Origin of the sequence: Arthrobacter sp. NPDC090010 (genome assembly GCF_044748305.1) — a bacterium.
GTDB lineage: Bacteria > Actinomycetota > Actinomycetes > Actinomycetales > Micrococcaceae > Arthrobacter_E.
Genome location: NZ_JBIVFT010000007.1, coordinates 92,477 through 149,687, shown reverse-complemented (window position 1 = coordinate 149,687; position 57,211 = coordinate 92,477). Strand labels below are relative to the sequence as shown.

The following is a 57,211-nucleotide window of genomic DNA, read 5'->3' as shown; positions in this document are numbered from 1 at the left end:
CTCCGCCGACTGATGCGCGGGGCAACGGGCCACCAGATGTGCAGAGGGCAGCGATTGGCCGCCGAGTCCTCGCGAAGCCCGCGCCATGGCGTTCAGGGACAGCGGTGAGCAGATCGTCAGGGAATCACACCAACGCCCGACGACAGGGAGGCTGCCGCTGCCGATGTCCAGCACCACGAGGTCAAAGGCCTTCCGTGCCGCGTCCAGAACACGCAGTTCAGGCAGCCCTTCCGGCTGCCGGCCACCTTCCGCCGACCAGCTGAGCACGGAGAACCCGGCTACGCGAGGAAGAGCTTCTGCCAGCCGTTCCGAGCTGATGGCGCCGGAAGCGGGATGCAGGTCATCCCACCCCAGGCCGTCGAGTGACCGGTCCGAGAGCATATGGACCAGCCCCGAATCCCAGGGGGACGTGTTCACCAGGAGCGTGCCCCGGCCGGATTCCGCCGCGTGCAAGGCGAGCCAGGAGGCCAGCGTCGATGTTCCCGCCCCTCCCACAGGACCCCATACCCCGGCGATCTGGCCGCCGTCGTGTGCAGAGCCCATGCCGCCGAAGAACTCGGCGAGCCACGCGAGCGCAGCAGGGAGGACCGCCACCCGCTCGACGCCCCATTGCGCGGCACGGGCCCACAAGACCTCGTCCTCGTCAGTGCCGAGCAGTGCGTCCACCCCTCGGCGCCGGGCCGGCAGATGCCGGACGTCCGCGCCCACGATCACCGCTTGGGCACGGTCCCACCGGGGCAAGGCCTCCTCCGGGGTCGGTACCACCACGAGCTCCACGCCGGCGGCCGCGGCCGCCGTCAGTGCCGCGTCCTTCAGCGGTTCCCGCGCCGTGACCAGCAGAAATGGTTCGCGTGCCGCCGAGACCCAGTGCCGGGGTGGCTCGTGCTGGTCCGGGTGTGCCGCCGTGTGACCGTTCATGAGAACAGCCTGCGGCGGGCAGAGGGGTCATGGATCGCCTGGAGGTGGCTATGTGGACAACTGAACTGCGGGCATTCCACGGCGGCTCAATGTCTTTTCTGTCGGCCGGACACAGGAGAATGGACGAATGCACATCCTGTTGGCGTCCGGGGACGACGGTACCGTCCATCTGGCGCGTCTCGACGCCTCAGGAGTCCCGCTCGGAGAACCTTGGCAGCTGTCACGGGCCGCGCTGCCGAAGGAGGTCTCGGATCTGGAGGCCACGGAACAGCCCCGGTGGGTATGGGACAGCAGCTCTGAGATGTACCCGCCGCTCCTCGCGGCCGGGGTCCGGCTGGGACGATGCCATGACGTGACCCTGGCCCGGACGATCCTCCGGTTCTCCCAACTGGTGCAGGACAGCAGCTATGCGGCACTCGCCACGGAACTGACCGGTTCCCCCGCGTACCCGGTCACCGAGGACACTCCGCTCGAAGATCTGCAGGAGAGCCTCTTCGAAGCGCCCCGGCATCGACGAACGGCCGGCGAGATCCGGGCGGAATTCGCCGCGCAGCTGGACGCGGTCCAGTCCTCCCGCGCTCCCGTGCGGCTGCGGCTTCTGCTCGCCGCCGAGTCCGCCGCGTCGCTCGTGGCGGCGGAGATGCAGTCGCTCGGCGTCCCCTGGGATCCACAGGTGCACCGGGAACTCCTCAGCGATGCGCTCGGCCCGGAACCGGCCCCGGGCCGCCCTCCCGCCAGGATGGAGGAGCTCGCACAGCAGCTGCGCGCCGAACTCCGCGCCCCGCAGCTCAATCCGGACTCGCCGCAGGATCTGCTGAAGGCCCTGCACCGCAACGGTATCGAGGTACGCACCACCCGTCAGTGGGAACTCCAGTCGTTCAACCACCCGGCCATCGCCCCACTGCTGGAATACAAGAAACTCGCCCGGCTCTACACAGCCAACGGCTGGGCCTGGCTGGAGGCCTGGATCCGCAACGGGCGTTTCCGGCCCGACTACGTCGTCGGAGGAGTCGTCACCGGGCGCTGGGCCTCACGGGGTGGCGGAGCGCTGCAGATCCCCCGGACCGTCCGGCGGGCTGCCAGGGCGTTGCCGGGGTACAAGCTTCTTGTGGCCGATGCATCCCAGGTGGAGCCCAGGATTCTGGCGGCGATGTCCGGCGACGCCGGTATGGCCGCGGCCGCTCGTGAACAGGACCTCTATGCGGAGATCGCCGACGCCGGCTTCGGCGGCAGCCGCTCGTCCGCGAAGGTGGCACTGCTGGGTGCCATGTACGGCGCTACGACAGGCGAATCGGCCCGGCTCATGCCCCAGCTGCGCAAGCTCTACCCCCGGGCCATCGCGCTGGTGGAGGACGCCGCACGCCAGGGCGAACGCGGCGAAAGCGTCTCCACGTGGCTCGGCCGTTCCACCCCGCCACCCGGCCCCGAATGGGACGCCGCCCAACGGACTCAAAGCCAGGAGGAGCAGCGCCGCGCGGACGCCTGGGCCCGCTCCCGCGGCCGATTCACCCGGAACTTCATCGTTCAGGGCACTGCGGCGGAATGGGCGGAGTGCTGGCTGGCCGGCATCAGATCGCGGATCGCGGCCTTCGAGGCGCCCGAGGGCCACGAAGAGACCGTGTTTCCTCCCACCGGCCCGGCGGAGCTGGTGTTCTTCCTTCACGACGAGATCATGATCCATGCACCTGCCGAGTTGATTCCCCGGTGCGTCGCAGCGGTCGAGGAAGCGGCTCGTGAGGCCGGACGGCTGCTCTTCGGGAAGGCCCCGGTCGATTTCCCCCTGACGGTCGCCGTCGTCGATTCGTACGACCAGGCCAAGTGAGCCCCCGGCTATGTCAGCGGAACCGGGCCAGCATGACCCTGCCCCTCACAGCGTGAAGTGATGTTTCCGTTCCGGGTCCCATTCGGGGGCCCAGCCCAGGTAGTGGAAGGTCTCGTCGAGCAGTTTTCCCGTGAACCCCCAGATGAACACGCCCCGGACCAGGAAGGCCGGAGACTCGAACACCAGCCCGGCACGGCGCAGACTGGCGGTGACGCGGTGCCGGGGATCCAGCAGCTCGCGCACCGGAATCCGGAACACCTCGGCCGACTCACGCCAATCCACCACGTACACCGGACTCGTGGTCTTCCACCACGCGAGCACTGGCGTGACCATGAAATTGCTGTACGGGAGAGGGTGCACCGGCAGCGCTCCCACGATCTCGACGCCGGACGGGTCCAGCCCTGTCTCCTCCACCGCCTCACGCAGCGCGGCCGCAGCCTCATCGGCGTCTCCGGGCTCCAGCTTGCCGCCCGGGAAGGCGACCTCGCCCGCATGGCTGCCGAGCGTCGTCGCGCGCTGCAGCAATAGGAGATCCAGCTGCTCCGGACGAAGCTGCTCCGGGTCCGCCCCTCCATGCCCTGGCGCGGCGGCGAACAACATGAGGACCGCGGCGTCCTTCGCCGTCTCCGGCGCGGTCAACGTCTGGTTCCACCGGCCGGCCAGCTCATCGGCGAGTGCGGCCCCGGCCCGGTCCGGATAGCCCCGGAGATCCCGGAGCGCGCTCACGGACGTCCGCCGCTCGCGAGCGCGCGTTGGGAGGCCATCCGGATGTCCGCTGCATTCTCAGTCTGCGCAAGATAGGCCTCACGCAGCGCCTCCTGCCCAGGGGCCAGCTCGTACTTGAGCAGCTTCGCGGCTTTGACCGGGTCCGTCTCGCCCATCCCGTAGGAAGGGCACCACTGCGCCACGACACACGCGCCGCACGCCGGTTTGCGCGAATGACACACCCTGCGGCCGTGGAACACCACCCGGTGCGAGAGCATCGTCCATTCCTTACGCTCGACCAGCTCGCCGACTTCGCGCTCGACCACCACCGGATCATCCGAACCGGTCCATTCGAAGCGCCGGGCCAGCCGTCCGAAGTGGGTGTCGACGGTGATGCCGGGAATCCCGAAGGCATTTCCCAGGACGACATTCGCGGTCTTGCGTCCCACTCCGGCCAGCGTCACGAGTTCGTCGACCGAGGCCGGGACCGTGCCGTCGTAATGATCGACCAGACGGGTCGCCAGGGCCACGAGGTTCTTCGCCTTGGCGCGGAAGAACCCCGTGGGCTGGATGAACGTCTCGAGGTCGGGAAGCTCGGCCTGTGCCATCTCGAGAGGCCCGGGGTAGCGGGCGAAGAGCGCCGGGGTGATCTGGTTGACCCGCACGTCGGTGGTCTGAGCGGAGAGCACCGTCGCCACGAGCAGCTCGAAGGGGTCGCGGAAGTCGAGTTCAGGGTGAGCGTAGGGGTAGAACTCCCCCAGCACCTTGTTGATCTTCCGTGCCCGGCGCTTCTTCGCGAGCAGGCTCTCCGCGGCATCCCCGGAAGGCTTCTGGGTCATGGTGTTCAGGAGCCCCGTTCGATGTTCCGGATGTCCTGCAGCAGACCGATCCTGCCGTCCTCGTTCTGGACCACGAGGCCGTGCGGGCCTTCCTGCAGAGCAAGGATCCACTTGCCCGGCAAGGCGTCGAACACCGGCGCACCCGTGCGTTCGTCCACCACGGGGCGGCGGTCCGGCACAGCGAACCAGAAGGCCTGCTGGGTCTGCGGCTGAGTGCTGTCGCTCTGGCTCTGGCTCTGGCTCTGGGCAGCAGCGTCGTCGGGAGCGCTGTGGCGTCCGGGCTGCTGGGCAGGCCCGGCGTCCTTCTGCGCGACGTCGTCCTGGTTCAGCTCCGCAAGCAAGGCGCTGCGCAAGACCGTGACGTCGTCCGGGTCCTCCTCCAGTTCGGTCGCGGTGGGCTCATCCAAAGAGTCCTCGCTGAGCGTGGGCTCACCGAGAACCGGCTCCGGGAGCTCAGGGGCCTGGGCGATGTGGGACTCGGCTTCCTCAAGCAGCCCGTCCACCTCGTCCGTCCCGGCGTCCGGCGCCGCAGCGTTCAGGTCGTCGGTACCGGCCTCATCGACAGGTGTGTCCCCGACGGTCGTGTGCTCGGAGACCGCCGCGTCCGGGCTCTCCGGCTTCTCGCCGTCCGTCCGCTCAGGGGTCTCGGGCCTCTCGTCCGCTGTCTCTTCCCGGGCGTCCGACCCGGAATGGACCGGGGTCTCCGCACCGGGAACCGCCGACACCAGTCCCTCCTCCGCCGCAGTTCCGGGAACCGCCGTCTCCTGGGCGGCGGGGGTGACGGACGAGGGCTGCGGCGCGGCACTCTCAGTGGCCGGAACCGGCCCGCTGTCGCCCGGCTGACCTGCATCAAAAGAACCGGACGGGAGCGGAGCAGCAACGGGAACGGTCCAGGACTGTCCGGGGGCGCCTGTGGCGGCAGCCTGCGCGGGCCCGCCGTGAAGCGGAGCGGCGCCCTGGCCGGGCGCGAACTGCTGAGATGCACCCTGGGGCGCGTACGACGTCGGCGCGCCGTGAGCAGAGCCGTATCCGGGCGTGCTGGGGTACTGCTGCACGGGCATCGGAGCCTGCCCGGGCGCGGCGGAGCGGGCCGCCGGAACGCCGTCGCGTGCGACGACGTGAGCGACCGTCTCCTCACGTCCCGTGAAATCGGCGGCGAAGACGGGGATGAAGCGGGCCAGCACGGTGGTGAGGAACAACAGGACCGTTCCAAGGATGGAGAAGACCAGGTCGCCCACGTTGAAATACAGGCGCGCCAGGTTCGAGGTCAGGTACCCGAGTTGCCCCACAAGGCTGAGCAGCGCGAATGAGGCCAGCACGGACGCCATCTGATCGAGGGAGAACGAACCGAGCCGGATCTTCGTCGTCGGGCTGACTCTGCGCACCACGAAGCCGGCGGCCACGGCCAGGGGGAAGATGAAGTTCATCACCAGCAATTGCAGATTCAGGAAGTACAGCCCGCTCCCAGCGGCCGAGAAGCCGCCCGCGATCACGAGCAGGACGATGGCGAGCAGGACCAGCACATCGCGAAGGGTGAACGGACCCAGGAAAGCCTTTCCGCCGCTGGGCGGAGTACTCTGACCGAGGCCCGGATGGCCGGCGGGTCCGCCATGCTGAGGCCAGCCACCGTAGACCCCCGGCTGCTGCGCGGCCCCGGGCTGCGGAGCAGCCTGCCACGAGGGCGTCTGGTTCCCCTGCGCTTGCTGCGCCCAAGGATTCTGACCGGGGTTCTGACCGGGATCCTGAGGCCCAGGACCGGTGGGCTGGCCCTGCGGATTGAACTCTGGCGTGGACATCTGCGGTTTCTCCTGTCGGTGGAGTGATGCTGCGGACTTGCCCCCAGCCTAGCCCGCACGGGTCCCATCGGCGCGGGCTTTCCGGCCGGTTTCGACCGTTCGGCGCACGATCCTGTCCGTTCGCGTCCGCACTGTGACCGGGGACACTCTTTTGTCAGTGGAGGCGACTATGGTTGTCGGTGGAATACACCTCACCGATGAAGTAGAAGGGTCCAGGATGTCTGAAGAGACCACTCCAGCCGCAGGTGACGCCTTGGAGAACCTGCTCCATGAGAACCGCCGTTTCGCCCCCTCCGCAGAGTTCGTGGCACAGTCCGTGAACAGCCCGGAACTCTATGCCGAAGCGGCGCAAGACCGTCCGGCATTCTGGGCCAAGCAGGCCCGTGAACTGCTGAGCTGGGGCAAGGACTTCGAGACCGCCCTGGACTGGAGCGATGCCCCGTTCGCCAAGTGGTTCGTGGGAGGCGAGATCAATGCCGCCTACAACGCCCTCGACCGGCACGTGGAGAACGGCCTCGGCGAGCGGGTGGCCATTCACTTCGAAGGTGAACCGGGAGACACGCGCAGCTACACCTACGCGCAGCTGACGAACGAGGTGAAGAAGGCCGCCAACGCCTTCGAGTCCCTCGGCGTCGGCAAGGGGGACCGCGTGGCCGTCTATCTCCCGATGATCCCGGAGGCGGTCATCACGCTGCTGGCCTGCGCCCGCATCGGGGCCATCCATTCCGTGGTGTTCGGCGGATTCTCGGCTGATGCCTTGCGGTCCAGGATCGACGACGCCGAAGCGAAGCTGGTCGTCACGTCGGATGGCACCTTCCGCCGTGGAAAGCCCAGCCCGTTGAAGCCCGCCGTGGATGAGGCGCTGTCCGCGGACGGTCACACGGTGCAGAACGTCGTCGTCGTCAAGCGAAATGGCGAACCGGTCTCCTGGACCGAGGGCCGCGATCAGTGGTGGGATGACACCGTGGGCGCCGCCTCGGCAGATCACACCGCCGTGCCTCACGACTCCGAGCACCCCCTGTTCATCCTGTACACCTCGGGCACCACAGGTAAGCCGAAGGGCATCCTGCACACCACCGGCGGCTACCTCACCCAGGCGGCCTTCACACACCGCAACGTCTTCGATCTGCACCCTGAGACGGATGTCTACTGGTGCACCGCCGACGTCGGATGGGTGACCGGCCACTCCTACGTCACCTATGCGCCGCTCATCAACGGTGCCACCCAGGTGATGTACGAGGGGACCCCGGACTCCCCGCATCAGGGCCGGTGGTGGGAGATCGTGGAGAAGTACAAGGTCTCCATCCTGTACACCGCCCCCACGGCCATCCGGACGTTCATGAAATGGGGCCGTGAGATCCCTGAGAAGTACGATCTCTCCTCCATCCGCGTCCTGGGCTCGGTGGGCGAACCCATCAACCCCGAGGCCTGGATGTGGTACCGGGAGGTCATCGGAGCCGGCAAGGCCCCCATCGTGGACACCTGGTGGCAGACCGAGACGGGCGGCATCATGATCTCGCCGCTGCCCGGCGTCACTGAGACCAAGCCGGGTTCCGCCCAGGTCCCGCTGCCGGGCATCGCAGTGGACGTGGTGGATGAGATGGGCACCTCCGTCCCTGACGGGCACGGTGGTTTCCTGGTGATCCGCGAGCCGTGGCCGGCCATGCTCCGCGGCATCTGGGGCGACCCGGAACGGTTCAAGGACACCTACTGGTCACGTTTCGACGGCATGTACTTCGCCGGAGACGGCGCCAAGAAGGACGAGGACGGCGACGTCTGGCTGCTCGGCCGCGTGGACGACGTCATGAACGTCTCCGGCCACCGGCTCTCCACCACGGAGATCGAATCCGCTCTGGTCAGCCACCCCGCGGTCGCAGAAGCCGCCGTGGTCGGCGCCAATGACGAAACCACCGGCCAGGCCGTGGTGGCGTTCGTGATCCTGCGCGAAGGTGTGGAGAACAACGGTGACGCCACCGTTCAGGAGCTCCGCAGCCACGTGGGCAAGGAGATCGGCCCCATCGCCAAGCCGAAGAACATCCTGGTGGTGCCGGAGCTGCCGAAGACCCGTTCCGGCAAGATCATGCGACGCCTCCTGAAAGACGTCGCAGAGGGCCGCGACCCGGGAGATGCCACCACGCTGGCCGACCCGAGCGTCATGCAGCAGATCGCGGCGGACCTGCGGAAGTAGGCCCGCGACGCCGAATGCCGGAGGACCGCGCCCGGAGCATGGGTTCATGCTCCGGGCGCGGTCCTTCGACCAAACGGCTCCTACCGAGGTATGACCCACCCCTGCCGGATTCATCTCCGTCTCCGATGTCCTGGGCTCGTCAGGCCACAAGACTGGAGTCATGAGTGAAATCCTGTACGCACGTGAGCTGTCCGTCCGCTACCCGGGGGAAGCACGGCCCGCCCTCAACGGAGTCTCCCTGACGATCACGCAAGGCGAGTCTGTTGCGATCATGGGTGCGTCAGGTTCCGGTAAGACCACCCTGCTGCACTGCCTTGCCGGCATCATCAGGCCCAGCAACGGCTCGGTCGGCTATGCCGGCCCGAGCGGTACGGTTCAGCTGGAGTCCCTGCCTGATGCCGCCCGGGCGGCATTGCGACGGCAGGATTTCGGTTTCGTGTTCCAGCAGGGCCTGCTGCTCAACGAGCTCACCGCACTGGAGAACGTCGCGGTCGCCTCGATGCTCAATGGAATGCCCCGGGCACAGGCGGAAGCCGAAGCCTCACGGTGGCTGGACTTCCTCGGCCTCAACGGGCTCGGCGACCGTCGGCTGGGTGAGCTGTCCGGCGGCCAGGCTCAGCGCGTGGCCATCGCGCGCGCCCACATCACCGGAGCCCGCCTGATCTTCGCGGATGAGCCGACCGGGGCTCTCGACACCACCACCTCCGCCGAAGTCCTCCAGATCCTGCTCGGCACGGTGCATGAGGGCCGCACCTTGATCATGGTCACTCATGACCCCAAGGTCGCCGAGCGATGCGGGCGGATCGTCACTCTGAGCGACGGGCGCATCGTGGCGGACACCGCCGCCGCACCGCTGTCCGCCATGGGAAACGGATCCGGTCGATGACCAGTCTGCGCACGGCCCTGCGCCTGCTTCCGCTCTTCTCCAGACGTCGCGAGGGCGAACGTTTCGCGACGTTGCTGCCGTTGGCCTCCTTCGCCCTCGTCACCATGCTTCTGCTCCTCGTGACAGGTGGCGCGCAGGCCTTCTTCCTCTGGAACGACGATCTCGCCATCACCTACCAGGTACTGGCCGTCATCGCTCTGGTCCTGCTTCTCGTCCCGCTCGCCACCCTCGGCGCCTCGGTGGCCAAACTCGCGGCCCGACGCCAGGATGACCGGCTCTCCTCCCTCCGCCTGCTCGGGGCGACGACCAGCACCGTCACCTTCCTCACCGTCATCGAAGCGACACTCACGGCACTGGCCGGCGCCTTCCTGGGCATGCTGCTCTACTTCGCGACAGTGCCCTTCGTCGGTCTGATCCCCTTCCGCGGCGCAGCGCTCGGAGCCAAAGCGTGGCTGCCGTGGCAGTGGCTGCCTGTCGCCCTTCTCGCCGTCGCCCTGCTGGCGGCCGCGAGCGCCGTCGTCGGCCTCCGTTCCGTCGTGGTGACTCCGCTCGGGGTCCGGACCCGGCAACAAGCCGGAAAGGCGCACTGGCTCCGGGCCCTGGTGGCCGTCGGGGTGGTGTTGCTCGGCTCCGTTCTGATGCAGAGCCTCGGAGTGCTGGGCCAGTTCGGCGGCATCGTCGCCATGGTCACCGCGATGGCGGTGGTCTTCGGGGGCGCGATCCTGGCTCTGAACGTCATCGGACCCTGGTTCGTGCGCTTCTGTGCCCGCCGTCAGCTCAAGAAAGCCTCCACCGTGGCGCGTCTCCTGGCCGCCCGGATGATCCTGGAGGACCCGAAAGCAGCGTGGCGTCAGGTGAGCGGCGTTGCGATGACGAGCTTCGTGGGCGTCTTCGCCGCCGTGGGCCTGGCCCTGGCCGCCGTGACCGAAGGACACGAAATGGACGAAGGGTCCCGATGGCTCATGCGCGACATCTCCACAGGCGTCATCGTCACGGTGGTGGCATCCTTCATCATGGTGGCCTGTTCGGTGGGCATCAACCAGGCTGCCACCACCCTGGACCGCGCAGCCGTGCACGTCTCCCTCGACCGGCTGGGAGTTCCCCGCTCGGTCATGGTCGAGGCGAGCCGCCGGGCCGTGATGTCGGCCCTGTGGATGGTGGCGGGAGGTTCGGCGATCTGCGCCGTGGCCATGATCTTCCCCCTGCTCGGCTTCTCGCTCTTCATCCAGCCACAGGCCGTCATCATGACCGCAGGTGTCTTCGTGCTCGGCTTCCTCGTGGTGAGGCTCTCCGCAGCCGTGGCCGCCCGGCTCGTGCCCGGCATCCTGGCCCGCCCCGAGCGGGTCCTCTGAGCGGGCCCTCTGAGCGGGCCCGGCACGCCTGGTCCGGGTGGGAAACCACCCGGACCAGGCGATCACCAGGCTGCGGCCACCGTGCGATGCGTCTCGAAAAGCGGCACGGTGGTCCCCTCCGGTGCCCGCCCGAAACCGCATTCGGTGGCGACCCCGAAGCTGTCGAGGAAGCGCTGCGCGGTGGCGATCCGCCGCGTGGCCCCTTCGACACCGTCCTCCCGGTGGATCAGTCCGAGGTAGAACTCGGTCTCATCGGGCAGGCGCAGTCCTGCCAGGGGCGCGAAGTACGCCTCGTCATCACGCTCGATCGGCACCGGGATGTGGATCCAGTCGAGTGCCCTCGAGGTGGGGAGGGCCAGGGTGGCGGCGGACAGCTCATTGGCGAAGCGGACCAGGTTTCCGGTGTCCGACGGCTCCACGAAATGCTTCTCCCCGGCGTCTCCGTAACAGAGGTGGATGCCCACCTCCACCTCGCCGGGCACACACTCGATCAGCTCTGCGAGACGGCCCACCTGATAGGCCCAGACATCCTCGAACCAGGCCCGGGACTGCTGGCGGTACCCTGCCGCCTCGATGATGGCGAACTCCAGCGCAGCGTCCCATTGGATCGCCAGCGACTCGTGCGGAATCCCGTCCAGAATCCTGTCCAGCTCGGCGAGCAGCGCCGCCTGGTACACCGGTTCGAAGGACGCCCGGTCCTCGGCGGCGACGAAGCTCCCCACCACTCCCACCGGCGTCGGCAATGACACCTGAAAACGGAGTCGCTCCGGTATCACCCCGGCGGCTTGCAGACGGGAGAACACCTCCCACGAGGCAAGAGCGGCATCGGCATAGCCGAGCGCCGGCAGTACCAGATCCTCCGCGCTGACCCCCGGCGAGAGCTTCACCGGCCGGACGTCGAGCTCGCGGAGACGGATGGGTTCATCGCCCACCCGTTCCAGGCCGGCCGCGGCGGCCAGCCGGTCCGGCTGGAAGGCGATCCAGTGGAAGCGCTCCCCCACCTCGCCGTCGGGGATCCGTTTGAGATGCGTCCCCAGGTACTCGGCCGACGTGCGGAAAGTCGTCTCGACGTCGTCGAAGTTGATGCTGCCCACCAGGTGGGCGCCTTGCGGCTGTGTCATGCGGTCGCTCCTGCGGGTCAGTGCGTGAGATGAAAGGTGGGGACGAAGTCCGGGTCCGTGATGGCGGGACGCCGGAGCGAGAACGCCTCGATGGGATGAGCTGTGCGCCCGGCGGTGAGAAGGTCTGCGAGGATCCTCCCCATGAGGGAGGCGAACTTCCCAGCGTGTCCGGCGCCGTTGAACACCGCCACATGGGGCGCTCCCGGAACGGTGTCCAGGACGAAGTCGCGGTCCGGAGGCATGTCATAGACGCAGGTCCTATTGGCGTGGACGGGCCCGACGGCGGCAGGCAGCCACTGCTGGAGGAACTCTTCCAGCAACGCCGCCTCCTCGTCATCCCCTTCGAAGACCCGGTCACTGCTCTCGATGAAACGCGCCCGCATGTCGCGGGCGATCTTCACCGCCGGCTCGCCATAGACGGGGAAACCGTAGTAGTCCTGCTGCCCGTGGAAGATCCAGACGGGGAACTTCTCCGGGGTGAAGTCTCTCAGCAGGGGTGTGCTGAAGTAGCTGACCTGTTCCTGGGACAGGGTGAGCCGGTAATTCAGTCCGAGGTCCGGCATCAACTCGCCCAGCCAGGATCCTGCGGCCACCACGAGGTGTTCGCCGTGGAACTCACCAGCGGTAGTTTGCACCGTGACGCTGCCGGAATGCACCTGGATGCCGGTCACCCGGGTGTGCGGGCGCAGCTCCGCTCCCCGGGCCCTGGCGAGGGACAGATGAGCCGAGACGCTCGCGCGGATGTCGATGAGACCACCGTCCTCCTGGAACATCCCGGTGACGTCGTCCTCGATGACCCATTGCGGCCAGCGATGTCTGATCTCCTCGGCATCGAGGTCTTCGAAGGGGATGCCCTGAGCGGCGAGCGCCGCACGATAAGCATCCAAGGAGGCGAGACTGCCGGCGTCCGCAGTCGCCAGATCGAGCCCTCCGGTCTTCAGATACAGCCGCATCCCGGCGTCCTGCTCCACCTCGTCCCAGCTCTGGAACATGGCGCGGGTCAGAGCGGTGTAGGCGGTGCTGTGATAGGCATGCCGGATGATCCGGGAGACGTCGCCCGAGGAGTTTCGGGTGCCCGCCAGCTCGTCCTGTTCCAGGACCAGGACGTTCGTCCCGGGAGCATCCGAGAGCCAGTACGCCGCGGCGGCGCCGATCGCTCCCGCACCGATGACGATATGGCTGTACCCGCGGTTCATCCGTCCTCCGTCCTGTGGGCCCTCTTCCGAGATTCGCACAGCCCGGCACGCCGCCGGTAGTTCGTTACGGCAACGGACTGCAGCCGCAGGAGCGGCGCAACACCAGGGTTCCGGGCAGGAGAAGGGTCCGGACGGCACCGCTTTGTTCAGGCTCGACGAGGGCGGCGACGGCGGCCTCCGCCATGGCCGGCACCGGCTGGGCCACGGTGCTCAGTGGCGGCCAGGTGAAACCGGATTCCTCTGAATCGTCGAAGGAGAAAAGCGCCACGTCCTCCGGGACACGGACTCCCGCTTCGTGCATCGCACGCAGGAAGCCGACCGCCTGGAGATCGTTGCTGAGGAAGAGCGCCGTGGGCCGGTGCGCGGCCGCGAGGAAACGCAGCCCGGCCTCATAGCCTCCCTGCCGGTCGAAGGGGCAGCGGAACACCGGACCGTCCGGAAGCCCTGCAGCCTCCAGGCCTGACCGCCAGCCGGCCTCCCGCGCGTCGAGCTCGCCTCCCACATTCAAGCCCATGACCAGGCCGATCTCCCGGTGTCCGTGGCCGGCCAGGTGCAGAACGGCCTGGCGGGTCGATTCTCCGAACTCCACACCGATCGAGTCGAGATCTGTGGGACCCGAGCTGTGGTTGAGCAGCACCACGGGGGTTTCGTAGCGCCGGGCCTCGGACAGATCCGGTTCCATGAGCACACTGCTGAGGAAGACGCCGTCCACTCGCCGGGCGGCGAAGGTGCCGAGCAGCTGCCGCTCCCGGGTGAGCGATCCTCCGGAGTTGGCGATCAGGAGGGCATAACCGCGTCGCGCGGCTTCCGCTTCAACGGCCTTGGCAAGGGATGCGAAGAACGGGTTGGTCACCTCGGGGATGATCATTCCGAGTGTCTCGGTCGACCCGAGTTTGAGCGCCCGGGCCGCGGCGTTGGGCCGGTAGCCCAGCGCCGCGATGGCCTGCCGGACCTTCTCTTCCGTGGCCGGCGCCACGTTCTTCGGCCCACCGTTGACCACGTAACTCACGACGGCGGTGCTGACGCCCGCCAAACGGGCGACGTCCTTGCGTGTGACAACAGGTCGGGGTGAAGCGGAGAGGTCCGGCATAGCCACCATGCTAGCTGTGGGCGGCACCGGTTCCGGGTGTCCCCAGGGCCTCCGGAGCATCGCCGAAATCGTCGATGGGAAGCCGTTCCCCACCGTGCAGTGCCGAGCGGTGCGCCACGATCCCCGGCAGTGTGAACCGAGCGGCGACCCAGGCGTTGACGGGTGGCAGGGTTCCGGTGGCGACCGCTGTGGCGAAGTCGTCCACCAGGAAGGAATGGCTGCCTTCGTGCCCGCTCGGCAATGCCCTGAGCGGCTCAGGCAGACGGCTCGCATCGTGGACCGGGGCCAGTCCGGAGACGAAGGCATCGCGGAGTGCGGGGTCGACGTCCGCAAGGGACGGATCGTCCAGCGGGATGCTGGGCAGGGTCTTGATCTGATCGCTGACGTCGGTGAAGCCTTCCTTGTCCTGCCAGACGGCCGTCTCGACGAGCTGCTCAAAGCTGCCCTCGGTGCCGAAATAGCGGAAGCGGCTCTCCCGCAGATGGGAGGGATAACCCACCCGGCGGAACTCGTTGATACGCACGCTGCCGCCGCCGTCGAGCTCGAAGAGTGCCGTGGCGTTCGAGACGTCGTTGTCGAACATGCTGATCTCGCGATCGAAAACTCCGTCACCGCGGTCATCACGGACACCGATGCAGCTCACGCTGATCGCATGCCCGCCGATGCCGCCGAGTACCCCGCCCAGGGAGTGGGTCGGGTACAGCATCGGCGGATAGCTGGCGGTCTTCTGCCACTCCTCGCCGCCGCTGTACTGGTAGGCGGCGTAGAAACCGAGATCCATGTCGTGCACGTAGTCGCCTTCGGCGTAGAAGATGCGGCCGAAAGCGCCCTCGGCTTTGCGTTCGCGGGCGTAGATCGTGGCGGGGTTGTAGTAGCTGGTCTCGCCCATCATGTACGTCAGACCGGTGTCCCGCACGGCGTCGATGATGGCGGCGATCTCGTCCTCGGAGATCGCCATCGGAACCGCCGAGTAGACGTGTTTGCCGGCACGGAGAGCCTGGACCACCAGCGGTCCGTGCGTCCAGCGCTGCGTGAAGATCGCGACGGCATCGACGTCGCTCGCGAGCATCTCCTCGAAGCTGCCGAAGGTGCCGCTGAGCCCTTGGCGGTCCGCCTGCGCCTCGGCGCGGTCCGGGAGGAGATCCGTGACGTACACGTCCGAGACGTAGGGGTGGGCTTTGAACAATTTGGAGAACTGACCGGAGAACTGGCCTGCGCCGACGATTCCCAGGGAGAACGGGCTGATCTGAGTCATGTCCACGAGTGTCGCAGCTACTTCTACTCGAGTCAACGAATCTCGAAAATTCATTCTTCGATCCAGATTTTCATTGCCACGCCAGAAGCTACACGTGTAGATTCAGCGAAGCCACCAGCCCTCCAGAACGATTCCGGCAATCCCGCCCGGCGCGCGTTTCTGAATCTTTATGTTTGTCAAGGTTATTTCTTGTTCACTTTTGTTCTATTCGGTGCTAGTGTGGCGCACATCACAAGGGCAATGGGTTATTGAAGGAGCAAAAAAATGCCACAGCCTCATGTGCCGGTCGACAGCGTCATCGCCCCACGTCGTACCGTCCTCAAATCCTTCGCAATCGGTGCCGCGGGCATCGCGGGCGTTCCACTGCTGGCCGCCTGCACCGGCGGCTCGGGACCGTCAGGCGGCGGCTCGTCCGCCACCACCTTCTCTCTCGGATCCAGCCTCTCCGACGAAGTGCCGAAGAAGGCGCTCGCGGACACCATCGCCGCATTCCAGAAGAAGTCCAGCAAGACCGTCACCATCAACACGGTCCCCCACAACGACTTCCAGAACAAGATCAACTCCTACCTTCAGGGCTCCCCCGACGATGCCTTCACGTGGTTCGCCGGCTACCGCATGCAGTACTACGCGGGCAAAGGCCTGCTGGCACCCATCGACGACGTCTGGGGGAAGATCGGAGGCAACTACTCGGATGCCCTCAAGAAGGCGTCCACCGGGCCCGACGGCAAGATGTACTTCGTTCCCAACTACAACTACCCATGGGGATTCTTCTACCGGAAGAGCGTCTGGGAGGCCAAGGGTTACGCGGTTCCCCAAACCTTCGACCAGCTCAAGACGCTCTGCGCCAAGATGAAGGCCGACGGCATCATCCCCATCGGCTTCGCCGACAAGGACGGCTGGCCCGCCATGGGCACCTTCGACTATCTGAACCTGCGTCTGAACGGGTACCAGTTCCATGTGGACCTCTGCGCCCACAAGGAGTCCTGGGACCAGAAGAAGGTCAGCGACGTCTTCGACACCTGGAAGGCCCTCCTGCCCTTCCAGGACCCGGCCGCCCTGGGCCAGACCTGGCAGGATGCCGCCAAGGCCCTGTCCGCGAAGAAGACCGGCATGTATCTGCTCGGGTCGTTCGTGACCCAGCAGTTCACCGACCCCGAAGTGCTGAAGGACATCGACTTCTTCCCCTTCCCGGAAGTCGCCATGGAAGGCCAGGAGGCCGTGGAGGCACCCATCGACGGCTTCCTGCTCTCCAAGAAGGGCGGAGACAACCAGGCGGCCAAGGACTTCATGGAGTACATGGGCACACCCGAGGGACAGGACACCTATTACAAGGGAGACCCGTCCAACATCCAGACGGCGAAGGGCTCCGATCTGAGCGGCTTCACCCCGCTCAACAAGAAGTGCGCCGACGTCATCGCCAACGCCAAATCCATCACGCAGTTCTTCGACCGTGACGCTCTTCCCGCCATGGCCAACAACGTGATGATCCCGGCTCTCCAGGCCTTCCTCAAGGACGGCAGCGTGGACGTCAAGAACCTCGAGGCTCAGGCCAAGGCCCTCTACTCGGCCCAATAGCCCACGCACCCCCGGGTGGCCGGGACGGACCGCCACTGTCCGGCCCGGCCACCCTCGCAAGGAGACCCCCATGACCACCTCTCCCACAGAATCCCGGAAGAGTGTCAGGACCACCAAGAAGGCATCGGGCCGGGTCCGCCGCTTGAGCCGCCGCGACATCGCCGTCCTCAGCGCGATGGTGGCCGTCCCAACACTCATCCAGCTCGTTTTCGTCTGGCTTCCCACGCTGTTCTCGATCGGCCTGAGCTTCGTCAAATGGAACGGGCTCGACTTCGCCGACATGAAGCCGGCGGGGCTGGACAACTACCGCTTCATCGTCGAGGACTATCCGCCGTTCTGGCCCGCCATCCAGCACAACGTGCTCTGGCTGTTCTTCCTCGCGGTCATCGCGACCCCCATCGGCCTGCTCCTGGCGGTTCTCCTCGACCAGAACATCCGCGGGACCAAGATCTACCAGAGCATCTTCTTCGCCCCGGTCATGCTTTCGCTCGCCCTCGTGGGAGTCATCTGGCAGCTGTTCTACCAGCGGGACAACGGCCTGCTGAACTTCCTGCTCGGGACGGCCGGAAAACCGGAGGCCGTCGACTGGTTCGGCGACTCCTCGGTGAACATCTGGGCCGCACTCGTCGCCGCCACCTGGCGCCATGCCGGTTACGTCATGCTGCTCTATTTGGCGGGCCTGAAGGGAGTCGACCCGAGTCTTCGCGAAGCCGCCGCCATTGACGGAGCCAACGCATTCCAGACCTTCTTCCGCGTGGTCTTCCCGGCCATGAAACCCGTGAACATCGTGATCGTGGTCATCACCATCATCGAATCCCTCCGCGCCTTCGACGTCGTCTACGTCATCAACCGCGGCACCAACGGCTTGGAACTCATCTCCGCGCTCGTCATCCAGAACCTCGTGGGCGAAGGACAGGTGCTGGGCGTCGGCTCAGCGCTGGCCACCGTCCTCCTCGTGGTCTCCCTGGTCCCGATCGTCTTCTACCTCAGCCGCACCTTCGGAAAGGAGAACAGGCCGTGAGCAGCACTGCAGCACCGCAGTCCCGCACCTCCGAACGCCGCGCGTCCGCCGCCGTCGTCGTCAACGACGCCGGACGCGCCAAGAACAAGGGGAAGCGCCACTACGGGACACATCTCTTCCTCGTGGTGATGGCCGTCATGTGGCTCGTGCCGCTCGGCTGGGCGCTGTACACCGCCCTCCGGCCCAGCTGGGCCACCAACCAGTACGGCTACTTCAGCATCCAGGGACCTTTCAATCTGGATAACTTCGTCCAGGCCTGGACCCAGGGCGGCTTCTCGAAGTACTTCTGGAACTCGGTGATCATCACGGTGCCCGCCGTGTTCCTGACCTTGTTCCTCGCCTCGCTCATGGCATTCGCGGTCAGCAGGGTGAACTGGAAGTTCAACATCACGCTGCTGATCATGTTCACAGCGGGAAACCTCTTGCCCCCTCAGGTGCTCGCGGCGCCCCTGTTCCTCATGATGAAACACTTCGAGGTCCCCTACGCCATCAGCGACTCCGGCAATATGCTCAACACCTACATCTCGGTGATCGCGGTGAATACGGCATTCCAGATCGGATTCTGCACCTTCGTGCTGTCCAACTACATGAAAGCCCTCTCACCCGATCTGACCGAGGCGGCCCTGGTGGACGGTGCAGGCCTCTGGCGGCAGTACTGGGAGATCATCATGCCGCTCTGCCGGCCGGCCTTCGCCGCACTCGGCACCCTTGAAGTCATCTTCATCTACAACGACTTCTTCTGGCCTCTGCTCTTCATCCAGAACGGTGACCGGCTGCCGGTCACGACGGCGATCAACAACCTCCAGGGGCAGTTCTTCAACGACTACAACCTGCTCGCCGCCGGTGCGGTCATCACCGTCATCCCCACGCTGGTCATCTATCTGCTCCTGCAGCGTCAGCTCGTGGCCGGACTGACCCTGGGAGCCAGCAAAGGATGAGCGATGCCCTCCGCAGGGGGCCGTCCCCACCGCACTAGACTTCATGCAGATACAGGGAGACGATCATGAGGAGCGAGTCGCACATGCTGCAAGCCGCCCGGCACCAGGCCATCCTGGAAATGGTCCAGAAGGAACGCATCGTCAAAGTCTCCGATCTGGCGGACGCGCTCAAGGTCTCGGCCATGACGGTCCGGCGCGACATCGAATCCCTCAGTGACTCCGGTCTGCTCGAAAGGATTCACGGTGGCGCCAAGATCCTCGGCGACGCCGGAACCCATGAGCCGGGCTTCGAACTGAAGTCCACACAGTTCACGACGGAGAAACAGGCCATCGCCGGTATCGCGGCCCAACGTATCACCGAGGGCATGGCCGTCGGCCTGAGCGCCGGAACGACCACCTGGGCTCTGGCCCAGGAACTGGTCAAGGGCCCGGCGATCACCGTGGTCACCAACTCGATCCGCACCGCGGAGATCTTCTACCGATCCACCACGGTGAACTCGCGGACCGATGTGATCCTGATCGGCGGGCAGCGAACCGCTTCCGACGCACTCGTGGGGCCACTCGCCACCGGTGCCCTGAAGACCATCAATCTGGACGTGACCTTCCTCGGGGTTCATGGCATGGACGCTCAGGCGGGCTTCAGCACCCCCAATGTGCTGGAGGCTGAAACGGACCGGGCGTTCATCTCCTCCAGCCGCAAGCTCGTGGTGGTGGCGGACCACTCCAAGTGGGGTGTGCAGGGCATCAGCAGTATCGCGGCCCTTGAGCAAGCCGACGAACTCATCACCGATCCAGGCCTCGGTCAGAACGCGCGGAGCACCCTGCAGGAAAGCATCAGGAAACTGACCATCGCTCCGCTGCCGGGCTGAATCCATCCCGCTTCGGCGCCCGGCCCGCGAATCAGAATTTCGCGGAAAAACCGCCGTCCGCGTGCAGCAGCTGGCCACTGATCCAGCGTCCTTCGTCCGAAAGCAGGAACGAGGTGACGGCCGCGATGTCCCTGGGCGTTCCGGCCCTTCCCGACGGCTGATAGGCCAGTAACGACTCACGCGTCTCATCGCTCATCCAGCCGGTGTCGATCGGACCAGGGTTCACGACATTGGCGGAGATCAGCTTCGGTCCCAGTTCCCGGGCGGCCGAGATGACGATCCTGTCGAGAGCACCCTTCGACGCACCGTATGGGAGGTTGCCGGTGGTGTGGTCGCTCGTGAATGCGACGATCGCCCCGCCGCCCGCGTCGACCTGTCGCGCGAACGCCGCGATGAGGAGCAGGGTGGCCCGGGCATTCACGGCGACGTGTTTATCGAAACTCTCAGCCGTGGTGTCGAGGATGCCCGATTCGACGTCGTGCGCGTGGCTCAGGACGAGGCCGGACAGCAGGCCCCTCTCACGCTGCACACGCTCGATCAGGGCACCCGGAGCAGAGGGTTCTGAGAGATCGCAGGGATAGTCGCCGGACTCGAGTTCGCTGGTCACCACGTCCCAGCCGTCGCTCCGCAGCCGCGGGACGATGCCGGCCGCGATGCTGTTGGCCCGTGCGGCCCCTGTGACGAGTACAAGTGACATGACCCGAGGCTACCAGTGGCGTCATCTCGCGGAGAGGCCCCGCTGAGGGCTACTGTGAAAAGATGACCGACACCACCGTGCGCAAGACCATCCTGGTGCTCAACGGCCCCAATCTGAATCTTCTGGGAGTCCGCGAACCCGAGAAGTACGGATCTGCGACGCTGGCCGATGTCGAACACCTCTGCGAGGCCGCAGCCGCACGCCACGGCCTGAGCATCAGGTCGGTGCAGTCCAATCATGAGGGCTCACTCGTGGACGCCATCCACGACGCCCGGCAGGACGCTCTCGGGATCGTCATCAACGCCGGCGCCTACACGCACACCTCCGTCGCGTTGCGTGACGCCGTCGCCGCCGTCGCGCTGCCCGCCGTCGAGGTTCACATCACCAATGTGCACCAGCGCGAAGAGTTCCGTCACCTCTCCTACCTTTCAGGCGTCTGCGAGGCGGTCATCGCCGGCGCGGGAGTCCTGGGTTATCGCTTCGCCGTCGACTACCTCGCCGAGCGGGATGCCTGACTCCGTGACGCTCCTGGACTCCGCCTCGGACGCCATCAATTCCTGGGAACCGCTCACAGACCGCGAGGCCTCCGCCCAGAACGAGTTCCGGACCTGGCTGGCGCACGGTCAGGATGTGCTCACTCGCCACCCCTTGCGCACCCATCTCACGGCGAGCACCTTCGTCTTCGACGACGAGTTGCGACGCCTGCTCCTGCTCTTCCACGGGAAAGGAGGATTCTGGGTGCAGCCCGGCGGGCATCTCGAAGACGGGGACGATTCGCTCAAAGCGGCGGCACTGCGGGAAGTCGAGGAGGAGACCGGCCTGTCCCCTGCCCAGCTGCAGGGGATCCGGGTGGCCGATCTCGACCACCACGAGCTTTCAGGTTCCTTCGGGCATTGCAGCTCGCACCTGGATATCGGCGTCGTCGCCCTGACGGCGGGAACCCCTCCTGTCCGGAGCAGCGAGGAATCCAAGCACATCGGATGGTTCGACGTCGATGACTTGCCGTCTCCGCTGCCTCCGGGCTTCACGGAACGACTGGCAGGGATCCGGCGGCGTCTGCACTGAGGCTCAGCCGCCGAGCGTGGTCACTTCTTGGTGCATTGACCGGGTGAGACCGGAGTGTCCAACGTCGGGGCGCGCGTGGCGACAGGCTTGAGGTTGTCCATGGTGATGGCGAAGCCCACGTTGCTGGTGCTGCTGGCCTTCGCGAACACCACCCCCGCCACCTTGCCGTCCGTGCTCAGCAGCGGACCGCCGGAGTTGCCCGGCTGGACGTCACCGGCGATCTGGTAGACGTCGCTCATGACCTGGTTGCTTCCGTAGATGTCCGAGATGTCCACCTGGGAGATGCCTTGGACACGGGCGGGCTTGGCCTGGAACGGGCCACCGTGCGGGTAGCCCTCGAATGCCGCCTCGCTGCCACTCGGCAGATTCGTACGCAAGGGCAGCGGGTTCGCCGACAGACCATTGACCGCGAGAACCGCAAGGTCCTTCTGGGGGTCGAAGTACACCACCCGGGCCGCCAGGGCGGCACCGCTGGTGGATTCGACCACCGGTTCGCTCACGCCGGCCACCACGTGAGCATTGGTCACAACACGCTCCGGGGAGACCACGAAGCCGGTGCCGGTCTGGTTCTGCCCGCACTGGTAGGCGGTTCCCGTGATCTTCAGAACCGATTGCGAAGCAGCCTGCAGGGCCGGAGTGTCCGCCGAACCGACGGGTGCCGGGCCGGTCAGCAAAGGCTGGGCGCCTTCGATCAGCTTGGGGATTCCCTCCCCCATGAGGCTGGAGCGCAATTGGGCCATGGCTCCCTGGACCGGGGCCGGAGTGGCGCCGTCGATGAACCGGATGACCCGCGAACTGGCCACCTGCTGGGAGATGAGGGGCACGCCCATGGAGTTGATCCCGAAAGCCAGCAAGGACATGACCAGCGCGGTCATCACGACGCTGGCCGCAGCCCCGGCAAGCCGGTCCAGGCCGCTGAGCGCCCGAGCGGCGCGCGCCGAACGCATACGGTGTCCGACGGACGCGCCAAGACTGTTGCCCAGCACGACGAGTACGACGGCAGTGGCGACCACCGCCGTGAGCCGCCACCGGGAATCCGGGACGAGCGAGCTGACCAGGGGCATGGCGAAGAAGGCCGCGAGCGCGCCGAGAGCGAAGCCCACGATGCCGCCGACCGTGACGAGGAACCCGTTGCGGAAGCCGTACACGGCGTAGGAGAGCAGCGTTGCCAGCAGGACGAGGTCCAGGACGGTCAGGCCGAACATGCGCATCTCCTTCCACAGGTCTCGGACACGCCATTCATGGCTGTCTCAGGAGTTCACCGGCCGTGAACTCCACCTGTGCCATCGTACTGAGCGCGCCTGACATTTTCCCGGGAAAGCCCTACGGTGGCCCCTTCAGCCGGGGGCGCGCGGGCCCCTCCTGAGCATCGGACGGCATTTTCTGAAAGAATGTGTTCAGCGTCAACTTTCAGAGGAGATTACATGGACATCGAGGTACTGCGCCGGGCACCGCTTTTCGCGACATTGGATGACGACGCCTTCCGCCTGCTCACTGATGAGCTGAGCGAGGTGGATCTCTCCCGTGGCGCGTCTGTCTTCCGCGAGGGTGATCAGGGCGATCAGCTCTACTTCATCGTCTCCGGCAAGGTGAAGCTCGGCCGCACCTCCGCGGATGGCCGTGAATCCCTGCTGGCGATCCTGGGCCCGGGCGAGCTCTTCGGCGAGATGGCGCTCTTCGATCCGAGCCCACGGACCGCCACCGCCACCGCGGTCTCCGAGACCCGTCTGGCCGGCTTGAAGAACGAGAGCCTGAACTCCCTTCTGCGCACCCGTCCTGAGGTCTCCGCCCAGTTGCTCCAGGCTCTGGCCCGCCGACTGCGCCGCACCAACGACTCGCTCTCGGACCTGGTGTTCTCCGACGTGCCCGGCCGCGTCGCCAAGGCCCTTCTGGACCTCGCCGACCGCTTCGGCCGACCGGCCACGGACGGCATCCTCGTGGCACACGAACTCACGCAGGAGGAACTCGCCCAGCTGGTCGGCGCTTCCCGCGAGACCGTCAACAAGGCACTGGCCGAGTTCGTCCAGCGCGGCTGGCTGCGTCTGGAAGCACGCGCCGTCGTCATCCTGGACATGCAGCGTCTGCGCCAGCGTTCCCGCTGACCCCTGTGGGCGAGAGCGGCCTGTACGCGAAAACGCCCTGTACGCGAAAGCGGCCCGTCACCTCGAGGTGACGGGCCGCTTTCGCGTACAGGGGTTTCAGTCGTGCGGGATCACCGGCAGGACCGTGGTGGCCGGCGGGCTCGGCGGCTCCACCTCGAGCCGGAGCCGCCCATCCGCCTCCACCAGCCGCGGCTGGTAGGCGTGAGTGCTCCGCTTGTGGCTGAGATAGGCCACGCAGCCCTTGGCATTGCCCAGCTTCTCCAGGATGATCTCCACCCCGGGAACGAGCAGCTGACCCAGCGTCCGGCCGCGTGTGGTGTCCTGATCGATCTCATCGCCCAGCGCGGATCCACTCCGTTCGGCCAGAAGCCGGGGAGCACAGACCCAACGGCCCCACTGCCCCTTGCTGGCCAGCAGCTTCGGTTCCTGTCCCAGGGGAAGGGTGGCGGCGAAGTACCGGGTATCGAAGCGGCGGTGAGCGAAATCGGGGCTGAGCCAGTGGACCAATGGCCTCAGGAGATCCGTGCGCAGCGCCAGACCGCGGCGGTCCAGCACATCCGCCAGGGTCTTCTCGTGCGCGGCGATGGCCTCGCGGGCCGCCATCCACTCCTGCGGATTGGTCACGGTGGCCGTGCTGCTCGCGTCGGGGCCCGCGAGCAGGACTCCGGTCTCCTCGAAGAGCTCCCGGATCGCGGCGACCACGTGGCGCCGCGCGAGGGCGACGTCGGTGGTCCCGAGCGACTCGGCCCACTGAGCCGGCGACGGGCCCAGCCACGGCATGGGGTCGTCGTCGTGCTCGTCCACGGAGCCGCCCGGGAAGGAGACCACGCCCAGCGGCGAGGAGTCCCCCCGGTAGCCGAGCCAGACGGACATCCCGTCCGGGGTGTCCTTGATCAGCACGACGCTGGAGGCCAGCCGGGGAGCCGCAGGGGTGCGTTCTCCGTGCTCAAGCCAGCTGCGCGCGGCGTTCTCGAAATGGACCGGCAACTCGAAGAGTCGCTTCATTGCGTGGGGCACTGCGTACTCGCCTTTTCTGACGACTCAGGCGAACTCGGCGATGAGTTCGACCTCGACGGGGGCATCCAGCGGGAGGACGGCGACGCCGACGGCGGAACGGGCATGCTGCCCGGCCTCACCGAAGACTTCGCCGAGAAGCTCGGATGCACCGTTGATGACTGCGGGCTGACCGGTGAACTCGGGGGTTGAGGAGACGAAACCCACCACCTTGACGATGCGGGTCACGCGATCCAGGTTGCCGATGACGCTCTTCACCGCAGCCAGGGCGTTGATGATGCTCGTGGCGGCGAGTTCCTTGGCGCGTTCAGGGGAGACAGTATCGTCGGTCCCCTCGGCGGAGACCTTTCCTGTGACTGGGAGTTTGCCGTCAATGAACGGCAGCTGCCCCGCGGTGTAGACGTGGCTGCCACTGACCATGGCGGGCACATACGACGCGACCGGCGCCGCGACCTCCGGCAGGCTCAATCCGAGCTCGGCCAGGCGCGCCTCAACCGCACTGTTTTCGGCGTTGACGTGGGAAGACATAGCTCAGGCCTTCTCCCTCTTGAGGTAGGCCACCAGACCGTTGCCGTCCGGCCCGGGAACCACCTGGACCAGCTCCCAGCCGTCCTCGCCCCAGGTGTCCAGAATCTGCTTCGTTGCGTGGATGATCAGCGGTACGGTCGCGTACTCCCATTTGCTCATGAGGTCAAGAGTAATGGCTCCCGGTAGACTGGAAAACATGGCTCAAGCGAAGAATCCGCTATTTGACACGGCCACGGTCTTGGGGAAGATCGTGGCGTTTCTGGGCATCAGTGCCATCTGTGGGGTCCTGGTGGCCGGACTTCTGGTCCCGGCCGCGGCTGTCACGGGTAGCGCTGCCAGCGGTTCCATGCAGTTCTTTGAGGACATGCCCGGCGAACTGACCGTGAATCCCCCCGGACAGGCGACGCGTGTCCTCGCAGCCGACGGCTCCGAGATCGCGACCCTCTTTTCGGAGAACCGCACCCGCGTCGCGCTGAAGGACATCTCGCCCTTCGTCAAGGACGGCGTGGTCTCCATCGAGGACTCCCGCTACTACGAACACGGCGGCGTCGACCCGACCGGTATCGCCCGCGCCCTCGTGGCGACGGCCCGCGGCTCCCGTCAGGGCGCCTCCACCATCACCCAGCAGTACGTGAACAACGTGCTGAACGAGTCCCTGGTCTCCGAGGGGCGCGGGGATGAGGTGACGCTCAACGGCAGTGCCAGCAAGACGGTGGGTGTGAAGCTCCGGGAGATGAAGCTCGCCATCGCGCTTGAGAAGAAGATGAGCAAGGACCAGATCCTTGAGGGCTATCTGAACATCGTCTTCTTCAACGCCAATGCTTATGGCATCGAGGCGGCTTCCCGCTACTTCTTCTCGACGTCGGCGAAGGACCTCACGCTGCCGCAAGCCGCCGTTCTGGCGGGTCTGGTGAACAACCCCTCGGCCTACAACCCGATCACCAACCCGGAAGCATCCAAGATGCGCCGCGATCTGGTGCTGGACGCCATGCTGAAAAACGGCAAGATCACCAAGCAGCAGCACGACGAAGCGGTGAAAACCCCGGTGACCACCAAGGTCACGATCCCGCATCAGGGCTGCCAGTACTCGAAGACGGCCCCGTATTTCTGTGACTACGTCCAGCACTTGATCCTGAACGATCCCGCCTACGGCGAGACAGAGCAGGACCGGCTGAACCTCCTGACCCGCGGCGGCCTGACCATCAAGACCACCCTGGACCCACGCCTGCAGAAGCCGGCCCAGGAGCAGGCGGATGCGACCGTCGGCGCCAGCAACCCGGACAAGTGGGGTGCTTCGCTCATCACTGTCCAGCCCGGCACCGGCAAGATCCTCTCCATGGCGCAGAACTCGCGCAAGGTGGACAACCAGGGTTCTCAGAGCGTCACCGACTACAACTACAACGTGGACCGGATCGATGCCAACGGGAACCAGCTCGGCGGCCTGGGCGGATTCCAGCCCGGCTCGACCATGAAGCCGATCACCCTCGCCGCCTGGCTGAACGAAGGCAAGCGGACCGACGAGTACGTGGATGCTTCCCGGCGCGTCTATCCTGCCGATTTCCCCTGGAAGACCACCTGCACGCCGGTGACAGGCTTCTATGATCCGGCGGTGGAGGGCTCCGAAGCCTTGCAGAACTCCGAGGGCAATGAATACCGCCCCATGACGGTGCGCGAGGGCATCACGCTCTCCATCAACACCGCGACCTTCGCCTCGGCCGCCGGCCTGAACGACTTCTGCGACATCCAGCGGATGACCGACGCTCTCCAGGTCCATACGACGGGCGGCGATGTCAAGAAGCCGGAGAAGCTCAAGATGAACGTGCTCGGCAACATTCTCGGTGGCACCGAAGTGGCACCGCTGACCATGGCGAGCGCTTACGCGACCTTCGCCAACAACGGCACCTTCTGCGAGGCCATCGCCATCGACTCCGTGACCGACGCCCAGGGCAAGAAGTACCCGGGGCAGAGCTCGAGCTGCCATGAGGCGATCAAGCCGGACGTCGCCAAGACGGTGACGAACGTGCTCCAGGATGTCATGAGCAAGGGTTCAGGTGTGCTGATCCCGGAGAAGCTCGGCGTACCGAACGCCGGCAAGACCGGTACCAACAACACCAACAGCCAGACCTGGGTCATCGCCTACACCAAGGGCCTCGTGACGGCGTCCTACTTCGGTCAGGTCTTCGGGAACCCGAACCTGTTCGAGGGAACGAACGTCACGGTCAATGGCGTCACCTATCCCCGGATCGACGGCGCCTACGTGGCCGGTCCGCAGATGGGCAAGTACATGCAGCAGGTGGTCGGACTCTACGACCACGGCGAATTCGATCCCGCGCCGGACAATCTGCTGGGCACGTCCTATGTGGCACCACCGCCGGTGCAGACCCAGCAGCCGAGCAACGGCGGCAACAACGACAAGAAATCGGATGCCCCGACACCGTCGAACAGCCCGAGCAGCGGCAGCAACAACGGGGGAAGCACGGGCGGGAACACCGGTGGCAACAACGGCGGGGGAAACAACGGCAACAACAAGAAGAAGCCTTGATCATGACTGATCTGAGTTCGCTGGCAGGCCGCGTCCGGGACACCGGGCGCGGCCTCGCCGCTGGCGCGGCCAAGACCGCGGTCCTGGCCGGCGTCGCCGGGGCCGCGGGCCTGGTGTACGGCAGCTGGGAGAAGAACCAATTCGGAGTCCGGCATGAGAAGCTGGCGATCCTCCCCGAGGGCGCGGCCCCGTTCCGCATCCTCCACCTGAGCGACATCCATTTCATCCCGGGCCAGACGAAGAAGGCCGAGTGGCTGCGTTCCCTGACGGAACACGAGCCCGATCTCGTCGTGAACACCGGTGACAACCTCAGCCACCGGGACGCCATCGATCCCCTGCTCGATGCTCTCCGGCCGCTGCTCGAGTACCCGGGAGTGTTCGTTCCCGGCTCCAATGACTACTTCGCACCCCGCCTGAAGAGCCCTCTCGGCTACTTCGCCGGGCCCTCCCGGCAGCGGAAAGCGCCCCCCAAGCTCGACTGGCCGAAGCTCCGCTCGGGCTTCGGCATGGCCGGCTGGGTGGATCTGAGCAACCGCAATCAATCGCTGGTCTTCAACCGGATGCGTTTCGATTTCTCCGGCATGGATGATCCGCACCTGGACTTGGAGCGGTTCACCGGCTGGCCGCAGGGCAGCGCCAGTTCCACGGCGCCCTCGCTGCGCATCGGCGTCGTGCACGCGCCCTACCAGCGCGCGCTGGACGTTCTGACCGAGGCCGGTTCGGAACTGATCCTGGCCGGACACACGCACGGCGGCCAGGTCTGCATCCCCGGGTACGGGGCGCTTGTCTCCAATTGCGATCTGCCCACCTGGCGGGCCCGCGGCCTGCACGATTGGGAGAGCAAGGGGCACACGGCGCCGGTGAACGTCTCGGCGGGGATCGGCACCTCCCGTTTCGCGCCGTACCGCATCGCCTGCCGTCCCGAGGCCGTGGTGCTGGATCTGCTGCCGAAAGGCTGACGCCCACTCGCGTTCACTTCCGTCCCGGGCATAAAACCCCGGCGTAGGCTGGTTGCCAGGGGTAACGAAACGTACGGCACGGCTCTCGGGAAGCGAAGCAGACACCCAGCATGGCGCAGACACAGACGACGTTCTTCCACGCACTCAGACGGCTTTATCCGCACCTGCGGCCGATCATGCCCCGCCTCATCCTGGGCTTTTTCTCAGCTCTCGGGGCGAGCATCGTCGCCTTGGCGGTCCCGCAGGTCCTCAAGGTCCTGATCAACGATTCGTTGCACCCGGGCGGACCGTCAAGCCAGGTGTGGATCGCCGTCGCTGCCGTCCTCGGCCTGGGCGTCCTGGAAGCCGGCCTGATCGCCCTGCGCCGGCAGTTCGTCATCACCCCCGCCACCACGGTGGAGAACACCATGCGGGTCTCCCTCTACCGGCACCTCCAGGACCTCGCCGTCGACTTCCATGATCGTTGGGGCTCCGGCCAGCTGCTCTCCCGCGCCATGGCGGATCTGAACTTTCTGCGCCGCTGGATGGCCTTCGGCGCCATCATGCTCCTGGTCACCAGTCTCACCGTGATCATCGGCGTCGTCGCGATGTTCAGCATGAGCTGGCAACTGGCCCTCGTCTTCCTCGCCGCAGCCGTCCCGATCATCATCAGCGGCACCCGCTTCCGCCGGAATTTCCTCAGGGTGGCCCGCCGGAGCCAGGATCAGGCCGGCGACCTCGCCACCGCCGTCGAGGAATCGGTGCACGGCATCCGCGTCCTCAAAGCCTTCGGGCGATCCCGTGAGGCCCTGGAGAGCTTCAACGCCCAGGCCATGGAACTGCGCAAGACGGAGATCCTGAAGGCCCGTCAGCTCGCGTTCTTCTCGCTGGTGTCCACGCTTCTGCCGGAACTGGCGCTCGGCGTCGGGCTGGTGATCGGCGTGATGCTCACCGCCGACGGCCAGTTGAGCATCGGAGCACTGGTCGCGTTCTTCGCAACAGCCGCGGTGGTTGCGGGGCCGGTGGAAGCCGTCGGGATGCTGCTCTCCATGGCGTTGACGGCCAAGTCGGCCATCGACCGGCACTTCGAGGTCATGGACTCCCCCGTCACCATCGCAGACCCGGCGGAGCCCCGCGCGCCGGAAAAGCTCAGCGGCGCCCTGTCCTTCCATGACGTGTCCTTCGCATTCGCCGACTCACTGGAGAAGGAGAACCCCGAATACCTCCTGCACCAGGTCGAACTGGACATCCGGCCCGGAGAGACCATGGCGCTGGTGGGCATCACCGGTTCCGGCAAGTCCGCACTCCTGCAATTGGTGCCCCGCCTGTACGAGGTCACGACGGGTTCCATCACGATCGACGGTCAGGATCTGCGGGACTTCTCCCTCGAAGAGCTCCGCAGCATCGTCTCCGTCGCCTTCGAGGACACGACCCTCTTCTCCAGCTCGGTGCGTGAGAACGTCCTGCTGGGCGCTCCGCCGGCGATCACGGCGACGGAAGAAAGCGCGACGGCGGCATTGCAGGAAGCGCTCGACGTCGCGCAGGCGCACTTCGCGTACACCCTGCCCAACGGTGTCGACACCAGGATCGGCGAGGAAGGGCTGAGCCTCTCGGGCGGACAGCGGCAACGCGTCGCCCTGGCCCGCGCCATCGCGGCACGGCCCAAGGTCCTGGTCCTGGATGACCCGCTGTCCGCCCTGGACGTGGGAACGGAGGAATTGGTGGAGGCCAGGCTTCGTGAAGTGCTGAAGGACACCACCACCCTGATCGTGGCGCACCGCCCGTCCACCGTGGCCCTCGCCGACCGTGTGGCGCTGTTGCAGGACGGCAGGATCGCCGACGTCGGGACGCACAGCGAGCTCCTCGCGCGCAGCGAGCACTACCGCTACGTGATCGCCAGCCTCGACCCCGAGCCTGCGGACCTGGACAGTGAACTGGAAGACGAACTGGACCTGGACGACGACATCGAAGACGAGGTGAACGCATGAGCCCGCGCAACACGGCCACGGGGCCAACCACTCCGGGCTTCGGGACCTCCAATGAAGACGACTCCCGTCTGGCGAAGGCCGAGAGCCGGGCGGTCCGGGCCCGTTCTCTGCGCCTCCTCGGATCCTTGATCCGGCCCATCCGTGTCCGGTTCTGGCTCACGGTGGCCATGGTCGTGGTCTCCCAGGCCGCGCACGCGGCAGGACCGGCGCTGATCGCGTTCGGCATCGACCGCGCGCTGCCCGCTCTCCTGCACGGCGATTCCCTTCCGCTGCTGCTGGCCGGCGCCGGGTATCTGGGGGCCGCCGTCGTGACCGCCTGGCTGACGGCCCTCTACGTGACCAGTACCGCGAAGCTCAGTCAGGCCATGCTGCTGGACCTCCGCCTGCGGGTGTTCCGGCACACACAGCGCCTCAGCCTGGAATTCCACGAGAAGTACACCTCCGGCCGGATCATCGCCCGCCAGACCTCGGACCTCGAAGCCCTGAGGGATCTGCTGGACTCCGGAGTGAGTTCCCTCGCAGCCGGCATGATGTTCATGTTCTTCACGGCGCTGACGGTGTTCGGCCTGGACTGGCAGAGCGGTCTCATCATGCTCGGGGCGGCCATTCCGGCCGCCTTCCTGACCCGCTGGTACCAGAAGCGATCCGAAGTGGCCTACCGGGAGTCCCGTGTGGTGTCCGCCCGGATCATCGTGCACTTCGTGGAGACCATGACGGGCATCCGCGCCGTCAAGGCGTTCCGCAAGGAGAAGCAGAACGCCGAGGAATACAGCGACCTCTCGGAGAAGTACCGGAAGGTCACGGTCCGGTCCATCAACCTCAACGGCATCTATCTGCCGGCCCTCGTCCTGCTGGGCAATCTGACGGTGGCCGTGGTCCTGGCCGTGGCGGGTTTCCGGGTGCTGCACGGAGAACTCGCGGTCGGTGTGCTCCTGGCGCTGGTTTTGTCCGTCAAACGCTTCTTCCAGCCGGTGGACCAGATGGCCATGTTCTACAACTCCTTCCAGAGCGCCCAGGCCGCCCTCGAGAAGGTCTCCGGCCTCCTGGAGGAGGTGCCCTCGGTCCAGCCGCCCAAGGAACCGGTGCCGCTGCCCGACGCCCGCGGCCGGATCGAGTTCAAGGACGTGGAGTTCCGCTACGGCGATGGGCCGCTGGTGGTCCCCGAGCTGAACCTCACCATCCCTGCAGGTCAGACGGTGGCTCTGGTGGGACAGACCGGCGCCGGCAAGTCCACGCTGGCCAAGCTGATCGCCCGCTTCTATGACGTCAGTTCCGGATCGCTCACCCTGGACGGGGTGGAGCTCTCCCGGATCTCCACCGCCGAGTTGCGCAAGGCCGTGGTCATGGTGACGCAGGAGGCCTTCCTCTTCAGTGGAACCGTCGCGGACAACATCGCCTTGGGCCGCCCGGGGGCCAGCAGGGACGAGATCGAAGCAGCAGCCCGTGCCGTGGGCGCCGACGGTTTCATCAGTGCGCTCCCGGACGGCTACGACACCGACGTGAACAAGCGCGGTGGGCGCGTCTCCGCCGGGCAGCGGCAGCTCATCAGCTTCGCCCGGGCGTTCCTGGCGAATCCCGCGGTGCTCATCCTCGACGAGGCCACCTCGTCTCTCGACATCCCCAGCGAACGCATGGTGCAGGACGGCCTGGCCCGACTGCTGAGCGGCGAGCACGACGACGACGCGACCGGCGTCGTCGCTCAGTCCCCGGACGGTGCGCATCCGGGTGAGCGGCGGACGGCGCTGATCATCGCGCACCGGCTCTCCACCGTGGAGATCGCGGACCGCGTGCTGGTGGTGCATGACGGCAAGGTCGTGGAGGACGGCAGCCCTGAGGAACTGATCCGCGGCGGCGGACGCTTCGCGAGCCTGCACGGCGCCTGGCAGAATTCGCTGGTCTGAAACGCGAACGCGGGGTCACATGGGGCCCGCCGAATGGCGTTCATCGGGCCCCATGTGACCCCGCGTTCCCCGATTTCGAAACTCAGCGCGGATCCGCTATCCTTGTAGGGTTGCTTACGGGGAAACCCGCTGGTGACGGATCGGGATGTAGCGCAGCTTGGTAGCGCGCTTCGTTCGGGACGAAGAGGTCGCAGGTTCAAATCCTGTCATCCCGACCACTGAAAGCCCCGCTCTCCGGAGCGGGGCTTTTTCCATTCCCAGAACATCCGCAGCCACTCCACAGGACCCAAGGGGTTCACCCGCAGAAGCCGTTCTCCTAGGCTGTGGCTATGACCGCTCCCCGCAGGACCTCACACCATCCTTCTGCGTTCAGTAGCGACGCTTCGGATGCCTCCATCGAACTGAATCCCCTGTTCAGCCGCCCGGGCGAAGCCACGGAGTTCCCACGCTTCACCATCCCGGAAGGAGTCGCGCTCCCCTCCACGGCCTACCAGATCGTGCACGATGAGGCCATGCTGGACGGCAACGCCCGGCTGAACCTCGCCACCTTCGTGGGCACCTGGATGGAGCCCGAGGCCGGCAAGCTCTATGCCGAGACGGTCGACAAGAACATGATCGACAAGGACGAGTACCCGAAGACGGCGGACATCGAGCACCGCTGCTGGCGTATCCTCGCGGATCTCTGGAACGCTCCGGATCCGGAACAGTCCGTAGGCACCTCCACCATCGGCTCCTCCGAGGCCTGCATGCTGGCCGGGCTGGCCCTCAAACGGCGCTGGCAGCACGAACGCCGCGAGGCCGGCAAACCCACCGACAAGCCGAACATCATCATGAGTTCCGCGGTCCAGGTGTGCTGGGAGAAGTTCTGCAACTACTTCGAGGTCGAGGCGCGCTACGTGCCCATCTCTGAGGATCACCCCGTGCTGGACGGCCACGAGCTGGAGAAGTACGTGGATGAGAACACCATCGGCGTCGTCGCCATCATGGGCGTGACCTACACGGGCATGTACGAGCCCGTCGAGAAGATCTCCAAGGCGCTGGACGCGATTCAGAAGAAGAACGGCCTCGACATCCCCATCCACGTCGACGGAGCCTCCGGCGCCATGGTGGCGCCGTTCCTGCAGCCCGAACTGGCATGGGATTTCCGCGTCCAGCGGGTCGTGTCCATCAACACCTCAGGCCACAAGTACGGCCTGGTCTACCCCGGCCTGGGCTGGGTGGTGTGGCGCGAGCGGGAGGCTCTGCCGGACGACCTGGTATTCCACGTCAGCTACCTCGGCGGCGACATGCCCACCTTCGCCCTGAACTTCTCCCGCCCGGGCGCCCAGGTACTCCTCCAGTACTACCTCTTCCTCCGCCTCGGCCGGGAAGGCTACCGCGCCGTGCATGCAGCCTGCCGCGACGTCGCGCGCTACCTTGCCCACGAGATCGGCGCCATGGAACCTTTCGAGCTCTGGAACGACGGTTCCGACATCCCCGTCTTCGCTTGGCGCCTGAAGCCGGGTTTTGCAGGCGGCTGGACCCTGCAGCACCTCTCCGACCGGCTCCGTATGGCCGGCTGGCTGGTTCCGGCCTATCCGATGCCGGATGGGATGGCGGATCTGACGGTGCAACGCGTGGTGGTCCGCAACGGCTTCACCCGCGACCTCGCCGAGAGCTTCCTGGAGGACCTCCGCACCGCCGTCGCTTTCCTCGAGAAGACCCCCGGCCCTCTGCCCGAGCCCGGCGAAGGCGGCTCCTTCCACCACTGAGCGGCATCCGCCACTGGGGGGCGCCCCTACCGAGCAGAGCCCCTCAACCGGACCGCGCGACGTCGTCCGTGAGGTGCCGGCCCGGAACCTCACGCGCGGGGCATGCGAAAGGCGGGCCGCCCGGATTGTCTCCGGACGGCCCGCCTCGTCATGCCCGACGTCGGAGGCTCAGCCTCCGTGGCGTTGGCTTAGAAAGGATCGGGCCAGTTGCCCACGGCCAGCTGCGTTGCGCCGGTCTGCGAGGCGGTGATGGTGGTCGGGTCCGGCCAGTTGCCCACATTCATGCGAGCAGGGTCAGGCCAGTTACCCACGGCCTGCACCGTGGTGGGGTCCGGCCAGTTGCCCACGGCGGACGTGGCCGCCGACACGTTAAGGGCTCCCAGGCCCAAAGCTGCAACCAGGGCGGCGCCTGCTGTAAGTTTCTTCAACATGTTCTGCTCTTCCGTGTGAACCATATGGAGGTGGCGTCAGCGGCTGCTGCTGCCGGCGTAATGCAATGCACCGTGAAGAAATCTTCGAGTGCGGTGAAGTGCCCCCGTATTGACACACATTGTAAAGTGAACACAATTGAGAATGTCAAGGTTTTGGCATTCCTAAACCGCCAAAGCTGAGGAGGGGCAATGGGCAGCGGATTCGGTGAGCGCCTCCGGGCAGAACGCCTGGAACGCGGCATGACACAGGCTGAACTGGGAAAAGATCTGTATTCACCCAGTTACATCTCTCTTTTGGAGACCGGCCGCCGGGAACCGACCCGAGATGTCATCCAGGAGCTCGCCCGTCGCCTCGAGCTGGCCCCGAAGGCCCTGGAGGAGTGGAACAACCGCGTCACGCAGAATGACGCGGACTACGTTCTGGCGGCGCTGTACGCCCGGCAGGCCTGGGATCTCCGGGACTATGACCTGGCCGCGCAGCACGCCGCGGAAGCCGCTCAGATCGCGCTCGAAGCCAAGAACGTGAGCGCCTGGTGGAACATGCGCTACATGCAGGCCGAGTGTCTCCTGAAGCAGAGCAAGTACTCCGAATGCCAGGGCGTGGTGGAGCAGCTCGTGGAGCACCGTCTGGCCGTCGAGAGCACCGGCCTGGGTGTGCGCGCCCGCCAGATGCTCGCCGCCGTCTGCCACGGACAGGGCCGGCTGGCCGATGCCATGGAGCACGCCCGCCAGGCCGTCCTCCTCGGCGCCCAGTTGCCCAAGGATTCCCCCATCTACACGAGCGCGCTGAGGATCTACATCGGCGCACTTGCCGAGACCGGCCGGCTCGATGAGGCCTGGGAGCAGTGCAAGATCCTGGCCAAGGAAGTCAGTCCCAAGTCCGTGGACCACCTGTCCGGCATCGTCGCCTGGGTGATCGGCAACGTGGCGTTCATGCGCCACGATTACGAGGAAGGCGTCGCTCAGCACGATCGTGCCGCCAAGCTCCTCTCCCCCGGCAACGACATCGAGCAGTGGGCCAACTTCAACAAGGCGTCCGCCGCCATGCGCCTGAATTCGGGCATCATCGAGGATTCCACGCTGGCCGCTCTCGAACGCGCGGAGCTCGCACACACGATCGTGAACGGCACGGTCCGTGACGGCCTCGAACTGCGGTTCATCCGCGCCAAGTGGCTGTATCTGACGGACGATCTGCCGGGCGCCATCGAGATCCTCCGGGAAGTCGTCGCACAGGAGGACGAACTCGGCATGCACGTCGCCGCCGAGGTTCATCTTCTGCTGGGCAAGGCTCTGAAAGCCACAGACGAGCTTCAGGAGGCCATGGCGTTCCTCTCCCGGTCCCAGCAGCTCTTCTCCTCCGCGGGGGCCTCAGAAGGCATTCAGCAGGCCATGGACGCCATGCTGGAGATCCGCCTCGCAGAGCGGCGCGCCAAGGCGGGCAGCTCCTGAGCATCCCCGACAGCTGGACATGACGAAGGGGTGGTCACGGCGCGAACCGTGACCACCCCTTCGTCATGAGGGTCGGGCTTTCCTGGGCTCAGCCCTGGAAGGCCTCGCCGGTCAGACGCTCATAGGCTTCCACATAGCGTGCACGCGTCTTCTCCACGACCTCCGCCGGCAGGGCCGGAGGCGGGGTGTCGGAGTTCTTGTCCCAGCCGGATTCCTCCGAGGTCAGCCAGTCCCGCACGAACTGCTTGTCGAAGCTCGCCTGAGAGGTGCCCGGCTCGTACTCCTGGGCATCCCAGAAGCGCGAGGAGTCAGGCGTGAGGACCTCATCGCCGAGAGTGATGACGCCCGTGGCGGGATCGGTGCCGAACTCGACCTTGGTGTCCGCCAGGATGATGCCGCGCTCCCTGGCGATCTTCTCCGCCCTGGTGTAGACGGCCAGGGTCAGCTCCCTCAGGCGATCAGCCACATCAGGACCCACGACGTCGACGACGGCCTCAAAGGTGATGTTCTCGTCGTGCTCGCCCACCTCGGCCTTCGCGGACGGGGTGAAGATGGCGGGCTCCAGACGGGAGCCGTCGACCAGCCCCTCCGGAAGAGGCAGGGAGCACACGGTCCGGGACTGCCGGTACTCGGCCAGGCCGGAGCCGGTCAGATAGCCACGGGCGATGCACTCGACCGGGAACATGTCCAGCCGCTTGCACAGCATGGCCCGGCCCTCGACCTCGGCGGGAACACCGTCGGCGACGGTGGAACCCAGCACGTGGTGCTCGACCCCCAGCTGCTCGAACCACCAGAGGCTCAGCTGTGTGAGGACGGCGCCCTTGTCCGGGATGGTCGACTCCAGGACGTGGTCGAAGGCGCTGATCCGGTCACTCGCCACCACCAGGACACGGTCGGAAGGAGCGTCCGGTCCGGTCGGTTCGTACAAGTCGCGGACCTTGCCCGAGTAGATGTGCCGGTAGCCCGGCAGCTCCAGAACCTCGGTCTTCAGCCCGCTCATGCCTGTTCTCCTTCCGCCGCCACGTGGCGGCCGGGAGCGCGGCGGGACTCCACCACGATCTCGCCGCGCGCCGCTTTGGCTGCGATGTCCCGGCGGTACTGACCGCCGTCGAGCTGGATCAGCCCCATGCCTTCATAGGCGCGCTCCCGCGCCTCCACCAGATCGTCGCCGAGGGCGACGACGGCGAGCACCCGCCCACCGTTGGCGACCACCTTGCCGTCGTCGTCGAGCGAGGTCCCGGCGTGGATCACGTGGACCTCGTCCAGGGCGCCCGCCTTCTTCAGGCCACGGATGCGATCGCCCTTGCGCGGGGTGTCCGGGTAGTTTTCAGCGGCCAGGACCACGCAGACGGCGCTCTCACGGGTCCAGCGAAGTTCCTCGGCCTGCTCCAGCTCGCCGCGGGCCGCGGCCATCAGCAGTCCTCCGAGCGGAGTCTTGAGCCTGGCCAGCACGGCCTGCGTCTCCGGGTCTCCGAAACGGGCGTTGAACTCGATGACCCGCAGACCCCGGGACGTCAGCGCCAGGCCGCAATACAACACACCGATGAAGGGGGTGCCGCGGTGAGCCATCTCGTCGACGGTCGGCTGGGCCACCCTGTCGATCACCTCGGCCACGAGGTCCTCCGGGGCCCAGTCGAGCGGGCTGTACGCGCCCATCCCTCCGGTGTTGGGGCCTTCGTCGTTGTCGAAGATGCGTTTGAAGTCCTGGGCCGGCGCCAGAGGGACGGTGGTCTTACCGTCGCAGAGGACGAAGAGCGAGACCTCAGGACCATCCAGGAACTCCTCGATCACCACGGTGCCGCCCGCGTCGAAGCAGCTCTGGGCGTGAGCCAGCGCCTCGTCACGGTCCGAGGTGACCACGACTCCCTTGCCTGCGGCCAGGCCGTCGTCCTTGACGACGTAGGGCGCGCCGAAGGTATCCAGCGCGTCGGCCGCCTCCGCAGCATTGACCGCGACCCGGGCCAGAGCCGTCGGAACCCCTGCCTCCGCCATGACCTGCTTGGCGAACGCCTTGGAAGCCTCCAACTGCGCGGCCTCCTGGCTCGGGCCGAAGACCGGGAAGCCCGCCTCCCGGAGCGCATCCGAGACACCAGCCGCCAGCGGAGCCTCCGGGCCGACGACGACGAGGTCGGACTCGAGCTTCAGCGCGAGCGCCGTGGCGGCGGCGGGATCGTTGGCATCCACCGCGTGGCAGGGCACCAGCTGCGCAATCCCGGCATTTCCCGGGGCGGCGTGAACCTCCGTGACCTGCGGGTCGGAGAGGAGGGAACGGACAATGGCGTGTTCGCGGCCACCCGGGCCAAGGACGAGAACCTTCACAGTCACCAAGGGTACTGGGCGGGTGTGACACCCGCCCAGCCGGACGGGTTCCGATGACGCGACCATCCCGCCGCCGGTTGCGTGCTCAGTTGTGGCGGGTGTCCCGGCCGGGACACCCGCCGCGACTGAGCACGCAACACATGAGGAACAGGTCGGGGCCATAAACTGGCTACATGCCCCACACCTCCGAGGCGACTTTCGCCGTCGAGTCCGCCGTGGAACTCGCTGTCCTGGAGCGCAGCGGTTTCATCGAATCCCGGCACATCGGCTCCGCCGTCGTCCTCTCCGGTGACGGCCACGTGGTCACCGCACTCGGCGACATCGACGCCCCGGTGTTCGCCCGGTCCACGCTCAAGCCGTTCCAGACGCTGGCCTCCATGCGCGCGGGCGTCCCGTTGCGCGGCGCCCAGGTGGCTTTGGCCTCGGCCAGCCACATCGGATCCCTCGAGCATCTCGACGTGGTGGAGGGCATGCTCCGGGCCGGCGGGAACACCGAGAACGCCCTCCAGTGCCCCGAAGCCTGGCCCGAGGACGAGACCGCCCGCAATTGGCTGGTCCGCACCGAGAAGGGCAAGCGCCGCGCCGCGTTCAACTGCTCCGGCAAACACGCAGCCTTCCTCTGGGCCTGTTCGGAGAACGAATGGAGCAAGGCCGGCTACCTGGAACCGAATCACCCTCTTCAGCGTCTCGTACTGAGCGTCGTGGAAGAGTTCACCGGCGAGCGCGTCGCCCATCTGGGCACGGACGGTTGCGGCGCTCCGGTGGCCGCGGTCTCCCTGACGGGTCTCGCCCGGGCCTACTCGCGTCTGGCCAAAGCGCCCGGTGACAAGCACGCCGACGCCCGGGCCGCCACGATCGCCACTTCGATGCTCGACTACCCGTGGGCGGTCCAGGGCGTGGGACGGGCGAACACCGTGGTGCTCGACGAGCTCGGCGTCCTGGCCAAGCTCGGCGCTGAAGGGGTCATGGCGATGGCCACCCCGTCCGGCGTCTCGGTCGCGCTGAAGGTCCTGGACGGCAATCTGCGGGCGGCCTCTCTCGTGGCGCTGACTCTCCTGACAGCTGCCGGAGCGCTCGAAGCGTCCCGGGTGGCGGCCGTGCTGGAGAAGATCGTGGAGCCGGTGCTCGGCGGAGCTCATCCCGTGGGACGGCTCCGGCTCGGCACTCCCGTGATGTCCCTGTTGGCATAGGGGCGGCGATGGGAGTGGCACGACGCCGTATAGACCTCGCCGAAGGTCAGGCCGCCCTCGCCTCCTGGCTCGAGGCGCAGGACGGGCCGGAAGCAGGCCAGCCGCCGCGCTCGGTGACGGCCATGGCCGTCCGTTACGCGCTGGAGGAACTGACGGCCCGCGCTCCGGGGAATTCCGTCGAGGTCAGGGTTCCGCCGTTCGGAGTGACCCAGTGCATCGAGGGGCCGCGCCACACGCGCGGGACGCCGCCGAATGTGATCGAGACCGATGCTCAGAGCTGGTTGCAGCTCGTGACGGGCTCGCTCACGTGGCCGGACGCGGTCGCCGATGGACGGGTGGTCGCCTCGGGCACCCGCGCCGATCTGAGTGCCCTGTTGCCTCTGCGCTGACGTTTCCCCTCGCGAGACGCCAGATCAGCACAGTGTTCGTGCTCCGGACTGTGCTCAGCTGGCATCTCGCGGAGAACGCGGCTCCGCCAGCTTGGTGGACAAGGCGGCGACGGCCACGAACACGAAGGCTGCGACGGCGATCAGGACGCTCATCACGAGGACCGGCCCATAGCCGGACGGCCGCGGATCCAGGAACGGGTACGGGTACCAGTCCACCAAAGGACCACGCACCAGGCTGTAGACCAGGTACAGGGCCGGATAGCTGAGCCAGAGGAGCGCTCCGCGCAGCCGGATGCAGGGCCGTGGGAGATCCACCAGCCAGTCGATCACCGCGATGGTCGGGAGGGTGTAGTGGAGGGCCACGTTGACCCACGGCAGCGGCACGTTCACGTCGATGTCGGTCAGGAGAAGGCTGTAGACCACCCCGGTGATCGAGATGTAGACGGTGGCCGCACCCCGCAGAAAGTCCAGCCAGCGTGGCGTATGCCCTCGCCAGGCGGCGCCCGCCGCGAAGAACAGCGCCACGACCACGATGATGTTGGACTGGATCGTGAAGTAGCTGAAGAAGTTCCCCACCTTGTCCGCACCGGTCCGTCCGACCAGCTCGGTCAGCTGGGCCACCAGCGCGGCCAGCCCCAGGAGTGCGAAGAACGCCCGGAAGAGCGCCAGGCCCCGATTGACGGACGCTCCGCGGCGAGTGGCATCGATGCTGCTCATGTGGCGAGTCTAGGCGGCCGGGGAGGTTACGACGACGGCGACGCACCCTGCGCAGGGTGCGTCGCCGTCGTCGTTGTTCAGCTCAGCTCAGCGGACGCCTTCCTTGGGCTCCCAGCGTCCGCCGTTCTCCCAGAACTGGCGGATGTCCTCCAGGTTCTTCCCCTTGGTCTCCGGGGCGAACTTGTAGACGAAGAGGAACGCGGCCAAGGCCAGCAAGCCGAAGACCAGGAAGGTCCCGGTGCCGCCCAGTCCACTGAGCATCGGGAGGAAGAGGAACCCGACGATCACATTGGCCACCAGATCGCTGGTGAGCATGACGGACGATCCGATGGAACGCAGCCTCGCGGGGAAGCTCTCTCCGGCATAGACCCAGACCAGGGCCCCGAAGCCGAAGGTGAAGCCGACCGTGAAGAGCAGGACGCCGATGAAGCCGAGCGCCGTGAGGATGCCGCCGAAGGAACTGCCGCCGGCGATGAAGACGCCCACCAGCAGGACGTTGGCCGCGATCATCATCGCGATGCCGCCGAGCAGGATCGGGCGACGGCCCACCCGGTCCACGAGGGACAGGGAGATGAACACGGCCACCAGGGCGACGGCCTGGACCAGCGCGGGCAGACCGAGGATGGCGGCATTGCCCTCGAAGCCCATGGACTTGAAGAGGATGGGGCTGTAGTAGACGATCGCGTTGATACCGGTGATCTGGATGAAGAAACCCAGGATGACCACGAAGACGGTCGCCCGGAGGTAGGGCTTCCGGAGCATCTCCTTGAGCGCTCCGCCCTTCTCCTCGCTGAGAGCCGCCTGCATGTCGGCGATCTCGCGGTCGACGTCGGCTTCCGGCTCGATGTTGGCGAGCGTCGTACGGGCCTCCTCGAGACGGCCCTTCATGACGTACCAGCGGGAGGTGTCCGGAATCCGCAGCACGAGGAAGAAGACCAGGAGCGATGGGATGGCCGCCAGTCCGAGCATCCAGCGCCAGGCGCCGGCGTCGGAGAGGGCCCAGGCCACGAGGTAGCCCAGGATGATGCCGAACACGGTGGCCACCTGGTAGGCCACCAGCATGGCGCCGCGGATCTTCGCCGGAGAGCTTTCGGCGACGAAGACGGGCACGACGACGATCGATACGCCGACCGTGAGTCCCAGGAACAGTCGGGCGGCCACCAGCACCTCGAGGTTCGGGGTCAGCCCGCTCAGGAGGGCGAACAACGCGTACCCCGCGGCCACCAGCACCATGGAGAGTTTGCGGCCGAGCTTGTTGGCCAGCATGCCGCCGAGCAGCGCACCCAGCACCTCGCCGATCACGACCGTGGTGGTCACCAGACCCAGCCCGGCGTCGTCGAGCCTGAACTCATCTTTGAGGAAGAGCAGTGCGCCGCCGATGTTGGAGGAGTCATAGCCGTAGATGATGCCGACGGCTGCGGCCGCGATGCCCGCGAGGAGCCCCGCCCGGGGCGTCCTCTTGATGTCCTGGATAAGCGACACTGCGTCTCCTTCGAGCTTGTGGACCGTGAGGTCCCGTGGTCCGCGCAGCACCTCCCCCATGTGGCCTGCCGGATTCGTCTTGAGCAGTCTAGCGCCGATGTGATTGATGTCGCACCAATATAAGCGATATTGATCACAAAAAATCATCAATGTGTGGTTTTGATCACTTTCCGAGTCGTTCAACATCACAGACACACACTTCCGAAACAGGCATAGCATGAAGGCGGGGCAGCCATCGCGAGCCGCCCCGCTGAGATACAAGGGGAATCACCATGGACGTCGTCTTCGATGGGCAATGCGGCTTCTGCACCCGGTGCGTCGGCTGGCTCAAGCGGCTGGATCGCCGTGACCGCCTGGCGTTCCACCCCTTCCAGGACCCGCTCACCCTCGACGCATTCCGGCTCACTCACGAGGACGCCCGCTCTGCCGTCTGGGCGCTCGACGGCGTCGTGCGACTCAGCGGCGCCGCCGCCATTGCAGCGGTGCTGGACACCGCTGTGGGCACCCGGCTCTTCGGGCGCGGTTACCGCTTCCCGAGCGTCGCCCGCCCACTCGAGGCGGCCTACCGCTGGGTCGCGGCACACCGCTATCGCCTGCCCGGAGCCACCCCGTGGTGCACCGAGCATCCCCAGGACTGCTCGGCGGCCGTTCCCGGAGCCGGTTGCGCGCTCTGAAGGGTGCCACCACCAGCCCACCAACACGCGAAACGCCAGTTGAGCACAGTCCGGAAGCCCGGCACTGTGCTCAACTGGCGTTTCGCGTCCTCTGGGAGAGGCGGAACCTCAGAGTTTCCGGCGCATGGCCTCTTCCCGGTCCGTGAGGGCGATGGCAGGGACCTCACTGGCAAGGGGTCCGCCACCGAACTTCGGCGACGGGCTCTGGCCCTCGGCGATCCGCTCGTGCTCCTGCTCTTCGAAGACTTCTTCCTGACCGAGCATGATCGCGGAGTCCTCGTTCGTGATCTCCCCGGCGAAGGCCCGGAGCATCACGGAACGGTCGAACTGACCTTCCCACTTGGCCACCACGAAGGTCGCCACGCAGTTGCCGAGCAGGTTCACGACCACGCGCATCGAGTCCATGATGCGGTCCGCCCCGAGCAGCAGCGCCACCCCGGCAACGGGGAAGATCCCCAGCGCCGCGGCCGTGGCGGACAGGGCGAGGAAGGACGAACCCGGGACGCCGGCCATGCCTTTCGAGGTCAGGAGGAGCACGCCGAGGGCGGCCAGCTGCTGGCCGAAGTCCAGGTGATGCCCGAACGCCTGGGCCAGGAAGAGGAGGGAGATGGACAGGTAGATGGCCGCACCGTCCAGGTTGAAGGAGTACCCCGTGGGGACCACCAGGCCGGTGGTGGCACGGGAACAGCCCGCGTTGGTCAGCTTCGTCATGATGCGGGGCATGACCGATTCGGTGGATGCGGTGCCGAGCGCCAGCAGGAACTCTTCACGGGTGTATTTGAGGAACTGCCACAGCGGCACCCGGGCGAAGCTCCAGGCGATGAGGAAGAGCAGTCCGATGAAGATGATCGCCGCGCCGTAGCAAGCCGCGATCAGGAGGGCATAGGTGCCCAAGGTGCTGATGCCGTACTGCCCGATGATGAACGCCATGGCACCCAGTGCGCCGAGCGGCGCGACCTTCATGATCCAGGACATGATCTTGAAGACGATTTCCAAGACCGTTTCCATCAGGTTGAGCACCGGGAGGCAGCGGGTCCGGCCGATCACCACGATGGCCGCGCCGAAGAACACGGAGAAGAACAGGACTTGAAGCAGGCTGTTGTTGGCGAATGCGCCGACGACGCTGACGGGGATGACATCCAGAAGGAACGATGCCGCGTCCTTGGGGACCGCATGGCCCGTCTTCGCGTCAACCGCAGCCTGAGACAGGGTGTTGGGATCGATATGCAGGCCCGCGCCCGGCTGGACGATATTGCCGACGATGAGCCCGAAGACCAGCGCGAAGAGTGTGGCCCCGGTGAAGTACAGAAGGGCCTTGACACCGACTCGCCCGACCGCCTTGACGTCGCCGACCGCGGAGATGCCCGTGACGATGACCAGGAAGATCAAGGGAGCGATGATCATCTTGATGAGCTGGATGAAACCATCGCCGAGCGGCTTGAGCCCGGCACCGATGGCCGGCCAGAAGTGCCCTATGGTGATGCCGGCGACGACGGCGATCAGGATCTGAAGAAAGAGCGACCGGTACCACGGCGTCTTCTTCCGCGGGGCCGAACTCGCCTTCAGCTCCGCTTCGGTGGGGATCTTCATTGATCTGAACCAATCTTGTGAAGTGTGTGTACCCGGCCTTCGGGTTTGACCAAAGTAATCTAGATCACACTCATTCCACAAGGGAAGAAAAACTTTTCACATCATGAAAACTGTAATATCTGCTTTATTCGGAATGACTCACAATTCCGAGTTGGGACTCTCACTTGTTCCGAGAGTGGACTTTCTTCTCTGACGCGAAACGCCACGTGGGCACAGTCCAGAAACCTGGCACTGTGCCCACGTGGCATTTCGACGGCGGAGGCGGAGCCTGGCCTACGCGGCGGGCTGCGCAGACGCCACCCGCTCCTCGGCCGTCGGGATCTGCTCGATCCGGCCGAGCACCACGAGGTAGAAGAACAGACCGACCACCAGCATGATGCCGGCCACGATGAACGCCCAGGCGAAGCTTCCGGTGAACTGCACGATGAATCCCGTGACGATCGGAGCGGTAGTTCCGATGAGGTTGTTCACCGTGTTCATGACGGCTCCGGTCGCACCCACGGCACCTTCCGGGGCGATCAGGGCAGGAAGAGAGTTCGTGACGCTGAAGGCGATGGTGATGCCGGTGGTCCCGAGCGTGATCCACACGAGCGACCAGAAGAGATCGTGAGTGAAGGCGGTTCCGACGATCGTGGTCGCAAGCAGCATGCCACCGACGATGAATGCGCGCCGGACGGCCGTGCTGGACCGGCCGTTCTTGACCATGCGGTCCAGCCAGAACCCTGGCAGCAGATACTGCACGATCACCGCGAACAACCAGGGCACCGCTGTGAAGAGCCCTGACTTGGCGACGTCCATGTGCATCTGGGACTGCAGGAAGCCGGGGAGCCACGTCAGCAGCATCCACTGCACGTAGCCAGCGCAGCCCAGCCCGAGCGACATGCCCCAGACCTTGCGCTGCCGCAGGATGTAGCCGAGGTTGGCGAGCGGGTTCGGCTTCGGCGCATCCTCGTGCTGTGCACCACCGGAGAGGATGTGATCCAGCTCGGCGTCGCTCAGCTTGCCCTTGCGGTTCATCTCCTTCGGGTCGCGGTAGCGGAAGAAGAAGACCGCCGTGTAGATGAGGCTGAGGATGCCGATGGTGATGAACGCGCCGCGCCACCCGAACATCGCGACCGCTGCGCCGACGATCGGGAAGCCGATCACATTGGACAGGCGCTGACCGCTGTCGAAGATCACGGTGGCCATGCCGCGTTCGTTGCGTGGGAACCAGTAGCTGGTGGTCTTCATGGCGCCGGGGAAGATCGGCGCTTCGGCGAGGCCGAGGATCAGGCGGGCGACGAGGAGCAGACCCATGCCACTGATCGCCGCGGTCAGGAAGCACGAGATCGCCCACAGGGTGGTCGCGACTCGCATGACCCACTTGATGCCGATCTTGTCCAGCAGCATCCCCATGGGGATCTGCATGATGGCGTAGCTCCATCCGAAGCTGCCCAGGATGATGCCGATCTGACCTTCGGTGAGGCCGAACTCCATCCGCATGTCGTGTTCGGCGACCGACATGGAACTGCGATCGATGTAGTTGATCAACACGGCGAAGAACAGCAGGAATCCGATGGACCAGCGCACCCAGCCGACCTTCCCGGCCCGGGACGCACCCCCCTTCGAGGGGATCGTGGCCGCATTGCCCGAGGCGGCCGTTGTGTTGTCAGACATTTTGCTCCTTTGCAAAGTCACAACTTCCAATGAGTGAAAACCGCGGGACGCGTGCCCGATGTCCAAGTCGACTAAAGGTAATCCTCATCACATTTATTCCACAACAAGAGAAAGAATTATCGTCTAGCGGAACCTGTAATATCTGCTTTATTCGGATCTACTCATATCTGGAGGGCCACCAACCGGCCCTCTTTAACGCGAGAAGGCACTTGATCACAGTCCCGGCGGGGAACACTGTGATCAAGTGCCTTCTCGATGGGGTGGGGCGGGTCAGCCTCGTCCCACGAACGGCATGCCTGCCGCCGTGACGAGGAGGCTTCCGACGGACGCGCTGGGCGGCATCGACGCCATGAGGAGCACGGCTCGCGCCGCATCCTCCACGGGGAACATCGGTTCCACCTTCCGTGAGCCGTCCGCCTGCAGGGCACCGTCACCGACTCCGATCACGTCCATGATCTCGGTGCGTGTGTTGCCGATGTCGATCTGCCCGCAACTGATCCCCGCGGCCCGACCGTCCAGCTCGATGCTCTTCGTGAGGCCGCTGATCGCGTGCTTGCTCACCGTGTACGCCACGGAACGCGGCCGCGGCGAATGCGCCGAAATGGATCCGTTGTTGATGATGCGGCCGCCCTGCGGCGACTGTGTCCTCATGACCCGCACCGCCTCGGCGGCGCACAGGAAGGCCCCCGTCACATTGACCCGCAGGGTCTCCTCGAAACCGGCCGCTTCGATCTCATCGACCGCGCCGCCCGGGCCGAAGATGCCCGCGTTGTTGAACAGCAGATCCACCCGCCCGAACCGCTCGCGTGCCCGCCGGAAGAGGCGTGCGACGTCGTCGGCCACCGTGACATCGCACGGCACCGCGAGAGCCTCCTCCGAGCCGGCTGCGGTCTCCACGAGGGCGGTTTCCCGCCGTCCCGCGAGAACCACCCGCCAGCCTTCGGCCAGGAGAAGACGGGCGACGGCGCGCCCGATACCGGAGCCGGCCCCCGTCACGACGGCGACCTTCCCGGACTGCTGTGCTGCTTCACTCATGTCTGGAACCCTATCCCCGCGCGCCGTCAGTTCTGCGTGATGGGCCAGCCGATGACCTTCTTGGGCCGGGGCGCCGCGAAGGTCCGCACCTTGGAGGTGGAGAGGCCCATCCGCACGAGCGACTCGGCAATGGTCACCGCCGCGGCGACACCGTCCACGACGGGGACTCCGCAGCGTTGGCGGATCTGCTCGTCGAGGTTCGCCATGCCGCCACAGCCCAATACGATCACTTCCGCCTTGTCCTCGGTGACGGCCAGCTCGGCCTGCCGGACGATCGCCTCGACAGCGCGGTCCGGGTGCTCCTCCAGTTCCAGCACGGCCATGCCGCTGGCCCGGACGGAGGCGCAACGGTCATCGAGCCCCGCGAGCTTCAGCCGGTCCTCGATGAGCGGAACGGCCCGGTCCAGGGTGGTGACCACCGAGTACTTGTGACCGAGGAACATGGCCGTACTGGCGGCCGCCTCCGTGATGTCGACGACCGGCACGTCCAGCAGTTCCTGAAGCCCCTCACGACCGTGCTCGCCGTACCCGGCCTGGACGACGGCGTCGTACTCGCCCTCGTAGTTGACGATCGAGTCCATGACGGCGACTGCCGCCAGATAGCTCTCGAAGTTCCCCTCACACGAGTCCGCACCGAATCGCGGGGTGATGCCCACGATCTCGGTCCCGGGCGCCGCGACGGCCCGCGCCTGGGCCGCGATGGATTCGGTCATGGTCCGCGTGGTGTTGACGTTGGCGACCAGGATCTTCATGATGTTCCTTCTCTCGGATGCGGCGGGCGCGGATTCAGTGGGTGCTCGCGACGGCGATGGCTTCACCATCAGTGTCAAGGTACCGGGCGCCACGATCGGCGATCAGGTAGTAGACGAGGGCTGCGACGCCGGCCCCGAAGAACCAGGCGAAAGGCGCCAGATGGTCCAGAGCCGGGACGAACGCGATGATCACGGCGACGGCGGCGGCCACGACGAGCGCGGTGATCGCCTTCGGGTTGAAGCCCCGGCGGTAGAAGTAGGGGCCGGAGACGTCCTCGGTGTAGAGGCGGGTGACCTCGACCTTGCCGCGGCGGATCAGCCAGTAGTCCGCCATCACGACGCCGAACAGCGGACCGAGCAGGGCGCCCAGGCCACCGAGGAAGTACACGATGACGAACGGGTTGTTGTAGAGGTTCCAGGGCAGGATGATCAGGCCGATGGTGCCGCTGACCCAGGCCGCACGGCGGAAGTTCAGGTGCCGCGGGAACAGGTTCGTCAGGGCGTAGACCGGGGCCACGAAGTTGGCCATGAGGTTCACGGCCACCGTCAGAACCAGCAGCGCCAGGCACGCCAGGACCAGCAACAGCGTGTTGGGGATCAACTGGACCACGTCCGACGGTGAGGAGATCAGGGTGCCGTTGATCTTGAACTGGCCACCTGCCAGGACCACCACGATGCCGCCGAAGAGGAGCATGTTGATCGGGATACCCCAGAAGTTGCCCTTGACGATCGACTTCCGGGCCACGGCGTTACGGGTGAAGTCGCAGAAGTTCAGGACGAAGGTTCCGTAGATGGAGACCCACAGCGCGCCGCCGGCGAACACGTTCCGCCATGTCTCGGCGGTGTCCATGTGCTTGATGCCGTTGAGTTCGATGGTCCCGCCCGCCTGAACGAAGACCCAGATGGCCAGTGCGGCCATGGTCACCAGGATGATGGGTCCCGCGAAGGCCTCGTACTTACGGATCATCTCCATGCCGAAGCTCACGATGATCAGCTGGATGATCCAGAGGATCACGAAGGCGATCCAACCGAGGGTGGACAAGCCGAGGATGTCATTGTGGTCCAGCGGGGCGAGCCCGGGAGCCAGCTTGATGATCATGATGCGGAAGATCACCGAGGCGAGATAGGTCTGGATGCCGAACCAGGCGACCGCGACGGCGCCGCGGATGATGCTGGCGATCTGTGCACCGTGGATGCCGAAACTGATGCGGCTCATCACCGGGAACGGCAGACCGGTCTTCTGACCCATGAAGCCGGAGAAGTTCAGCAGCAGGAACAGCAGCACCGCCCCGACCCCGAGGGCCAGGAGGATCTGCCAGGCGCCCATGCCCAGGGCGAAGAGGCCGACGGCGAACGCGTAGTTGCCGAGGCTGTGAACGTCGTTCGCCCAGAGGGTGAAGATGCTGTAGGCGGTCCAGGTGCGCCCCGCCTTGCGGGTGGGGGCGAGGTCCTTGTTGTACAGCCTCTCGCTGAGTTCGACGCCGACCGCCTCGGAAAGCCGGGGAAGGTCACCGGCGAATTCGGCGTGATGCGGGTGTCCTTCCCCCGCATGTGCCGCGTGGGCCGGACCTGCCGGTTGTCCCAGCCCCGAGGGCTGTTCAGGATTCGGGGCGGAGGTGGCCTCCGCGCCATTGGGGTTCGTCTGCATGGTTGCTCCATTTCGATGCGGACGGTTCCGCACCCCTTGGTCGACATCCCCCCTCAGGTGTCTTTCCATAATGCGGAACTGTTTTATTGAAGTATGGAATCCAGAATATGGCCCACATCACAGCTGGTCAACGGTAGACGAGTGTCGACAGTCATATTTGGCATACCAATCCCCTTGATTCAGGCGTCCGCCCACGTCGGCGACAGGGGCCTCGGAAGCGCCCGCCGTCGTCGCAATCGGAGGAAAGCTCTCGTCGTTGACGCAAGCCGCCGATGCCGTCTAATCTCGATAGACAGAATTATTTTTTCGCATGTCGGAAAGACGTCGCCATCGCGACGCCAGCCCAACCATTCGATGAAGAGAGGTCACCTGTGGCTGCAGAAGAAATCACGCCCTCGATCCTGAGCGCCCTCACCACCGCCCTGCCGGACACTGATCCGGAGGAGACCGGGGAATGGGTCGAGTCCTTTGACGCCCTGGTGCGGGAACAGGGCACCGGGCGCGCTCAGTACGTGATGCGCTCGCTGCTGCAGCGCGCCGGAGCGAAGTCCGTGGGCGTGCCGATGGTGACCACGACCGACTACGTCAACACCATCCCCGCGGACCAGGAGCCTGAATACCCGGGCAATGAGGAATACGAGCGGGCCTACCGCCGTGCCATGCGCTGGAACGCCGCGATCATGGTGCACCGCGCCCAGCGCGCCGACATCGGCGTCGGCGGCCACATCTCCACCTATGCGGGCGCGGCCACCCTCTACGAAGTCGGCTTCAATCACTTCTTCCGCGGCAAGGACCACGCCGGCGGCGGCGACCAGGTCTTCTTCCAGGGCCACGCCTCCCCCGGCATGTACGCCCGCGCCTTCATGGAAGGCCGCCTCAGCGAAGAGGATCTAGACGGATTCCGCCAGGAGAAGTCCAAGGAAGGGCATGCCCTCTCCTCGTACCCCCACCCGCGCCTGATGCCCCACTTCTGGGAGTTCCCGACGGTCTCCATGGGCATCGGCCCCATGAACGCCATCTACCAGGCCCAGGCGAACCGCTACCTCCAGGACCGCGGCCTCAAGGACACCAGTGACCAGCAGGTCTGGGCCTTCCTCGGCGACGGTGAGATGGACGAGCCCGAAAGCCGCGGCCTGCTCCAGCTCGCCGCCAACGAGGGGCTCGACAATCTCAACTTCGTGATCAACTGCAACCTCCAGCGCCTCGATGGGCCGGTGCGTGGCAACGGCAAGATCATGCAGGAACTTGAAGCATTCTTCCGCGGCGCCGGCTGGAACGTCATCAAGGTCGTCTGGGGCCGCGAGTGGGACGGTCTCCTGTCCAAGGACACCGACGGTTCACTCGTCAACATCATGAACGACACCGTGGACGGCGACTACCAGACCTTCAAGGCCGAGAACGGCGCCTTCATCCGCGAACACTTCTTCGGTCGCAGTGCCCAGACCAAGGAACTGGTCGCCGATCTGACGGATGACCAGATCTGGAATCTCAAGCGTGGTGGTCATGACTACCGCAAGGTCTACGCCGCCTACAAGGCCGCCACCGAGTTCAAGGGCAAACCGACGGTGATCCTGGCCAAGACGGTCAAGGGCTACGGCCTCGGGGCGCACTTCGAAGCCCGCAATGCGACGCACCAGATGAAGAAGCTGACCATGGAGGACCTGAAGGCCTTCCGTGATCTGCTCCGCATCCCGATCAGCGACGAGGTCCTCGAAAAGGATCTCTACCGCCCGCCGTACTACCACCCGGGCGATGACGCTCCGGAGATCAAGTACATGATGGAGCGCCGTGCGGCCCTGGGCGGTTCGGTCCCCGAGCGCCGGCCTGAGCACGTCGAGGTGAAGCTGCCGGACGCCAAGTCCTACGAGGTGGCCAAGAAGGGTTCCGGCAAGCAGAAGGCCGCCACCACCATGGCCTTCGTCCGCATGCTCAAGGATCTGCTCCGCGACAAGGACTTCGGCAAGCGTCTCGTCCCCGTGGTGCCGGACGAGTCCCGGACCTTCGGCATGGACGCCTTCTTCCCCACCGCGAAGATCTACAACCCCAAGGGCCAGAACTACCTGTCCGTAGACCGCGAACTGGTCCTGGCCTACAAGGAGTCCCCGCTCGGCCAGCTGATCCACCCCGGTATCAACGAGGCCGGGGCCGTCGCGGCCTTCACCGCGGCGGGCACCGCCTACGCGACCCATGGCCAGCCGCTCGTGCCGATCTACGTCTTCTACTCGATGTTCGGCTTCCAGCGCACCGGTGACTCCTTCTGGGCCGCCGGCGACCAGATGACCCGCGGCTTCATCATCGGGGCCACGGCAGGTCGCACCACCCTGACCGGAGAAGGACTCCAGCACGCCGACGGCCACTCTCCGCTGCTCGCGAGCACCAACCCCGCCGTCGTCACCTATGACCCGGCCTACGGCTACGAGATCGCCCACATCTTCCGGGACGGCCTCGAACGCATGTACGGCCCGGACTCCGAGGACCGGAACCTGATGTACTACCTCACGGTGTACAACGAGCCGATCCACCAGCCGGCCGAGCCGGAGAACCTGGACGTCGACGGCGTGCTGAAGGGCATCTACAAGCTCTCCGCCGCACCGGATGCCGAGGGCAAGCCGCGTGCGCAGGTACTCGCGTCCGGCGTCTCGGTGCCGTGGGCCCTGGACGCCCAGCAGATCCTCGCCGAAGACTGGGGCGTCGCCGCCGATGTGTGGAGTGTGACCAGCTGGAACGAGCTGCGTCGTGACGGCCTGGCCGCCGAGGAGCATGAGTTCCTCAACCCGGGCGCCGAAGCCCGGGTGCCGTTCGTGACCCGTCAGCTGGAAGGCGCCGAGGGTCCCGTGGTGGCGGTCTCCGACTACATGAAGGCCGTCCCAGACCAGATCCGGCAGTTCATCCCGAACGACTACGGCGTGCTCGGTGCAGACGGCTTCGGCTTCTCCGACACCCGCCAGGCCGCCCGGCGCTTCTTCAAGAACGACACCCACTCGGTGGTCGTGAAGACCCTTCAGATGCTGGCCCGCCAGGGCAAGGTCGACGCCCAGGCTCCGGCCCAGGCGATCGAGAAGTACCGCCTCCTCGACGTCAACGCCGGAACCACGGGAGGCGCGGGCGGCGACGCCTGATCCCATCCCGACCCCTGACGCGAGCGCTTGAACAGAGTCCCTGCGCCGAGACGCCAGTAGGTGCCCTTACCCACCCGGGTAAGGGCACCTACTGGCGTCTCGGTGCAGGGTTCGGGACACACTAAGGTGACAGCATGACCCAGAGTGGAACCACCGCCGTGCTCCTCGCCGCGGGCGCGGGAACCCGCCTCGGGCTCGGACCGAAAGCCCTGCTCCGCCGGGCCGGCACCCCCTTGGTCGAGCACCTCGCGACGGTCCTGCACGACGGCGGTTGCGCCGGCGTCGTCGTCGTGCTCGGAGCCGAGGCGGCGCGGGTCCGAGCCGAAAGCTCGCTCGATGGCTGCACCGTGGTCGAGAACCCGGACTGGGAGCACGGCATGGGCGGCTCGCTGCGCACCGGGCTTGCCGCCGTTCCACGGGGCCACCATGCACTGGTCGCGCTCGTGGACCAGCCAGGCCTCACCTCGGCCACCGTGGCGGCACTGCTCACGGCGCATCGGCCGGGCGGCGTGACGGCGGCAGCCTATCCCGACTCAGCCGGAACGCTGCACCGTGGGCACCCGGTCCTGTTCGACACCACACTCCTGGACCGGGTCGCGGCCTCCGCGAACGGCGACGCCGGCGCCCGCGGCTTCCTCCGGGCCAATCCACGACTCATCAGCCTCGTGGACTGCGGCCCTTGGTCCGATGGCCGGGACGTGGACAGGACGGAGGACCTGCCCCTTCTGGAAGCAGGCCCTCCGTCCTGAGACCCGGTCCGAGACGGACTAGACGAGCGCCAGACCGGCTTCCTTCAGCCCGAGGTACACCGAGTCCTGTGTGAGCGGGAGCGTGCTGAAGCGCAGGCCCGTGGCATTCCGGATCGCGTTGGCCAAGGCCGGGGCCACCGGGTTGAAGGGACTCTCGCTCATGGACTTCGCGCCCAGCGGGCCCGTGGCATCGGCCGTCTCGGCGAAGTAGACCTCGCTGCGAGGCGTGTCCGCGAAGGTCGGGATGTGGTACTGCCGCAGGATGTCCGTGAACACCTTGCCCGTCTCATCGATCCGGACCGCCTCATAGAGCGCGGCCCCGAGAGCCTGCGCGATGCCGCCCTCCACCTGTCCACGGCATTGCCGCGGATTCACGACCTTGCCGGCATCCGCTGCCTGCACACTCTGCAGGATGCGGATCTCACCCGTCACGCGGCTCACGGCCACCCGGAAACCATGGACGTTGAAGGCGACCGAGCGAGGAGTCCCGCCCCATTCGCCGTCGACGACGAGGGAGATGCCGCGCTCGAACGCGGCCTGATGCAGCGCTCCCAGCGGCACCGAGCCGCCCGCGTGCGCGACGCCGTCGGGCCCCAGCACGCACCCGGCTTCCGGCACGCCGAGAAGTTCGGCTCCGAGCGTGCGGAGCCGGTCCGCGAGCTCCGTGGCCGCCGCGAGGGTGGCCTTGCCCGCCACGACGGTCCCGGTGGAACCGAACGCTCCGGTGTCGTGACCTGTATTGGCGGTGTCGGCCTGGCGGTAGTCGATGGCGGCGGTGTTCGTTCCGAGCGCCTCAGCGGCCAGCTGGGTGTGCACGGTGGTGGTGCCGTTGCCGAACTCGGCGGTACCGAACTCCACGAGGTAGCGGCCGCTCGACCCGAGTGAGACCCGGCTGTGGGCGAAGTGGCCGCGCGGCGGGACGGTGTCGATCATGGACAAGGCGCTGCCCTCACCCACCAGCCAGTCATCGCCCAACCGCTCCCCGAAGGACGCCTCGCGATCCGCCCCGCGGCGCAGGGCATCCTCGGCAAGCTGGACACATTGGTCCAGACCGTAGCTGCCGTACAGGACGTCCTCCTCCGGCTCACTGTGCGAGGAGAGCATGGGGTCGCCCTCGCGGAGCATGTTCCTCCGGCGGAACTCCCACGGGTCCATGCCGATGCCGTGCGCCAGCTCATCCATGGCCGATTCCACGGCGAAGATCATCTGGCTGAGACCGTAGCCGCGGAACGCCCCGGCCGGAACCGTGTGGGTGTAGACGGCCCGAGCGTCCAGCTTCTTGTTGGCGCAGTTGTACACCGCGACGGATTCTCCACAGCCGTGGAACATGACGCCCGGGCCATGATTGCCGTAAGCCCCGGTGTTGGTGAGCACATCGAGCTGGAGGCCCGTCAATGTGCCGTCTTTCCGGGCGGAGGCCTTGACCTTCATGTGGAAGGGATGACGGGTGGTGGTGGCGGTGAACTGCTCGGTCCGGGTGAACTCGAGCTGGACGGGAACACCGAGGTCCAGGGCCGCGAGCGCGGCGAGGTCCTCGGCGAGGACTTCCTGCTTGCCGCCGAAACCGCCGCCCACCCGGCCCGTGAAGACCCGGACGGTGTCGCGCGGACGGTCGAAGATCCGGGCCAGGGTCCGCTGCGCAAGGAACGGGACCTGGGTGGACGAGCGGACGGTCAGCACGCCGTCGTCGACCCAGGCGATGGCGCAGTGGGTCTCCAGGGCGACGTGCTGAACGCGGTGAGTGCGGTACTCCTTCTCGTGCACGAAGTCCGCCGTGGCGAAGGCCTCCTCCACGTCGCCGAGCTGGGAGTGCAGCTCGGCGAGGACGTTCTCCCGGGGCCGGGCGATCCGGGCGATCTCGCCGTCCTTCTCGCCATGGACCGTTGGTGCCCCGGGGAGAATCGCCTCCTCGGGCGTGAAGACCGCCGGCAGTACCTCGTAGTCCACTGCGAGCGCGCGGACGCCTGCCTCGGCTGCCTGCACCGAGTCGGCGACGACGGCGGCCACCCGCTGCCCGACGAAGCGGACCACGGTGTCCAGCATCAGCATGTCGTCCGGGTCATCCTCGACGAGTTCGTGCTGCGCGGTGGAGTAGTGCAGTGCCGGAACGTCCTCGTGCGTGAAGACGCGGACCACTCCGGGCACTGCCAATGCCGCGGCGGTGTCGATCGACAGGACCCGTGCGTGAGCATGGGGCGAGCGCAGGAGTTTCATGTGGAGCAGCCCGGGGAACTCCTCTGGCGCCACGTCCAGGGCGTATTTCACCTGTCCGGTGACGACGCCGGGCCCGGCGGGAGCGGGGACGTTGTCGCCCATGCCGCCGCTGCAACCCCGGTTCTGTTCATCTTCGGCCCCCGCGATGGAGTCCGCGATCGCCCGGTAACCGGTGCAGCGGCAGAGATTGCCTTTGAGATTGCGGGGCAGGTTCTCCTTCTGCTCCTCACTGAAGGTGGCCGCGGTCATGATCATGCCTGCCGTGCAGAAGCCGCATTGGAAGCCTTGCGTTTCCAGGAACCTGCGCTGCATCGGGTGCAGAGCGTCAGTGCCCTCGGACTCCCCGTCGTCGTGCGAGCAACTGGCCGCGAGGCCCTCGATGGTGGTGACCTCATGTCCGCCCGCGACTGCTGCGGGGTAGATGCACGAGTGCACCGGCTTGCCGTCGACGTGCACCGTGCAGGCGCCGCAATCGCCGCCGTCGCAGCCCTTCTTGATGCCGGTGTTGCCCTGTTCACGGAGGAAGGTCCGCAGGCACTGCCCGGCCCGAGGCTCGGCCGTCGCGGGCTCCCCGTTGATGACGATGGAAGACGCCCCCGCCGAGTTCGTGGGTTTCTCTCCCAGCTCTTCCGCCGAGTTCGTGGGTTTCGTGTGAGTTCGTGGATTTTTCCCACGAACTCGGCTGGAATCCACGAACTCGGCGGGGGAGGAGGGAGCGGAGGGTGCGGAGGGTGCGGGAACCGGCGGCCAGAAATCGCCGGAGACGACGACGGCGCTCGGCTCTCCCGCCATCCGGGCACCCGAAGCACGGGGGGCTTCCAGCGGCTCGCCGCCAAGCTCGGCCAGGATCTCCCGCGCCAACCGGTGGGTCATGTCCCGGCGCCAGGCGGGCAGGCCGTGGATGTCGTCGTGCCAGAGTTCCGCGGGCACAGCGGCCTCGATGGAATCCAGGAGCTCGGCCGCGGCCGGCACCGAGGAGTACCGCAGCTGCACGGGACGCCGAGTGGACGCCGTAATGGTGAGGACGAACGAACCGTCTTCGTCCTGACGCCCGATCAGGAGGACCCCGGAGCGGCCGAGCTTGCTCAGCGACAGCCGACGGAAGGCCACCCGGGCGCGCAGCGCGGCCGCCGGAACGAACACACTGCGCAGCAATTCCCCCGGAACCAGGACGTTCTGCATCTCCCCGGTGACGAATTCGGCCACGGGCACCCGACGCGAAGAGCCGTCCGGCGAGTGGATCAGCGCCACCCCGTCCAGTCCGGCGGCCAGCGAGATCATGGGCCCGGCAGGCAGCGAGGTGCAGATGTTGCCGCCCAGCGTTGACATGTTCCAGATCTTGAAGGACGCGACGAAGGAGTCGGCACAGGGCCGGAACAGGGCGAGCCCCGGCCAGTCCTGGCCGCCCGGCCCCTTGCCATCGAGTTCCTCCGGCAGCGCGTACACCCGCGCCACCGTGCATGTGGCAGCGAGTTCCAGCCCGTCTTCCCGGACCGTGACCGGTTCCCACCCGGCCTCATGCAGGCTCAGCAGCCGCTTCAGGGTGCTGCTGCCATAGGAGTAGAGCACCGTGCCGCCGGCCAGCCAGGCATCCCCCTCGCGCCATTGCGCGGGATCGTCGGTGGCCACCACCTGCTCGATGGTGTTCATGTCCATGGCGTTCCTCCTGTACTGCGGTGTCCGGGTGCTCTCCGCATCAT

At 66.4% G+C, this 57,211-nt stretch carries 46 protein-coding genes, 1 tRNA gene and 1 pseudogene (1 of these 48 only partly in view); 23 read left to right on the top strand and 25 right to left on the bottom strand.

The features are described from left to right. On the bottom strand, window positions 1-918 hold the 5' portion of the coding sequence (ssd, locus tag ACIPXZ_RS11975; protein ID WP_400594331.1) for a septum site-determining protein Ssd. It extends 168 nt beyond the left edge of the window; the window shows 918 of its 1,086 coding nt (coding positions 1-918); the start codon lies at window positions 916-918; the stop codon falls past the left edge of the window. 127 nt (window positions 919-1,045) lie between these two features. Here ssd and ACIPXZ_RS11970 point away from each other — a divergent pair, with 127 nt between their 5' ends. Then, entirely contained in the window at window positions 1,046-2,740 is a 1,695-nt protein-coding gene (locus ACIPXZ_RS11970; RefSeq protein WP_400594328.1) for a bifunctional 3'-5' exonuclease/DNA polymerase, read from the top strand. A gap of 45 nt (window positions 2,741-2,785) precedes the next feature. Here ACIPXZ_RS11970 and ACIPXZ_RS11965 read toward each other — a convergent pair whose 3' ends face one another. The 3 genes from ACIPXZ_RS11965 to ACIPXZ_RS11955 are packed head-to-tail and all read right to left on the bottom strand — an operon-like array spanning window position 2,786 to window position 6,080. Beyond that, complete coding sequence (locus ACIPXZ_RS11965; protein WP_400594325.1) at window positions 2,786-3,466, bottom strand: NUDIX hydrolase; 681 nt, start codon at window positions 3,464-3,466, stop codon at window positions 2,786-2,788. After that, on the bottom strand, window positions 3,463-4,284 hold the full coding sequence (gene nth, locus ACIPXZ_RS11960) for an endonuclease III (protein WP_400594322.1): 822 nt from the start codon (window positions 4,282-4,284) through the stop codon (window positions 3,463-3,465). The genes ACIPXZ_RS11965 and nth overlap by 4 nt, the downstream gene beginning before the upstream one ends. Window positions 4,285-4,289: 5 nt before the next feature. Continuing rightward, entirely contained in the window at window positions 4,290-6,080 is a 1,791-nt protein-coding gene (locus ACIPXZ_RS11955) for a hypothetical protein (protein ID WP_400594319.1), read from the bottom strand. A gap of 217 nt (window positions 6,081-6,297) precedes the next feature. Here ACIPXZ_RS11955 and acs point away from each other — a divergent pair, with 217 nt between their 5' ends. The 3 genes from acs to ACIPXZ_RS11940 all read left to right on the top strand — a co-directional run bounded on the left by acs (window position 6,298) and on the right by ACIPXZ_RS11940 (window position 10,506). Then, window positions 6,298-8,268 (top strand): acetate--CoA ligase, encoded by a 1,971-nt coding sequence (acs, locus tag ACIPXZ_RS11950; RefSeq protein WP_400594316.1) that lies wholly within the window; start codon window positions 6,298-6,300, stop codon window positions 8,266-8,268. Window positions 8,269-8,428: 160 nt separating this feature from the next. After that, complete coding sequence (locus ACIPXZ_RS11945) at window positions 8,429-9,154, top strand: ABC transporter ATP-binding protein (RefSeq protein ID WP_400594313.1); 726 nt, start codon at window positions 8,429-8,431, stop codon at window positions 9,152-9,154. After that, entirely contained in the window at window positions 9,151-10,506 is a 1,356-nt protein-coding gene (locus ACIPXZ_RS11940) for a permease (protein WP_400594310.1), read from the top strand. The genes ACIPXZ_RS11945 and ACIPXZ_RS11940 overlap by 4 nt, the downstream gene beginning before the upstream one ends. A 62-nt stretch (window positions 10,507-10,568) precedes the next feature. On the opposite strand, the gene ACIPXZ_RS11935 is transcribed toward ACIPXZ_RS11940, so the two are convergent. From ACIPXZ_RS11935 to ACIPXZ_RS11920, 4 genes are all read right to left on the bottom strand, one after another. Continuing rightward, on the bottom strand, window positions 10,569-11,627 hold the full coding sequence (locus ACIPXZ_RS11935; RefSeq protein WP_400594307.1) for a hypothetical protein: 1,059 nt from the start codon (window positions 11,625-11,627) through the stop codon (window positions 10,569-10,571). Window positions 11,628-11,644: 17 nt separating this feature from the next. After that, a complete protein-coding gene (solA, locus tag ACIPXZ_RS11930) occupies window positions 11,645-12,823 on the bottom strand; it encodes an N-methyl-L-tryptophan oxidase (RefSeq protein ID WP_400594304.1) in 1,179 nt (392 codons plus the stop codon). A gap of 64 nt (window positions 12,824-12,887) precedes the next feature. Next, window positions 12,888-13,922: a LacI family DNA-binding transcriptional regulator gene (locus ACIPXZ_RS11925; protein ID WP_400594301.1), complete on the bottom strand. Its 1,035-nt coding sequence runs from the start codon at window positions 13,920-13,922 to the stop codon at window positions 12,888-12,890. 1 nt (window position 13,923) lies between these two features. Continuing rightward, complete coding sequence (locus tag ACIPXZ_RS11920; RefSeq protein WP_400594298.1) at window positions 13,924-15,168, bottom strand: Gfo/Idh/MocA family protein; 1,245 nt, start codon at window positions 15,166-15,168, stop codon at window positions 13,924-13,926. A gap of 264 nt (window positions 15,169-15,432) precedes the next feature. Between ACIPXZ_RS11920 and ACIPXZ_RS11915 the strand changes: the two genes are divergently transcribed. The 4 genes from ACIPXZ_RS11915 to ACIPXZ_RS11900 all read left to right on the top strand — a co-directional run bounded on the left by ACIPXZ_RS11915 (window position 15,433) and on the right by ACIPXZ_RS11900 (window position 19,571). Beyond that, window positions 15,433-16,743, top strand: coding sequence for an ABC transporter substrate-binding protein (locus ACIPXZ_RS11915; RefSeq protein WP_400594295.1), 1,311 nt, complete (start codon window positions 15,433-15,435; stop codon window positions 16,741-16,743). A 70-nt stretch (window positions 16,744-16,813) separates the two neighbouring features. Further along, window positions 16,814-17,764 (top strand): carbohydrate ABC transporter permease, encoded by a 951-nt coding sequence (locus ACIPXZ_RS11910; RefSeq protein ID WP_400594292.1) that lies wholly within the window; start codon window positions 16,814-16,816, stop codon window positions 17,762-17,764. Next, the gene (locus ACIPXZ_RS11905; protein ID WP_400594290.1) at window positions 17,761-18,702 is read left to right on the top strand and encodes a carbohydrate ABC transporter permease; all 942 of its coding nucleotides are present in this window, start codon (window positions 17,761-17,763) and stop codon (window positions 18,700-18,702) included. Before ACIPXZ_RS11910 ends, ACIPXZ_RS11905 begins: the two co-directional genes overlap by 4 nt. Window positions 18,703-18,785: 83 nt before the next feature. Beyond that, window positions 18,786-19,571, top strand: coding sequence for a DeoR/GlpR family DNA-binding transcription regulator (locus tag ACIPXZ_RS11900; protein WP_400594587.1), 786 nt, complete (start codon window positions 18,786-18,788; stop codon window positions 19,569-19,571). Between the two features lie 31 nt (window positions 19,572-19,602). Here the strand turns inward: ACIPXZ_RS11900 and ACIPXZ_RS11895 are convergent, their stop codons facing one another. Further along, window positions 19,603-20,268 carry an SDR family oxidoreductase gene (locus ACIPXZ_RS11895; protein WP_400594287.1) on the bottom strand — a complete coding sequence of 222 codons (666 nt, stop codon included), beginning with the start codon at window positions 20,266-20,268 and terminating at the stop codon, window positions 19,603-19,605. A gap of 62 nt (window positions 20,269-20,330) precedes the next feature. Between ACIPXZ_RS11895 and aroQ the strand changes: the two genes are divergently transcribed. Beyond that, window positions 20,331-20,783, top strand: a complete 453-nt coding sequence (aroQ, locus tag ACIPXZ_RS11890; RefSeq protein WP_400594284.1) for a type II 3-dehydroquinate dehydratase — start codon at window positions 20,331-20,333, stop codon at window positions 20,781-20,783. Then, entirely contained in the window at window positions 20,776-21,333 is a 558-nt protein-coding gene (locus ACIPXZ_RS11885; RefSeq protein ID WP_400594282.1) for an NUDIX hydrolase, read from the top strand. The genes aroQ and ACIPXZ_RS11885 overlap by 8 nt, the downstream gene beginning before the upstream one ends. 20 nt (window positions 21,334-21,353) lie before the next feature. On the opposite strand, the gene ACIPXZ_RS11880 is transcribed toward ACIPXZ_RS11885, so the two are convergent. Next, window positions 21,354-22,538: a MarP family serine protease gene (locus ACIPXZ_RS11880; protein WP_400594279.1), complete on the bottom strand. Its 1,185-nt coding sequence runs from the start codon at window positions 22,536-22,538 to the stop codon at window positions 21,354-21,356. 219 nt (window positions 22,539-22,757) lie between these two features. Here ACIPXZ_RS11880 and ACIPXZ_RS11875 point away from each other — a divergent pair, with 219 nt between their 5' ends. Further along, the gene (locus tag ACIPXZ_RS11875) at window positions 22,758-23,435 is read left to right on the top strand and encodes a Crp/Fnr family transcriptional regulator (protein WP_400594277.1); all 678 of its coding nucleotides are present in this window, start codon (window positions 22,758-22,760) and stop codon (window positions 23,433-23,435) included. A 96-nt stretch (window positions 23,436-23,531) separates the two neighbouring features. Here the strand turns inward: ACIPXZ_RS11875 and ACIPXZ_RS11870 are convergent, their stop codons facing one another. From ACIPXZ_RS11870 to ACIPXZ_RS11860, 3 genes are read right to left on the bottom strand one after another with little or no spacing between them, the layout of a single operon-like run. Next, window positions 23,532-24,452: an NUDIX hydrolase gene (locus ACIPXZ_RS11870; RefSeq protein WP_400594275.1), complete on the bottom strand. Its 921-nt coding sequence runs from the start codon at window positions 24,450-24,452 to the stop codon at window positions 23,532-23,534. Window positions 24,453-24,476: 24 nt separating this feature from the next. Beyond that, window positions 24,477-24,977 carry a RidA family protein gene (locus ACIPXZ_RS11865; protein WP_400594273.1) on the bottom strand — a complete coding sequence of 167 codons (501 nt, stop codon included), beginning with the start codon at window positions 24,975-24,977 and terminating at the stop codon, window positions 24,477-24,479. A 3-nt stretch (window positions 24,978-24,980) separates the two neighbouring features. Then, the gene (locus ACIPXZ_RS11860; RefSeq protein WP_278267337.1) at window positions 24,981-25,136 is read right to left on the bottom strand and encodes a DUF4177 domain-containing protein; all 156 of its coding nucleotides are present in this window, start codon (window positions 25,134-25,136) and stop codon (window positions 24,981-24,983) included. Window positions 25,137-25,173: 37 nt separating this feature from the next. Here ACIPXZ_RS11860 and ACIPXZ_RS11855 point away from each other — a divergent pair, with 37 nt between their 5' ends. From ACIPXZ_RS11855 to ACIPXZ_RS11830, 6 genes are all read left to right on the top strand, one after another. Beyond that, on the top strand, window positions 25,174-27,519 hold the full coding sequence (locus ACIPXZ_RS11855) for a transglycosylase domain-containing protein (RefSeq protein WP_400594270.1): 2,346 nt from the start codon (window positions 25,174-25,176) through the stop codon (window positions 27,517-27,519). Between the two features lie 2 nt (window positions 27,520-27,521). After that, the gene (locus ACIPXZ_RS11850) at window positions 27,522-28,478 is read left to right on the top strand and encodes a metallophosphoesterase (RefSeq protein WP_400594267.1); all 957 of its coding nucleotides are present in this window, start codon (window positions 27,522-27,524) and stop codon (window positions 28,476-28,478) included. Window positions 28,479-28,588: 110 nt separating this feature from the next. Next, window positions 28,589-30,445, top strand: a complete 1,857-nt coding sequence (locus ACIPXZ_RS11845) for an ABC transporter ATP-binding protein (protein WP_400594264.1) — start codon at window positions 28,589-28,591, stop codon at window positions 30,443-30,445. After that, window positions 30,442-32,346 carry an ABC transporter ATP-binding protein gene (locus ACIPXZ_RS11840; protein ID WP_400594261.1) on the top strand — a complete coding sequence of 635 codons (1,905 nt, stop codon included), beginning with the start codon at window positions 30,442-30,444 and terminating at the stop codon, window positions 32,344-32,346. Before ACIPXZ_RS11845 ends, ACIPXZ_RS11840 begins: the two co-directional genes overlap by 4 nt. Before the next feature lie 141 nt (window positions 32,347-32,487). Next, window positions 32,488-32,564, top strand: a tRNA-Pro gene (locus ACIPXZ_RS11835). A 111-nt stretch (window positions 32,565-32,675) separates the two neighbouring features. After that, window positions 32,676-34,097 carry a glutamate decarboxylase gene (locus ACIPXZ_RS11830; protein WP_400594259.1) on the top strand — a complete coding sequence of 474 codons (1,422 nt, stop codon included), beginning with the start codon at window positions 32,676-32,678 and terminating at the stop codon, window positions 34,095-34,097. A 188-nt stretch (window positions 34,098-34,285) separates the two neighbouring features. Here the strand turns inward: ACIPXZ_RS11830 and ACIPXZ_RS11825 are convergent, their stop codons facing one another. Next, window positions 34,286-34,528 (bottom strand): hypothetical protein, encoded by a 243-nt coding sequence (locus ACIPXZ_RS11825; RefSeq protein WP_400594256.1) that lies wholly within the window; start codon window positions 34,526-34,528, stop codon window positions 34,286-34,288. A gap of 189 nt (window positions 34,529-34,717) precedes the next feature. Here ACIPXZ_RS11825 and ACIPXZ_RS11820 point away from each other — a divergent pair, with 189 nt between their 5' ends. Beyond that, window positions 34,718-35,977: a helix-turn-helix domain-containing protein gene (locus tag ACIPXZ_RS11820; RefSeq protein ID WP_400594253.1), complete on the top strand. Its 1,260-nt coding sequence runs from the start codon at window positions 34,718-34,720 to the stop codon at window positions 35,975-35,977. 88 nt (window positions 35,978-36,065) lie between these two features. Here ACIPXZ_RS11820 and ACIPXZ_RS11815 read toward each other — a convergent pair whose 3' ends face one another. Continuing rightward, the gene (locus ACIPXZ_RS11815) at window positions 36,066-36,977 is read right to left on the bottom strand and encodes a phosphoribosylaminoimidazolesuccinocarboxamide synthase (protein ID WP_400594250.1); all 912 of its coding nucleotides are present in this window, start codon (window positions 36,975-36,977) and stop codon (window positions 36,066-36,068) included. Next, window positions 36,974-38,296 (bottom strand): phosphoribosylamine--glycine ligase, encoded by a 1,323-nt coding sequence (purD, locus tag ACIPXZ_RS11810; RefSeq protein ID WP_400594247.1) that lies wholly within the window; start codon window positions 38,294-38,296, stop codon window positions 36,974-36,976. The genes ACIPXZ_RS11815 and purD overlap by 4 nt, the downstream gene beginning before the upstream one ends. 173 nt (window positions 38,297-38,469) lie before the next feature. Between purD and ACIPXZ_RS11805 the strand changes: the two genes are divergently transcribed. Both ACIPXZ_RS11805 and ACIPXZ_RS11800 read left to right on the top strand, forming a co-directional pair. Next, window positions 38,470-39,486, top strand: coding sequence for an asparaginase (locus ACIPXZ_RS11805; RefSeq protein ID WP_400594244.1), 1,017 nt, complete (start codon window positions 38,470-38,472; stop codon window positions 39,484-39,486). An 8-nt stretch (window positions 39,487-39,494) separates the two neighbouring features. Continuing rightward, window positions 39,495-39,875, top strand: a complete 381-nt coding sequence (locus ACIPXZ_RS11800) for a sterol carrier family protein (protein WP_400594241.1) — start codon at window positions 39,495-39,497, stop codon at window positions 39,873-39,875. Between the two features lie 54 nt (window positions 39,876-39,929). Here ACIPXZ_RS11800 and ACIPXZ_RS11795 read toward each other — a convergent pair whose 3' ends face one another. Beyond that, window positions 39,930-40,592, bottom strand: a complete 663-nt coding sequence (locus tag ACIPXZ_RS11795; RefSeq protein WP_400594238.1) for a Pr6Pr family membrane protein — start codon at window positions 40,590-40,592, stop codon at window positions 39,930-39,932. 87 nt (window positions 40,593-40,679) lie between these two features. Beyond that, window positions 40,680-42,074, bottom strand: coding sequence for a sugar porter family MFS transporter (locus tag ACIPXZ_RS11790; protein ID WP_400594235.1), 1,395 nt, complete (start codon window positions 42,072-42,074; stop codon window positions 40,680-40,682). A 272-nt stretch (window positions 42,075-42,346) separates the two neighbouring features. Here ACIPXZ_RS11790 and ACIPXZ_RS11785 point away from each other — a divergent pair, with 272 nt between their 5' ends. Continuing rightward, window positions 42,347-42,748 (top strand): thiol-disulfide oxidoreductase DCC family protein, encoded by a 402-nt coding sequence (locus ACIPXZ_RS11785; protein WP_400594232.1) that lies wholly within the window; start codon window positions 42,347-42,349, stop codon window positions 42,746-42,748. A 108-nt stretch (window positions 42,749-42,856) separates the two neighbouring features. Here the strand turns inward: ACIPXZ_RS11785 and ACIPXZ_RS11780 are convergent, their stop codons facing one another. The 5 genes from ACIPXZ_RS11780 to ACIPXZ_RS11760 all read right to left on the bottom strand — a co-directional run bounded on the left by ACIPXZ_RS11780 (window position 42,857) and on the right by ACIPXZ_RS11760 (window position 49,429). After that, a complete protein-coding gene (locus ACIPXZ_RS11780; RefSeq protein WP_400594229.1) occupies window positions 42,857-44,338 on the bottom strand; it encodes a cation:dicarboxylate symporter family transporter in 1,482 nt (493 codons plus the stop codon). A gap of 273 nt (window positions 44,339-44,611) precedes the next feature. Further along, on the bottom strand, window positions 44,612-45,994 hold the full coding sequence (locus tag ACIPXZ_RS11775) for an MFS transporter (RefSeq protein ID WP_400594226.1): 1,383 nt from the start codon (window positions 45,992-45,994) through the stop codon (window positions 44,612-44,614). 270 nt (window positions 45,995-46,264) lie between these two features. Next, the gene (locus tag ACIPXZ_RS11770; RefSeq protein WP_400594223.1) at window positions 46,265-47,029 is read right to left on the bottom strand and encodes an SDR family oxidoreductase; all 765 of its coding nucleotides are present in this window, start codon (window positions 47,027-47,029) and stop codon (window positions 46,265-46,267) included. Window positions 47,030-47,055: 26 nt separating this feature from the next. Next, a complete protein-coding gene (locus ACIPXZ_RS11765; protein ID WP_400594220.1) occupies window positions 47,056-47,781 on the bottom strand; it encodes an aspartate/glutamate racemase family protein in 726 nt (241 codons plus the stop codon). 34 nt (window positions 47,782-47,815) lie between these two features. Then, entirely contained in the window at window positions 47,816-49,429 is a 1,614-nt protein-coding gene (locus ACIPXZ_RS11760) for an NCS1 family nucleobase:cation symporter-1 (RefSeq protein ID WP_400594217.1), read from the bottom strand. Between the two features lie 371 nt (window positions 49,430-49,800). Here ACIPXZ_RS11760 and aceE point away from each other — a divergent pair, with 371 nt between their 5' ends. Both aceE and nboR read left to right on the top strand, forming a co-directional pair. Further along, the gene (gene aceE, locus ACIPXZ_RS11755; RefSeq protein WP_400594214.1) at window positions 49,801-52,548 is read left to right on the top strand and encodes a pyruvate dehydrogenase (acetyl-transferring), homodimeric type; all 2,748 of its coding nucleotides are present in this window, start codon (window positions 49,801-49,803) and stop codon (window positions 52,546-52,548) included. 134 nt (window positions 52,549-52,682) lie between these two features. Next, window positions 52,683-53,297, top strand: coding sequence for a nicotine blue oxidoreductase (nboR, locus tag ACIPXZ_RS11750; RefSeq protein WP_400594211.1), 615 nt, complete (start codon window positions 52,683-52,685; stop codon window positions 53,295-53,297). Between the two features lie 18 nt (window positions 53,298-53,315). On the opposite strand, the gene ACIPXZ_RS11745 is transcribed toward nboR, so the two are convergent. Beyond that, entirely contained in the window at window positions 53,316-56,135 is a 2,820-nt protein-coding gene (locus ACIPXZ_RS11745) for a molybdopterin-dependent oxidoreductase (protein ID WP_400594584.1), read from the bottom strand. A gap of 93 nt (window positions 56,136-56,228) precedes the next feature. Then, window positions 56,229-57,167: pseudogene (locus tag ACIPXZ_RS11740) on the bottom strand (FAD binding domain-containing protein); the annotation flags it as partial. Window positions 57,168-57,211: the final 44 nt, after the last annotated feature.

Excerpts from the sequence above, each read along its gene's own strand:
- ACIPXZ_RS11765 (WP_400594220.1), bottom strand. The coding sequence starts at position 47,781 with ATGAAGATCCTGGTCGCCAACGTCAACACCACGCGGACCATGACCGAA.
- ACIPXZ_RS11955 (WP_400594319.1), bottom strand. The coding sequence starts at position 6,080 with ATGTCCACGCCAGAGTTCAATCCGCAGGGCCAGCCCACCGGTCCTGGG.
- ACIPXZ_RS11795 (WP_400594238.1), bottom strand. The coding sequence starts at position 40,592 with ATGAGCAGCATCGATGCCACTCGCCGCGGAGCGTCCGTCAATCGGGGC.
- ACIPXZ_RS11815 (WP_400594250.1), bottom strand. The coding sequence starts at position 36,977 with ATGAGCGGGCTGAAGACCGAGGTTCTGGAGCTGCCGGGCTACCGGCAC.
- ACIPXZ_RS11775 (WP_400594226.1), bottom strand. The coding sequence starts at position 45,994 with ATGTCTGACAACACAACGGCCGCCTCGGGCAATGCGGCCACGATCCCC.
- ACIPXZ_RS11970 (WP_400594328.1), top strand. The coding sequence starts at position 1,046 with ATGCACATCCTGTTGGCGTCCGGGGACGACGGTACCGTCCATCTGGCG.
- ACIPXZ_RS11825 (WP_400594256.1), bottom strand. The coding sequence starts at position 34,528 with ATGTTGAAGAAACTTACAGCAGGCGCCGCCCTGGTTGCAGCTTTGGGC.
- ACIPXZ_RS11780 (WP_400594229.1), bottom strand. The coding sequence starts at position 44,338 with ATGAAGATCCCCACCGAAGCGGAGCTGAAGGCGAGTTCGGCCCCGCGG.
- ACIPXZ_RS11785 (WP_400594232.1), top strand. The coding sequence starts at position 42,347 with ATGGACGTCGTCTTCGATGGGCAATGCGGCTTCTGCACCCGGTGCGTC.
- ACIPXZ_RS11900 (WP_400594587.1), top strand. The coding sequence starts at position 18,786 with ATGCTGCAAGCCGCCCGGCACCAGGCCATCCTGGAAATGGTCCAGAAG.
- ACIPXZ_RS11910 (WP_400594292.1), top strand. The coding sequence starts at position 16,814 with ATGACCACCTCTCCCACAGAATCCCGGAAGAGTGTCAGGACCACCAAG.
- ACIPXZ_RS11865 (WP_400594273.1), bottom strand. The coding sequence starts at position 24,977 with ATGTCTTCCCACGTCAACGCCGAAAACAGTGCGGTTGAGGCGCGCCTG.
- acs (WP_400594316.1), top strand. The coding sequence starts at position 6,298 with ATGTCTGAAGAGACCACTCCAGCCGCAGGTGACGCCTTGGAGAACCTG.
- ACIPXZ_RS11820 (WP_400594253.1), top strand. The coding sequence starts at position 34,718 with ATGGGCAGCGGATTCGGTGAGCGCCTCCGGGCAGAACGCCTGGAACGC.
- nth (WP_400594322.1), bottom strand. The coding sequence starts at position 4,284 with ATGACCCAGAAGCCTTCCGGGGATGCCGCGGAGAGCCTGCTCGCGAAG.
- ACIPXZ_RS11895 (WP_400594287.1), bottom strand. The coding sequence starts at position 20,268 with ATGTCACTTGTACTCGTCACAGGGGCCGCACGGGCCAACAGCATCGCG.
- ACIPXZ_RS11935 (WP_400594307.1), bottom strand. The coding sequence starts at position 11,627 with ATGACACAGCCGCAAGGCGCCCACCTGGTGGGCAGCATCAACTTCGAC.
- ACIPXZ_RS11840 (WP_400594261.1), top strand. The coding sequence starts at position 30,442 with ATGAGCCCGCGCAACACGGCCACGGGGCCAACCACTCCGGGCTTCGGG.
- aroQ (WP_400594284.1), top strand. The coding sequence starts at position 20,331 with ATGACCGACACCACCGTGCGCAAGACCATCCTGGTGCTCAACGGCCCC.
- ACIPXZ_RS11830 (WP_400594259.1), top strand. The coding sequence starts at position 32,676 with ATGACCGCTCCCCGCAGGACCTCACACCATCCTTCTGCGTTCAGTAGC.
- solA (WP_400594304.1), bottom strand. The coding sequence starts at position 12,823 with ATGAACCGCGGGTACAGCCATATCGTCATCGGTGCGGGAGCGATCGGC.
- ACIPXZ_RS11800 (WP_400594241.1), top strand. The coding sequence starts at position 39,495 with ATGGGAGTGGCACGACGCCGTATAGACCTCGCCGAAGGTCAGGCCGCC.
- ACIPXZ_RS11945 (WP_400594313.1), top strand. The coding sequence starts at position 8,429 with ATGAGTGAAATCCTGTACGCACGTGAGCTGTCCGTCCGCTACCCGGGG.
- ACIPXZ_RS11855 (WP_400594270.1), top strand. The coding sequence starts at position 25,174 with ATGGCTCAAGCGAAGAATCCGCTATTTGACACGGCCACGGTCTTGGGG.
- ACIPXZ_RS11940 (WP_400594310.1), top strand. The coding sequence starts at position 9,151 with ATGACCAGTCTGCGCACGGCCCTGCGCCTGCTTCCGCTCTTCTCCAGA.
- ACIPXZ_RS11925 (WP_400594301.1), bottom strand. The coding sequence starts at position 13,922 with ATGGTGGCTATGCCGGACCTCTCCGCTTCACCCCGACCTGTTGTCACA.
- ACIPXZ_RS11885 (WP_400594282.1), top strand. The coding sequence starts at position 20,776 with ATGCCTGACTCCGTGACGCTCCTGGACTCCGCCTCGGACGCCATCAAT.
- ACIPXZ_RS11770 (WP_400594223.1), bottom strand. The coding sequence starts at position 47,029 with ATGAGTGAAGCAGCACAGCAGTCCGGGAAGGTCGCCGTCGTGACGGGG.
- ACIPXZ_RS11845 (WP_400594264.1), top strand. The coding sequence starts at position 28,589 with ATGGCGCAGACACAGACGACGTTCTTCCACGCACTCAGACGGCTTTAT.
- ACIPXZ_RS11880 (WP_400594279.1), bottom strand. The coding sequence starts at position 22,538 with ATGTTCGGCCTGACCGTCCTGGACCTCGTCCTGCTGGCAACGCTGCTC.
- ACIPXZ_RS11760 (WP_400594217.1), bottom strand. The coding sequence starts at position 49,429 with ATGCAGACGAACCCCAATGGCGCGGAGGCCACCTCCGCCCCGAATCCT.
- ACIPXZ_RS11920 (WP_400594298.1), bottom strand. The coding sequence starts at position 15,168 with ATGACTCAGATCAGCCCGTTCTCCCTGGGAATCGTCGGCGCAGGCCAG.
- ACIPXZ_RS11875 (WP_400594277.1), top strand. The coding sequence starts at position 22,758 with ATGGACATCGAGGTACTGCGCCGGGCACCGCTTTTCGCGACATTGGAT.
- ACIPXZ_RS11805 (WP_400594244.1), top strand. The coding sequence starts at position 38,470 with ATGCCCCACACCTCCGAGGCGACTTTCGCCGTCGAGTCCGCCGTGGAA.
- ACIPXZ_RS11850 (WP_400594267.1), top strand. The coding sequence starts at position 27,522 with ATGACTGATCTGAGTTCGCTGGCAGGCCGCGTCCGGGACACCGGGCGC.
- ACIPXZ_RS11915 (WP_400594295.1), top strand. The coding sequence starts at position 15,433 with ATGCCACAGCCTCATGTGCCGGTCGACAGCGTCATCGCCCCACGTCGT.
- ACIPXZ_RS11860 (WP_278267337.1), bottom strand. The coding sequence starts at position 25,136 with ATGAGCAAATGGGAGTACGCGACCGTACCGCTGATCATCCACGCAACG.
- nboR (WP_400594211.1), top strand. The coding sequence starts at position 52,683 with ATGACCCAGAGTGGAACCACCGCCGTGCTCCTCGCCGCGGGCGCGGGA.